This window comes from Paracoccus sp. (in: a-proteobacteria) (genome assembly GCF_030604785.1).
Taxonomy (GTDB): Bacteria; Pseudomonadota; Alphaproteobacteria; order Rhodobacterales; family Rhodobacteraceae; genus Paracoccus.
On record NZ_JAUVVF010000001.1, the window covers coordinates 112,990 to 165,226 of the forward strand.

The 52,237-nt window shown below is 68.4% G+C and carries 51 protein-coding genes and 1 tRNA gene (1 of these 52 cut by a window edge); 43 read left to right on the plus strand and 9 right to left on the minus strand.

Annotation, left to right across the window (positions count from 1 at the left end; translation table 11 throughout):
- On the minus strand, positions 1-685 hold the 5' portion of the coding sequence (locus QAR72_RS00550; protein ID WP_304615394.1) for a FadR/GntR family transcriptional regulator. Its footprint begins 89 nt before the window's first position; the window shows 685 of its 774 coding nt (coding positions 1-685); the start codon lies at positions 683-685; the stop codon falls past the left edge of the window.
- A 115-nt stretch (positions 686-800) separates the two neighbouring features.
- Entirely contained in the window at positions 801-1,460 is a 660-nt protein-coding gene (locus tag QAR72_RS00555) for an OmpA family protein (protein ID WP_304615396.1), read from the minus strand.
- A 223-nt stretch (positions 1,461-1,683) separates the two neighbouring features.
- Here QAR72_RS00555 and nth point away from each other — a divergent pair, with 223 nt between their 5' ends.
- From nth to cysE, 24 genes are all read left to right on the plus strand, one after another.
- Entirely contained in the window at positions 1,684-2,346 is a 663-nt protein-coding gene (gene nth / locus QAR72_RS00560) for an endonuclease III (RefSeq protein ID WP_304615397.1), read from the plus strand.
- A complete protein-coding gene (locus QAR72_RS00565; RefSeq protein WP_304615398.1) occupies positions 2,343-3,371 on the plus strand; it encodes an adenosine kinase in 1,029 nt (342 codons plus the stop codon). The genes nth and QAR72_RS00565 overlap by 4 nt, the downstream gene beginning before the upstream one ends.
- 195 nt (positions 3,372-3,566) lie before the next feature.
- Positions 3,567-4,829, plus strand: coding sequence for a beta-ketoacyl-ACP synthase II (gene fabF, locus QAR72_RS00570; protein WP_304615399.1), 1,263 nt, complete (start codon positions 3,567-3,569; stop codon positions 4,827-4,829).
- Complete coding sequence (gene mltG, locus QAR72_RS00575; RefSeq protein WP_304615400.1) at positions 4,826-6,010, plus strand: endolytic transglycosylase MltG; 1,185 nt, start codon at positions 4,826-4,828, stop codon at positions 6,008-6,010. The genes fabF and mltG overlap by 4 nt, the downstream gene beginning before the upstream one ends.
- A gap of 110 nt (positions 6,011-6,120) precedes the next feature.
- Positions 6,121-6,561 (plus strand): hypothetical protein, encoded by a 441-nt coding sequence (locus QAR72_RS00580; protein ID WP_304615401.1) that lies wholly within the window; start codon positions 6,121-6,123, stop codon positions 6,559-6,561.
- Positions 6,562-6,827: 266 nt separating this feature from the next.
- Positions 6,828-7,244: a permease gene (locus QAR72_RS00585; protein WP_304615402.1), complete on the plus strand. Its 417-nt coding sequence runs from the start codon at positions 6,828-6,830 to the stop codon at positions 7,242-7,244.
- Complete coding sequence (locus QAR72_RS00590) at positions 7,174-8,541, plus strand: DNA-packaging protein (RefSeq protein WP_442953530.1); 1,368 nt, start codon at positions 7,174-7,176, stop codon at positions 8,539-8,541. Before QAR72_RS00585 ends, QAR72_RS00590 begins: the two co-directional genes overlap by 71 nt.
- A 114-nt stretch (positions 8,542-8,655) precedes the next feature.
- Positions 8,656-9,840, plus strand: coding sequence for a phage portal protein (locus tag QAR72_RS00595; protein WP_304615403.1), 1,185 nt, complete (start codon positions 8,656-8,658; stop codon positions 9,838-9,840).
- Between the two features lie 3 nt (positions 9,841-9,843).
- Positions 9,844-10,074: a GTA head formation protein, RCAP_rcc01685 family gene (locus QAR72_RS00600; protein ID WP_304615404.1), complete on the plus strand. Its 231-nt coding sequence runs from the start codon at positions 9,844-9,846 to the stop codon at positions 10,072-10,074.
- Positions 10,075-10,077: 3 nt separating this feature from the next.
- Positions 10,078-10,608 carry an HK97 family phage prohead protease gene (locus tag QAR72_RS00605; RefSeq protein WP_304615405.1) on the plus strand — a complete coding sequence of 177 codons (531 nt, stop codon included), beginning with the start codon at positions 10,078-10,080 and terminating at the stop codon, positions 10,606-10,608.
- 122 nt (positions 10,609-10,730) lie between these two features.
- Positions 10,731-11,894, plus strand: a complete 1,164-nt coding sequence (locus QAR72_RS00610) for a phage major capsid protein (protein ID WP_304615406.1) — start codon at positions 10,731-10,733, stop codon at positions 11,892-11,894.
- Positions 11,895-12,081: 187 nt separating this feature from the next.
- A complete protein-coding gene (locus QAR72_RS00615; protein WP_304615407.1) occupies positions 12,082-12,696 on the plus strand; it encodes a head-tail connector protein in 615 nt (204 codons plus the stop codon).
- The gene (locus tag QAR72_RS00620; RefSeq protein WP_304615408.1) at positions 12,696-13,034 is read left to right on the plus strand and encodes a head-tail adaptor protein; all 339 of its coding nucleotides are present in this window, start codon (positions 12,696-12,698) and stop codon (positions 13,032-13,034) included. The genes QAR72_RS00615 and QAR72_RS00620 overlap by 1 nt, the downstream gene beginning before the upstream one ends.
- Positions 13,031-13,450 carry a DUF3168 domain-containing protein gene (locus QAR72_RS00625; RefSeq protein ID WP_304615409.1) on the plus strand — a complete coding sequence of 140 codons (420 nt, stop codon included), beginning with the start codon at positions 13,031-13,033 and terminating at the stop codon, positions 13,448-13,450. Before QAR72_RS00620 ends, QAR72_RS00625 begins: the two co-directional genes overlap by 4 nt.
- A gap of 11 nt (positions 13,451-13,461) precedes the next feature.
- Positions 13,462-13,875: a phage major tail protein, TP901-1 family gene (locus QAR72_RS00630; RefSeq protein WP_304615410.1), complete on the plus strand. Its 414-nt coding sequence runs from the start codon at positions 13,462-13,464 to the stop codon at positions 13,873-13,875.
- Complete coding sequence (locus QAR72_RS00635; protein ID WP_304615411.1) at positions 13,875-14,189, plus strand: gene transfer agent family protein; 315 nt, start codon at positions 13,875-13,877, stop codon at positions 14,187-14,189. Before QAR72_RS00630 ends, QAR72_RS00635 begins: the two co-directional genes overlap by 1 nt.
- Complete coding sequence (locus QAR72_RS00640) at positions 14,186-14,440, plus strand: rcc01693 family protein (RefSeq protein ID WP_304615412.1); 255 nt, start codon at positions 14,186-14,188, stop codon at positions 14,438-14,440. Before QAR72_RS00635 ends, QAR72_RS00640 begins: the two co-directional genes overlap by 4 nt.
- The gene (locus tag QAR72_RS00645) at positions 14,433-15,080 is read left to right on the plus strand and encodes a phage tail tape measure protein (RefSeq protein WP_331497633.1); all 648 of its coding nucleotides are present in this window, start codon (positions 14,433-14,435) and stop codon (positions 15,078-15,080) included. Before QAR72_RS00640 ends, QAR72_RS00645 begins: the two co-directional genes overlap by 8 nt.
- A gap of 10 nt (positions 15,081-15,090) precedes the next feature.
- A complete protein-coding gene (locus QAR72_RS00650; RefSeq protein ID WP_304615414.1) occupies positions 15,091-15,723 on the plus strand; it encodes a DUF2460 domain-containing protein in 633 nt (210 codons plus the stop codon).
- Positions 15,720-16,553, plus strand: a complete 834-nt coding sequence (locus QAR72_RS00655) for a DUF2163 domain-containing protein (protein ID WP_304615415.1) — start codon at positions 15,720-15,722, stop codon at positions 16,551-16,553. The genes QAR72_RS00650 and QAR72_RS00655 overlap by 4 nt, the downstream gene beginning before the upstream one ends.
- A complete protein-coding gene (locus tag QAR72_RS00660; protein ID WP_304615416.1) occupies positions 16,546-16,974 on the plus strand; it encodes an NlpC/P60 family protein in 429 nt (142 codons plus the stop codon). Before QAR72_RS00655 ends, QAR72_RS00660 begins: the two co-directional genes overlap by 8 nt.
- A gap of 27 nt (positions 16,975-17,001) precedes the next feature.
- Positions 17,002-20,886 carry a baseplate multidomain protein megatron gene (locus QAR72_RS00665; RefSeq protein WP_304615417.1) on the plus strand — a complete coding sequence of 1,295 codons (3,885 nt, stop codon included), beginning with the start codon at positions 17,002-17,004 and terminating at the stop codon, positions 20,884-20,886.
- Complete coding sequence (locus QAR72_RS00670) at positions 20,876-21,586, plus strand: DUF2793 domain-containing protein (protein ID WP_304615418.1); 711 nt, start codon at positions 20,876-20,878, stop codon at positions 21,584-21,586. Before QAR72_RS00665 ends, QAR72_RS00670 begins: the two co-directional genes overlap by 11 nt.
- Positions 21,587-21,671: 85 nt before the next feature.
- Positions 21,672-22,493, plus strand: coding sequence for a serine O-acetyltransferase (cysE, locus tag QAR72_RS00675; protein ID WP_442953532.1), 822 nt, complete (start codon positions 21,672-21,674; stop codon positions 22,491-22,493).
- Here cysE and QAR72_RS00680 read toward each other — a convergent pair.
- Positions 22,490-23,548, minus strand: a complete 1,059-nt coding sequence (locus tag QAR72_RS00680) for a quinone-dependent dihydroorotate dehydrogenase (protein ID WP_304615420.1) — start codon at positions 23,546-23,548, stop codon at positions 22,490-22,492. The genes cysE and QAR72_RS00680 overlap by 4 nt on opposite strands.
- Entirely contained in the window at positions 23,548-23,883 is a 336-nt protein-coding gene (locus QAR72_RS00685; protein ID WP_304615421.1) for a DUF952 domain-containing protein, read from the minus strand. Before QAR72_RS00685 ends, QAR72_RS00680 begins: the two co-directional genes overlap by 1 nt.
- 133 nt (positions 23,884-24,016) lie before the next feature.
- Here QAR72_RS00685 and QAR72_RS00690 point away from each other — a divergent pair, with 133 nt between their 5' ends.
- The 3 genes from QAR72_RS00690 (at position 24,017) to dacB (ending at position 27,675) form a co-directional block, all read left to right on the plus strand.
- Positions 24,017-25,615, plus strand: a complete 1,599-nt coding sequence (locus tag QAR72_RS00690; RefSeq protein ID WP_304615422.1) for a bifunctional metallophosphatase/5'-nucleotidase — start codon at positions 24,017-24,019, stop codon at positions 25,613-25,615.
- Positions 25,616-25,685: 70 nt separating this feature from the next.
- Entirely contained in the window at positions 25,686-26,285 is a 600-nt protein-coding gene (locus tag QAR72_RS00695; RefSeq protein WP_304615423.1) for a nicotinate-nucleotide adenylyltransferase, read from the plus strand.
- Entirely contained in the window at positions 26,275-27,675 is a 1,401-nt protein-coding gene (gene dacB, locus QAR72_RS00700; RefSeq protein WP_304615424.1) for a D-alanyl-D-alanine carboxypeptidase/D-alanyl-D-alanine endopeptidase, read from the plus strand. The genes QAR72_RS00695 and dacB overlap by 11 nt, the downstream gene beginning before the upstream one ends.
- Positions 27,676-27,678: 3 nt before the next feature.
- On the opposite strand, the gene QAR72_RS00705 is transcribed toward dacB, so the two are convergent.
- The gene (locus QAR72_RS00705; RefSeq protein WP_304615425.1) at positions 27,679-28,101 is read right to left on the minus strand and encodes a tellurite resistance TerB family protein; all 423 of its coding nucleotides are present in this window, start codon (positions 28,099-28,101) and stop codon (positions 27,679-27,681) included.
- Positions 28,102-28,190: 89 nt separating this feature from the next.
- On the opposite strand from QAR72_RS00705, the gene QAR72_RS00710 reads away from it, so the two are divergent.
- The 10 genes from QAR72_RS00710 to QAR72_RS00755 all read left to right on the plus strand — a co-directional run bounded on the left by QAR72_RS00710 (position 28,191) and on the right by QAR72_RS00755 (position 42,935).
- Positions 28,191-29,768 (plus strand): lysine--tRNA ligase, encoded by a 1,578-nt coding sequence (locus QAR72_RS00710; protein WP_304615426.1) that lies wholly within the window; start codon positions 28,191-28,193, stop codon positions 29,766-29,768.
- A gap of 227 nt (positions 29,769-29,995) precedes the next feature.
- A complete protein-coding gene (locus tag QAR72_RS00715; RefSeq protein ID WP_304615427.1) occupies positions 29,996-32,290 on the plus strand; it encodes a glycosyl hydrolase family 28-related protein in 2,295 nt (764 codons plus the stop codon).
- Between the two features lie 72 nt (positions 32,291-32,362).
- Complete coding sequence (locus QAR72_RS00720; RefSeq protein WP_304615428.1) at positions 32,363-33,913, plus strand: SulP family inorganic anion transporter; 1,551 nt, start codon at positions 32,363-32,365, stop codon at positions 33,911-33,913.
- 177 nt (positions 33,914-34,090) lie between these two features.
- Positions 34,091-36,046 (plus strand): acetate--CoA ligase, encoded by a 1,956-nt coding sequence (gene acs, locus QAR72_RS00725; RefSeq protein WP_304615429.1) that lies wholly within the window; start codon positions 34,091-34,093, stop codon positions 36,044-36,046.
- A gap of 120 nt (positions 36,047-36,166) precedes the next feature.
- On the plus strand, positions 36,167-36,424 hold the full coding sequence (locus QAR72_RS00730; protein ID WP_304615430.1) for a DUF4212 domain-containing protein: 258 nt from the start codon (positions 36,167-36,169) through the stop codon (positions 36,422-36,424).
- Positions 36,425-36,437: 13 nt separating this feature from the next.
- A complete protein-coding gene (locus QAR72_RS00735; protein WP_304615431.1) occupies positions 36,438-38,249 on the plus strand; it encodes a sodium:solute symporter family protein in 1,812 nt (603 codons plus the stop codon).
- Positions 38,250-38,315: 66 nt separating this feature from the next.
- On the plus strand, positions 38,316-40,124 hold the full coding sequence (locus QAR72_RS00740) for a DUF294 nucleotidyltransferase-like domain-containing protein (protein ID WP_304615432.1): 1,809 nt from the start codon (positions 38,316-38,318) through the stop codon (positions 40,122-40,124).
- Positions 40,121-40,621, plus strand: a complete 501-nt coding sequence (locus QAR72_RS00745; RefSeq protein ID WP_304615433.1) for a hypothetical protein — start codon at positions 40,121-40,123, stop codon at positions 40,619-40,621. Before QAR72_RS00740 ends, QAR72_RS00745 begins: the two co-directional genes overlap by 4 nt.
- Positions 40,621-40,992, plus strand: a complete 372-nt coding sequence (locus QAR72_RS00750) for a response regulator transcription factor (RefSeq protein ID WP_304615434.1) — start codon at positions 40,621-40,623, stop codon at positions 40,990-40,992. The genes QAR72_RS00745 and QAR72_RS00750 overlap by 1 nt, the downstream gene beginning before the upstream one ends.
- Positions 40,986-42,935, plus strand: coding sequence for an exonuclease domain-containing protein (locus QAR72_RS00755; protein WP_304615435.1), 1,950 nt, complete (start codon positions 40,986-40,988; stop codon positions 42,933-42,935). The genes QAR72_RS00750 and QAR72_RS00755 overlap by 7 nt, the downstream gene beginning before the upstream one ends.
- 2 nt (positions 42,936-42,937) lie before the next feature.
- Here QAR72_RS00755 and QAR72_RS00760 read toward each other — a convergent pair whose 3' ends face one another.
- From QAR72_RS00760 to trpA, 3 genes are all read right to left on the minus strand, one after another.
- The gene (locus QAR72_RS00760) at positions 42,938-43,678 is read right to left on the minus strand and encodes a molecular chaperone DjiA (protein ID WP_304615436.1); all 741 of its coding nucleotides are present in this window, start codon (positions 43,676-43,678) and stop codon (positions 42,938-42,940) included.
- A 66-nt stretch (positions 43,679-43,744) separates the two neighbouring features.
- A complete protein-coding gene (locus QAR72_RS00765; protein WP_304615438.1) occupies positions 43,745-44,245 on the minus strand; it encodes a GNAT family N-acetyltransferase in 501 nt (166 codons plus the stop codon).
- A complete protein-coding gene (gene trpA, locus QAR72_RS00770; protein ID WP_304615439.1) occupies positions 44,242-45,039 on the minus strand; it encodes a tryptophan synthase subunit alpha in 798 nt (265 codons plus the stop codon). The genes QAR72_RS00765 and trpA overlap by 4 nt, the downstream gene beginning before the upstream one ends.
- Positions 45,040-45,172: 133 nt before the next feature.
- Between trpA and ychF the strand changes: the two genes are divergently transcribed.
- Together ychF and QAR72_RS00780 are read left to right on the plus strand one after the other, a co-directional pair.
- Complete coding sequence (gene ychF, locus QAR72_RS00775; RefSeq protein WP_304615440.1) at positions 45,173-46,270, plus strand: redox-regulated ATPase YchF; 1,098 nt, start codon at positions 45,173-45,175, stop codon at positions 46,268-46,270.
- Between the two features lie 474 nt (positions 46,271-46,744).
- The gene (locus QAR72_RS00780; RefSeq protein ID WP_304615441.1) at positions 46,745-48,274 is read left to right on the plus strand and encodes a helicase HerA-like domain-containing protein; all 1,530 of its coding nucleotides are present in this window, start codon (positions 46,745-46,747) and stop codon (positions 48,272-48,274) included.
- Between the two features lie 3 nt (positions 48,275-48,277).
- On the opposite strand, the gene QAR72_RS00785 is transcribed toward QAR72_RS00780, so the two are convergent.
- Positions 48,278-48,625: a DUF6477 family protein gene (locus QAR72_RS00785; protein WP_304615442.1), complete on the minus strand. Its 348-nt coding sequence runs from the start codon at positions 48,623-48,625 to the stop codon at positions 48,278-48,280.
- 214 nt (positions 48,626-48,839) lie between these two features.
- Between QAR72_RS00785 and QAR72_RS00790 the strand changes: the two genes are divergently transcribed.
- The 4 genes from QAR72_RS00790 (at position 48,840) to QAR72_RS00805 (ending at position 52,198) form a co-directional block, all read left to right on the plus strand.
- Positions 48,840-49,994, plus strand: coding sequence for a DUF6456 domain-containing protein (locus QAR72_RS00790; protein WP_304615443.1), 1,155 nt, complete (start codon positions 48,840-48,842; stop codon positions 49,992-49,994).
- A gap of 63 nt (positions 49,995-50,057) precedes the next feature.
- Complete coding sequence (locus QAR72_RS00795; protein ID WP_304615444.1) at positions 50,058-50,975, plus strand: hydrogen peroxide-inducible genes activator; 918 nt, start codon at positions 50,058-50,060, stop codon at positions 50,973-50,975.
- A gap of 91 nt (positions 50,976-51,066) precedes the next feature.
- Entirely contained in the window at positions 51,067-52,026 is a 960-nt protein-coding gene (lipA, locus tag QAR72_RS00800; protein WP_304615445.1) for a lipoyl synthase, read from the plus strand.
- A gap of 88 nt (positions 52,027-52,114) precedes the next feature.
- Positions 52,115-52,198: transfer RNA gene (locus QAR72_RS00805), tRNA-Leu, on the plus strand.
- Positions 52,199-52,237: the final 39 nt, after the last annotated feature.

Here is a 52,237-nt window from a genome sequence, read left to right on the forward strand (position 1 = left end):
CCACGCAATCCAGATGCGATTCCAGCGTGCGGCGGGCCAGCGGGCCGTCGCGCGCCTGAAGGGCGGCGTTGATCGCCTCGTGCTGGTCCAGGATGCGGTCGCGCAAATCGCCGCGTGCAAAGATGCGGGGGCGGTTGAACAGCATCCCCTGCCGCAGCAGGTCCTGCATGGCACGCATCATGTGCAGGGCGATGATGTTGTGGCTGGCCTCGACGATGGCCATGTGGAAATCGGCATCCAGCGCGGCCTCGGCCTCGGGATTGGCGACGGCATGGGCGTGGCGCATGTCGGTGACGATCCGGTCCAGCAGGTCCAGATCGGCCTGCCCGGCCTCGGTCGCGGCGCGTTCGGCGGCCAGCCCCTCCAGATCCTTGCGAAAGCGCAGGAAGTCGCCCGCGGCGCGGGGATGGCGGGCGATCAGCCGCACCAGAGCGGGCGAGAAGGCGCTGCCCAGAACCTCGGCCACGAAGATGCCCGCATTGGGGCGCGAGACCAGCAGCCCGTCGGCCTGCATCGCCGCCAGGGCCTCGCGCAGCGAGGGGCGGCTGACGCCCATCCGCGCGGCCAGATCGCGTTCGCCCGGCAGGCGCTGGCCCGGACGCAGCACGCCCTGCAGGATCAGCCATTCGATCTGGCGTGTCACCTCTTGCGACAATTTAGCGGCGTCGATCTTTTCAAAGGGCATGGAATGTCGGCTTTTCGGGGAAATGCAGGCGCGGCGGATTCAGATTAGGCGAGGGGGCGCGGGAATGCAAAAGGGGCCGGACAAGCCGGCCCCTTTCGTCAGATGCGTGCCGCGATCACTGCGTCGGGCGGATCAGGATCTCGACGCGGCGGTTCTGGGCGCGCCCGGCCTCGGTCGCGTTCGAGGCGACGGGCTGGGTGTCGGCCACGCCCACCGCGCTGAGACGGTTCTGGGCGACGCCCGCGGCGGCCAGGATGCCCGCCACCGATTGCGCGCGGCGCTGCGACAGATCGCGGTTGATCGCCTGGGTGCCGGTGCTGTCTGTGTGGCCCACGACTTCGACCCGGCTGTTCGGATACTGGTTCAGGTTGCGCGCGACGGCATAGAGGTCCTGCTGGGCGGGGCCGGACACGGCGGCCGAGCCGGTCGCGAAGAGGATGCCGTCGGGCATCACGACCTGCAGATACGATCCGTGATTGACGACGCGGATGTTCGGGTTGGTCAGCGATTGCTGCAGCGCCTGGGCCTGGCGGTCGAGCATGTTGCCCGCGACCGCGCCCACGGCGGCGCCGACGATGGCACCGCGCGCGGCGTCGCGGCTGCGGCCGCTGCTGTCATCGTCGCGGGTGCCGGCGAGGACGGCGCCAACGGCGGCGCCGGCCAGCGCGCCCTGCTGGGTGCGGCTCATGCCGCCGCCGTTCATGGCCGGGTCGGCGCAGGCGGTCAGGACCAGAAGCCCCGAGGCGGCGATAATGGTTGTGGCGCGGAGTTTCATGCGGCTCCCTCTCCTTGTGATGGGCTGTGCCGGATTGGCATGGCCGTCAAATCCTGTGCTGGCGGTCCGATTCCGGTCCACGGCAGCAACGCGCGTCACGCTGTCGCAGTTCCCGGCGGAAGGGAAGCGCAAGTTTCGGTGAAGGCGCTGGAATGACGTCACAAACAGGCGATGAGCGCAGGTGCTTGCATCGCGCCGCCCATGAGGCCAGAAGAGGGCGGTCATGGCCCGCTTGTCCCGCATCCCCCCGGCGCTGCCCTTCGCCGCCCAGGTCGCGATCTTCTCGCGGCTGCAGGCGGCCAACCCCGCGCCCGAGACCGAACTTGAATTCGTGAACCCCTTCACGCTGGTCGTGGCGGTGGCCCTGTCCGCGCAGGCGACCGATGTGGGCGTCAACCGCGCCACGCGGGGCCTCTTCGCCGTGGCCGACACGCCCGAGAAGATGCTGGCCTTGGGCGTCGAGGGCGTCACCGAGCACATCAAGACGATCGGCCTGTTCCGCCAGAAGGCGAAGAACGTCATCGCGCTGTCGCGCATCCTGGTCGAGGATTATGGCGGCGAGGTTCCCGACAGCCGCGCCGCCCTGACCAGTCTGCCGGGCGTCGGGCGCAAGACCGCCAATGTGGTTCTGTCCTGCGCCTTCGGCCATCCTGCCCAGGCGGTGGACACGCATATCTTCCGGGTGGGCAACCGCACCCGCATCGCGCCCGGCCGCGACGTGGACGAGGTCGAGCGCGCCATCGAGGATCACGTTCCCGCCCGGTTCCAGACCCATGCCCATCACTGGCTGATCCTGCATGGCCGCTATGTCTGCCAGGCCCGGCGGCCCCGCTGCGGCATCTGCCCGATCGCCGATCTCTGCCCCTATGAGGAAAAGACCGAATGACCCGCGCCTCTGACAAGACCCCCTATGTGATCGGGATCGGCAATGCCGTGATGGACATCATCGCCCCCACCGAAGAGGCGCGGCTGGCCGATCTGGGCATCACCAAGGGCATCATGCAGCTGGTCGAGCGCGAGCGGTCCGAATTCCTGATGGCGGCGCAGGCCGACGATCATTCCGACCGGAGGCTCGAATCGCGCATGGTCGCGGGCGGCAGCGTCGCCAACACGCTGGCGGGGATCGGCGGGCTGGGCCTGAAGACCGCCTTTATCGGTCTGGTCGCGGATGACGAGATCGGGCGGCTTTATGCCCGCCAGACGGAGGCGGCGGGGACGCGCTTCGTGAACGCGCCGGTCGCGGGGTCGGACCTGCCGAGCTCGCGCACGATCATCTTCGTCACGCCCGATGGCGAGCGGTCGATGAACACCTATCTGGGCATCTCGGCCGAGCTGGGGCCCGAGGATGTGGACCCCGCCGTCTTTGTCGGCGCGGGCTGGCTGTTCCTGGAGGGGTATCTCTTTGACAAGGGCAAGGGGAAGGCCGCGTTCCTGAAGGCGGCCGAATGCTGTCACGCGGCGGGCGGCCAGGCCGGGATCGCGCTGTCGGACCCGTTCTGCGTGGACCGCCACCGCGACGATTTCCGCAAGCTGGTCGCGGGGCCGATGGATTACGTGATCGGCAATGTCCACGAATGGCAATCGCTCTATCAGGTCGAGGATCTGGAGGAGGCGCTGCGACTGGCCGTGGCCGATTGCCGGACGGTGATCTGCACGCGGTCGGGCGAGGATGCGATCCTGATCCGCGAGGGCGAGCGGGTCAGCGTGCCGGTCCAGCGCGTGGTGCCGGTTGATGCCACGGGCGCAGGCGACCAGTTCGCGGCGGGCCTGATCTATGGGCTGGCCAGCGGGCGCTCCCTGTCGGCGGCCGGGCGGATGGGCTGCATCGCGGCATCCGAGGTGATCGGCCATGTCGGCGCGCGCCCCGAGGCCGACATCATGGCGCGGTTCCGGGCCGAAGGGCTGGTCTGAGGTCGTCGGTCCCGGGATTGCGTCCCGCGACGGCGGGGGGCCAGCCCCCCGCACCCCCCCTGCACCACCCGGGGGCATCGCTGCGACCGGGACGGGGCGGCGGGAAGGCGCTGGCCCGCGCGGGCCTGTGGCGTTGCGCGGCGCGGGGGCGGCGTGTATCAGGGCGGAAATTGCGAGCAGTTGAAGGACATGCGGATGCGCCGGGTTGTTGTCACGGGATTGGGGATGGTCACGCCTCTGGCCTCTGGGGTCGAAGCGAGCTGGGAGCGCCTGCTGGCCTGCAAGTCGGGCGCCGGGCCGATCACGCGGTTCGATCCCAAGGACGTGGCGACGAAATATGCCTGCGAGATCCCCCTGGGCGACGGGACGGACGGCACCTTCAATCCCGATGACTGGATGGAGCCGAAGGACCGGCGCAAGGTCGATGATTTCATCCTCTACGGCATGGCCGCGGCGCAGCAGGCCGTCGAGGATGCCGGATGGATGCCCGAGGACGAGGAGGGCCGGCTGCGCACGGGCGTGATGATCGGCTCGGGGATCGGCGGGCTGTCTTCCATCGCCGAGACCGCCGTGCTGATCAAGGAGCGCGGGCCGAAGCGGGTCAGCCCCTTCTTCATTCCCGGCGCGCTGATCAACCTGATCTCGGGTCAGGTCTCGATCCGCTACGGGTTCAAGGGGCCGAACCATGCCGTCGTCACGGCCTGCTCGACCGGCGCCCATGCCATCGGCGATGCGGCGCGGCTGATCCGCTACGGCGATGCCGATGTGATGATCGCGGGCGGCGCCGAAAGCCCGATCAGCGAGATCGGGATCGCGGGCTTCAATGCCTGCAAGGCGCTGTCCACCAAGCGCGCCGATGATCCGCAGGCCGCGAGCCGCCCCTATGACGCGGACCGCGACGGGTTCGTGATGGGCGAGGGCGCGGGCGTCGTCGTGCTGGAGGAATACGAGCACGCCAAGGCACGCGGCGCGAAGATCTATGCCGAGGTTCTGGGCTATGGCCTGTCGGGCGACGCCTATCACATCACCGCCCCGTCCGAGGATGGCGATGGCGGCTATCGCGCGATGGAGGCGGCGCTGCGTTCGGCCGGGCTGACGCCGGACCGGATCGACTACATCAACGCGCATGGCACCAGCACCATGGCCGACACGATCGAGCTGGGCGCGGTCGAGCGGCTGATGGGGGATGCCGCTTCGGGGGCGGTGATGTCGTCCACGAAATCGAGTATCGGCCACCTGCTGGGCGCGGCCGGCGCGGTCGAGGCGATCTTCTGCGTGCTGGCGATCCGCGACCAGATCTGCCCGCCGACGATCAACCTGGACAACCCTGCGGTCACGCCCAGGCTGGACCTGGCGGCCAACGCCGCCGTGCGCCGCAAGGTCGATGTGGCGCTGTCCAACAGCTTTGGCTTTGGCGGGACCAATGCCAGCCTGATCCTGGGGCGCGTGGCGGAATGATCTGGCGCAACCTTGCCTCGAACATGCTGACGCTGCTGCTGGTGCTGCTGGTGGCGGCGGCGGCGGCGGTGGCCTGGGCCAAGCGCGAGTTCAGCGGGCCGGGCATCAGCGAGGTCGCGCAATGCGTCGAGATCGCGCCGGGCGCCAGCCTGGGCGCGGTCAGCGAGCGGCTGGCGGCGCAGGGGGCGATCTCGAACGCCTATGTGTTCCGGGCGGGGGCGGATTATCTGGGACGTGCGGGCGATCTGAAATTCGGGAGCTTCCTTGTCCCGCCCCGCGCCAGCATGGAACAGATCGTCGATGTGATCACGGCGGGCGGGCCGTCGACCTGCGGGACCGAGATCGTGCTGCGCGTGGGCGTCCGCGAGACCGTGATGCTGCTGCGCGACACCAATCCCGAGACCGGCGCCTATGAGGAGGTCGCGCGCTTCAACCCGGCCGCAGGCGAGCGCCCGGAGGTGATCGCCGAGGCCGAGCAGCGCGGCGATATCCGCATGTCGCTGGTCGTGGTCGAGGGCGTGACCAGCTGGCAGGTGGTCGAGGGGCTGAGGGCCGCGACCTTCCTGACCGGCGAGGTGGCCGACATCCCCGCCGAGGGGACATTGGCGCCCGATACCTATCTGCTGTCGCAGGGCGGCGACCGGGGCGCGATCTTGGCCGAGATGGCCCGGCGTCAGGAGGCGATCCTGGCTGCCGAATGGGAAAACCGCGCCGAGGGCTTGCCCTATGCCAATCCGCAGGAGGCGCTGATCATGGCCTCGATCGTGGAGAAGGAGACCTCGGTTCCTGCCGAGCGGCCGCAGGTGGCCAGCGTCTTCGTCAACCGGCTGCGGCAGGGGATGCGGCTGCAGACCGATCCGACGGTGATCTACGGCGTGACCGAGGGCCGGGGCATTCTGGATCGCGGCATCCGCCGGTCGGAGCTGGATGCGCGCACGCCCTGGAACACCTATCAGATCGACGGGCTGCCGCCGACGCCGATCGCCAATCCGGGCCGCGCTTCGATCCGGGCGACGCTGAACCCCGATACGACGGAATACCTGTTCTTCGTGGCCGACGGGACAGGGGGGCACGCCTTCAGCCGGACCCTGGCCGAGCATAACGCCGCCGTCGCCCGCTGGCGCGAGATCGAGCGGCAGCGCGGCCTGCCCGCCGACAGCCCCGTCCAGACCGACCAGTAGGCCGCGCGGGATTTGACATTGAGAGGCCTCCGGACCAGTCTTCTGGTGCGGGGGCCTTTTCATTGCGGCGCGGCACGGGGCCGCGACGGGCCTTGCCGGAGGATGCTGCCATGAAGATGTCGGATATGTTTGCGATGCTGGCCGAGAATGCCCGGACCTTCGAGGAGCGGATGAACGCCTTGCAGGCCGAGATGTCGAAGAACAGCGAGAACGCGATGGAGCATGCCCGTCAGTGGCAGGCCAGCGCGATGGAGCGGCAGGAGGAAGTGAACCGCCAGATCCGCGAGCACATGGCGAATGCCAACGAACAGGTTCGCGAGCAGTGGCAGAAGATGCAATCCGGCTGGGAGGCGCAATACGAGAAGATGCGCGCCCAGGGCGAGGAGATGCGCGCCGCCGCGATGAAGATGGCGGGCGGCAAGGACGGGCAGGGCATGGCCGACTGGGCCGAGGCCTATGCCGCGCAGATGGTGGCCTTCGCCCAGAAGGTGCAGGCCGAGGCCGCCGAGGCCATCGCCAAGGCCACCGAGGCGCGCAGCAAGAAGGGCTGAGAGGGCTTGGAAACGGGCGATTCCGTGCTGGTGTTGCGCGGTTTCGCCTTGCGTGCGCTGGGGGTGTTGCGTGGATTAAGGCCTTGTTGTGGATCGCTAAATCGGTGCGAAAGGCTCGCCCCAGGGTTTAGCGATTGACTCACAGAACGGCCTGAAGTAGAACTTACCCATGCTGGGAGAAATGGGCAGGCGGCCGGGGGGTGACCCCTCAGGCCGCTTTTTCATTTCGAGGCTCGTGCGGACAGGACACGAGGCGGGACAGTTGCATGAACGATATGGAATGGGGCGGCGCGGGGGAACCCGTGGGACCTTTCATGGCCGCAGGGCAGTCCGAGGCCGGGCCGGCCGACGAGCTGCGCGCGGCCGGAGCGCCAGTGGACGAGGACGAGATCGCCGTCGCCCAGTGGTTGTTCTGGGATTACGTCAAGGATCTGCGCCAGCATCAGGCCGAGCTTGTCTCGGCCCGAGGGGGCGAGACCGATCCGGCCCGGCTGAAAAAGGCGGTGGATGCGGCGCGCACGGTTCGTGACGCGATCCAGCTTCTGATGGTGGAAAGGAACAAGGTTGACAAACTTCGCAAGGAGATCGCGGGCGGGGTCGCAGGAGGCTGCCTTGACCTTGACGCCGCACGAGACGAGATCGGGCGCCGCCTGGCTTGCCTCCGCCGAGCCGGAGCAGGTTGAGGAATTCCTGGGCGGGCTGTCGGACAATGCGCTGATGGCGCTGCCCTGGCTGTTCGAGTTCTGGGCCTTGCCGCACCAGCTGCCCCCCGAGGGTGACTGGAAGTCATGGGTCATCATGGGCGGGCGCGGCGCGGGCAAGACCCGCGCGGGTTCGGAATGGGTGCGGCGGATGGTCGAGGGGCCGTCCGCCGCGGCGCCGGGGCAATGCCACCGCGTCGCGCTGGTGGGCGAGACATTTGATCAGGTGCGCGAGGTGATGATCTTCGGCGAGTCGGGCATTCTGGCCTGTTCGCCGCCCGACCGCCGCCCCGTCTGGGAGGCCGGGCGCAAGCGTCTGGTCTGGGCCAATGGCGCGACCGCGACCTGCTATTCGGCGCATGAGCCGGAGGCGCTGAGGGGGCCTCAGTTCGATGCGGCCTGGGTGGACGAGCTGGCCAAGTGGAAGAAGGCCGAGGATGTCTGGGACATGCTGCAGTTCGCGCTGCGTCTGGGCGAGCATCCCCAGCAGGTCATCACCACCACGCCGCGCAATGTGGGCGTGCTGAAGCGGATACTGGGCAATGCCTCGACCGTGGTGACGCATGCGCCGACGGACGCCAACCGCGCCTATCTGGCCGAGAGCTTCCTGGCCGAGGTCGAGGCGCGCTATGGCGGCACGCGGCTGGGTCGGCAGGAGCTGGAGGGCGTGCTGCTGGATGATGTCGAGGGTGCGCTGTGGACCACCCCCATGCTGGAGGCGGCCCGGCAGGACGAGGCACCCCGGCTGGACCGGATCGTCGTGGCCGTCGATCCGGCCGTGACCGGGGGCGCGGGCAGCGACGAATGCGGGATCGTGGTGGCGGGCGTCGAGATGCGCGGCGAGCCGCGCGACTGGCGGGCCTGGGTGCTGGAGGATGCCAGCGTCCGTGGCGGCCCGACCGACTGGGCGCGTGCCGCCATCGCGGCGATGGAGCGCCACGGCGCCGAGCGTCTGGTGGCCGAGGTCAATCAGGGCGGCGATCTGGTCGAAAGCGTGATCCGGCAGATCGACCCTCTGGTGCCGTTCCGGGCGCTGCGGGCCTCGCGCGGGAAGGGTCTGCGGGCCGAGCCGGTGGCGGCGCTCTACGAGCAGGGCCGCATCCGGCATCTGCGCGCGGGCAATCTGGGCGCGCTGGAGGACCAGATGTGCCAGATGACGGTGCGCGGCTACGAGGGGCGGGGCAGTCCTGATCGGCTGGATGCGCTGGTCTGGGCGATGCACGAGCTGATGATCGAGCCCGCCGCAAGCTGGCGGCGACCGCAAATGCGGCGGCTTTAGCGCCGGGCGGGTCGTCGGGGGTTCGCCCCCGGACCGACAGGACAATGGATCAGGACGAAGGGCCGGGCCGCAATGGCGCCGGCCCTTTCCTTTGGCCGCATGAAGGAGGCGAGGATGGCGTTTCGATTGTTTTCACGGGAGGCCAAGGGCGCGCCCGTTCCCGAAAGGAAGGCCAGCGCGACGGGCCGGGTCGTGGCCCTGGCCAGCGGGTCTGGCCGGGCGGTCTGGTCGGCGCGCGATACGGGCAGTCTGACGCGGGGCGGGTTCGTCGGCAATCCGATCGGCTTTCGCAGCGTCAAGCTGATCGCGGAAGCCGCGGCGGCGGTGCCTCTGGTCTGCGAGGATCACGAGCGGCGCTATGACGTGCATCCGGTGCTGGATCTGCTGCGGCGTCCCAATCCGGGGCAGGGCCGGGCCGAGCTGTTCGAGGCGCTGTTCGGGCAGATGCTGCTGTCGGGCAACGGCTATCTGGAGGCGGTGGGCTTGGGCGCCTCGGGGTTGCCCGAGGAACTGCATGTCCTGCGCTCGGACCGGATGAGCGTGGTTCCGGGCGAGGATGGCTGGCCGGTGGCCTATGAATATGCCGTGGGTGGGCGCAAGCACCGGTTCGACATGACCGGCAGTCCCGATCCGATCTGTCACATCAAGAGCTTTCACCCGCAGGACGACCATTACGGTCTGTCGCCCCTGCAGGCGGCGGCGGTGGCGCTGGATGTCCATAACAGCGCCAGCGCCTGGTCGAAGGCTTTGCTGGACAATGCCGCCCGGCCCAGTGGCGCGATCGTCTACAAGGGGCTGGACGGGCAGGGCACGCTGAGCCCCGAGCAATATGACCGGCTGGTTGGCGAGATCGAGATGAACCATCAGGGCGCGCGCAATGCGGGCCGTCCGATGCTGCTGGAGGGGGGGCTGGACTGGAAGCCGATGGGGTTCAGCCCGTCGGACATGGAGTTCCACGAGACCAAGCTTTCGGCCGCGCGCGAGATCGCGCTGGCCTTCGGCGTGCCGCCCATGCTGTTGGGCATTCCGGGCGACGCGACCTATGCCAACTACGCCGAGGCGAACCGGGCGTTTTACCGGCTGACGGTGCTGCCCCTGGCGACGCGGGTCGCGGCCTCGGTCGCGTGGTGGCTGTCCGAGCATCTGGGCGCCGAGATCGAGCTGCGTCCGGACCCCGATCAGGTGCCTGCACTGGCTGAGGATCGCAACCAGCAATGGGCGCGCGTGGCCGCCGCGACCTTCCTGACCGATGCCGAGAAGCGCACGTTGCTGGGTCTGCCACCGCTGGAGGGGGCGTGAGGGATGGAAGGGTCTCGGTTCGTCAGGGACGGGGCTTGGCATGACCAGCGCTTCGAGGCGCAGGAGCGGATCATGGCGCTGCAGTTCGGCGCTGTCGAGAAGCGCCTGGAGCGGATCGAGGCGCTGATCGAGGGTTTGGAGCGGCGGCTGTGGATGACGGTTTACGGCGTCGTCGCCGTGATCCTGACACAGGCCGTCCAAGGGATACTGGATTATGTGCCGAAAGGAGGCTGAGGAATGGTTCCGGGGCTTGAGGTGAAATTCGCGGGCGGGGCGCCGGTCCTGTCCCAAGGCCACGTGATCGAGGGCTATGGCAGCCTGTTCGGGCTGACCGATCAGGGCGGCGACGCGGTGATGCCGGGCGCCTTTGGTGCCTCGTTGAAGCGGCTGGCGGGGCGGGGCGACAAGGTGCGGATGCTGTGGCAGCACGATCCGTCCAAGCCCATCGGGGTCTGGGACGAGATCCGCGAGGATGCCAAAGGTCTGTGGGTCCGGGGGCGTCTGCTGCCCGAGGTCGCGCAGGCCCGCGAGGCGGTCGCGCTGATCGAGGCGGGCGCCATCGAGGGTCTGTCCATCGGCTATCGCACGCTGCGCGCCACCCGCGATGAGAAGGGCCGCCGCATGCTGGCCGAGGTCGAGCTGTGGGAGGTGTCGCTGGTGACTTTTCCGATGCTGCCCGAGGCGAAGCTGGGCCGCAAGGAGGCTGACGAGGTCTCTGAATTCGCCGCCATGCTGACAGAGGCCGCCCGCGCGCTGCGCGGCGCCTGAGGATTTCGGGGTCGCGCGTGATGCGCGGCCCTTGCAGGTTCGGGCCGTCCCCAGAGGCGGCCCGTCAACAGGGGCGCCCCTTACCGGGGCCGGTCCCGATCATCCGCGATGAGGAGAAGACCATGACCGAGGCAAAGGCCGCGGGCGGCAGCGACATGCCGGCCGACCTGAAGGGGGCCATGACCGGGTTCGTCAGCGAACTCAGGGCTTTCCGTGACGACATCCAATCCCAGCTCAAAGCACAGGACGAGCGCATGACCATGATCGACCGCAAGACCGCCCTTCGCAGCCGCGCCCCGCTTTCGACCTCGGCCGTGACCGAGGCGCCGCACCAGAAGGCGTTCAACGCCTATCTGCGCAGCGGCGATGATGACGGGCTGCGCGGCCTAGTCATCGAAGAGAAGAACCTGACCGTCGCCAGCGATGGCGGGTTCCTGGCCGCGCCTCGGGTGGCCGAGACGGTGCAGGCGGTGCTGCGTTCCAGCAGCTCGCTGCGACAGATGGCCAATGTCGTGACCATCGAGAGCGCCGTCTACGAGGCGCTGGTCGAGAAGGGCGAGATGGGCGCGGGCTGGGCCACCGAGACGGCGGCGCCCGGCACGGCCTCGGCCAGCATCGAGCGCATCTCGATCCCGCTGCACGAGCTGTCGGCGGTGCCGCGCGCCAGCCAGCGCCTGCTGGATGACGCGGCCTTCGATGTCGAGGGGTGGCTGGCCGAGCGCATCGCCGACCGCTTTGCCCGCGCCGAGGCCGCGGCCTTCGTGAACGGTGACGGCGTGGACAAGCCGCGCGGTATCCTGCGCTACACCACCGCGCCCGTCGCCACGGCGACCGACATGCAGGTGGGCTTTGTCAATTCGGGCGCGCTGGGCGGCTTTGCGGCGACGAACCCTGCGGATTGCCTGATTGACCTGGTCTATGCGCTGGGTGCGGCCTATCGCGCCAATGCGGCCTTCATGATGAATTCGAAGACCGCCGCCGCCGTGCGCAAGATGAAGGATGCCGATGGCCGCTTCCTGTGGACGGATGCGCTGTCGGTCGGGCAGGTGCCGCAGCTTCTGGGCTATCCGGTGCTGATCAGCGAGGACATGCCCGACATCGCGCCCAATGCCTTTGCCATCGCCTTCGGCGATTTCCGCGCGGCCTATACCATCGTCGAGCGCCCCGATCTGCGCGTGCTGCGCGATCCGTTCAGCGCCAAGCCGCATGTGCTGTTCTATGCCACCAAGCGTGTCGGCGGCGGCGTGACCGATTTCCGCGCCCTGCGTCTGCTGCGGTTCGCCTGATCCTTCCGGGGATCGGGTGACGGGCGGGGGGCGCGCTTGGGGCTGGCCGTTCCGGCTTTGCAACTGTCCGCGCGCGCTGATGGCTGGCGTGCGGGCGCGCCCTCTGCCCGAGAGAACCGAGGCGGGGCCCCTGGGTGGGGCCTCGTCCTGAGCAACGATGCGGACGGCAGGACGGGAGGTTCGCGAGATGATGCTGATAGAGGAAACCGGGGTGCCGGCCGGGGCCTTGCCCGTCGCAGCACTTCGGTCCCATTTGCGGCTGGGCACGGGTTTCGACATGCCCGAGGACGCCGCCGAGACCGCCGCGCTGCAGGGTTTTCTGCGCGCGGCCATCGCCACGATCGAGGCGCGGACGGGCAAGGTGCTGCTGCGCCGGCGCTTTGTGATGCGGCTGGATGATTGGCGCGACAGGCTGGGGCAGTCACTGCCCCTGGCGCCGGTTCTGGCGGTCGAGCGGATCGCGATCGAGGACGGCGCAGGGACCGAAACGGAACTGCCCCCTGAAAGCTGGCGGCTGGTGCCCGACAGCCAGCGCCCGATGATCCTGCCTGCGGGCGTGGTTCTGCCGCATGTGCCACGCCGGGGCAGCCTGTCGGTCACTTTCGAGGCCGGTTTCGGTGAAAGCTGGGATGAGGTGCCTTCGGACCTGGCGCATGCGGTGATCATGCTGGCCGCGCGCTATTACGAGGTGCGCCATGACGAGGCCGCCCGGCAGGCGCTGCCCTTCGGGGTCAGCGCGCTGATCGAGAAATGGCGCGCGGTCCGCACGCTGGCCGGGCGCGGCAGCCGGGAGTGGCGCTGATGGATGTGCCACGGCTGAATGTGGAACTGGCGCTGGAGGACGGCACGCGCGTCCCCGACGGGATGGGCGGCCACAGGCTGGAGTGGCGAGAGATCGGGCGGCTCTGGGCGGCGCTCGAGGCGCGGTCGGGGCGTGAAAAGGGCACCGGCGCGGGTCTGGTCAGCGTGGTGCAGTGGCGCATCACGGTGCGGGGCGCGCCTGCGGGCGATCCGCGCAGGCCGCGGCCTGGCCAGCGATTCAGGCTGGGCGCGCGGCTCTTTCGCGTCGAGGCGGTGGCCGAGGCCGATGGCATGGGCCGCCATCTGGACTGCTTTGCCCGAGAGGAGGACAGCCAATGAGCTATGGCGCAAGCGCGGCCCTTCAGGCTGCGGTCTATCAGCATCTGCGCGCCGACGAGGCGCTGGCCGATCTGGTGGGCGATGCGATCTTTGACGCGATGCCGGTCGCGTCGCCCGCCGGGGTCTATGTGACGCTTGGCCCGGAAGAGGTCGCCGAGGCGGGTGACGCCACCGCGCCGGGTGCGCGGCACGATTTCGTCGTCTCGGTCCTGTCGGGCCAGGATGGCGGCGCGGGCTTTGCGGCGCTGAAGGCGGCGGCGGCGCGGGTCTCGGACCTCCTGGATCAGGCGCAGCTCGCGCTGGACCGGGGCCAGCTGGCGGGAATGTGGTTCCTGCGCGCCGTCGCGCGCCGGGTGGATAATGGCGCGGCGCGGCAGGTCGATCTGACCTTTCGCGCGCGCGTCGATTTGGGCTGAGGAGCAAGACCATGTCAGTGAAGAACGGGCGCGACCTGCTGATCAAGATGGACATGACGGGCGACGGCGCCTTCGAGACGGTGGCGGGTCTGCGCGCCACGCGGCTGTCCTTCAACGCCGAGACGGTGGATGTCACCAGCCTGGAAAGCGAGGGCGGCTGGCGCGAGCTGCTGGCGGGGGCGGGCGTGCGGAGCGCCTCGATCTCGGGGTCGGGGGTGTTTCGCGATGCGGCCACCGATGGCCGCGCGCGGCAGGCCTTTTTCGACGGCGAGGCGCCGCGCTGCCAGGTGGTGATCCCCGATTTCGGGCGCATCGAGGGGCGGTTCCAGATCACCTCGCTGGAATATGCGGGCCGCCATAACGGCGAGGCGACCTATGAGGTCGCGCTGGCCTCGGCGGGTGCGCTGACCTTCGTGGCGATCTGATGGCGAACCCTCTGCGCGGTGAGGTCGATCTGGTGATCGACGGCCAGCCCCGGCTGGCGCGCCTGACCCTGGGCGCGCTGGCCGAGCTGGAGGGCGCCCTGGCCGCGGGCAGCCTGATGGAACTGGCCGAGCGGTTCGAGACCGGGCGCGTCTCGGGGCGCGACGTGATGGCGGTTCTGGTCGCGGGCCTGCGCGGCGCGGGCTGGACGGGCCGGGCCGAGGATCTGATGGCCGCCGATATTCAGGGCGGCCCCCTGGCTGCGGCGCGGGCTGCGGCGCAATTGCTGGCGCTGGCCTTTCGGGGGCCGGAATGAATGATGGCGCGGGGCGGGTGGATTGGGCGGGGATGATGCGGGCGGGTCTGCGCGACCTCAGGCTGCATCCCGATGCCTTCTGGGCACTGACCCCGGCGGAGCTTGCGCTGATGCTGGGGCTGGAGGCCGCCGCCCCGCCGATGACGCGCGACCGGCTGGCCGAGCTTGCGCGGCTTTATCCCGACGATCCGGCCCCGGCGCCGGGCGTCCCTGACACGAATTCCCAGGAGGACAGCGATGCCGATGGATGAGGCACAAGGCGCCGGGATTGGCGGCCTGAACGACGATCTGGCCCAGAGCGCCCGGATGGCCGCGGCCTTCGAGGGGGAATTGTCGCGTCTGCGGCAGTCGATGCTGTTCACCTCGCGCGAGATGGGCAGCCTGACCTCGGGGCTTGAGGGCGGGCTCAGGCGCGCCTTTGACGGGCTGGTCTTTGACGGCGCGCGGCTGTCGGACGCGCTGAAGGGCGTGGGCCGCGCCTTGGCCGACAGCGTCTATGCGATCGCCATGAAGCCCGTGCAGCAGGCTTTGGCCGGGGGCATGGCCAATATGCTGGGCGCGGCCCTGCCGGGGGCGATCACGCCTTTTGCCAATGGCGGCGTGTTCCAGCAGGGCCGCGTCTCGGGCGGGGGCGAGGTGATCGGCGGGCCGGTCACATTCCCGATGCGCGGCGGGCTGGGCCTGATGGGCGAGGCCGGCCCCGAGGCGATCATGCCCCTGCGGCGGGGCGCTGACGGTCGGCTTGGGGTCGCGGCCGAGGGCGGAGGCGCGCGGCCCGTCCATGTGACCTTCAACATCCAGACGCCCGATGTCGCGGGCTTTCAGCGCAGCCAGTCGCAGATCGCGGCGCAGATGTCGCGGCTGATGGCCCAGGGCCAACGCAACAGCTGAGGAGGGGACGATGGCGTTCCACGAGGTGAGATTTCCTGCCAACCTGTCCTTTGGCGCGGTCGGCGGCCCCGAGCGGCGGACCGAGATCGTGTCTCTGGCCAGCGGCTTCGAGGAGCGCAACACGCCCTGGGCCCATGCGCGGCGGCGCTATGATGCGGGAATGGGCCTGCGGTCTCTGGACGATCTGGCCGAGATTGTCGCCTTCTTCGAGGCGCGGTCCGGGCAGTTGCACGGCTTTCGCTGGAAGGACTGGTCGGACTACAAGAGCTGCCTGCCCTCGGCCGCGCCCGCCTTCGGCGATCAGGTGATCGCCAAAGGTGACGGACAGACGCGCAGCTTTGCGCTGGTCAAGACTTATGTCTCGGGCGCCGAGCGTTATCTGCGCCCGATCACCAAGCCCGTCGTGGGCAGCGTCCGCGCGGGCATCGCGGGCGACGAGAAGTTTCCGGGCACGAATTACACGGTCGATCACCTGCGCGGCATCATCACCTTCAACGAGCCGCCCGAAGTTGGCGCCGATGTCACGGCGGGCTATGAGTTCGACGTCCCGGTTCGTTTCGACACTGACCGGATCGCGGTTTCGGTCTCGTCCTTTCAGGCGGGGCAGGTTCCCGACATTCCGGTGATCGAGGTGCGGATATGAGCGCGCAGACCCTTGCCCGCGCCTGGTCGATCCGTCGCGCCGACGGGTTGGTTCTGGGCTTTACCGATCACGACCGCCGCCTGCGTTTCGCGGGCGTGACTTTCCGGCCCGATCAGGGCCTGACCGCGCGGGCGATCAGTCAGGCGACCGGGCTTGCCGTGGACAACAGCGAGGCCGTCGGCGCGCTGAGCGACGATGCCATCACCGAGATCGATCTGCTGTCGGGGCGGTGGGACGGGGCCAGCCTGCGGATGTGGGAGGTAGATTGGCGCGACGTGAGCCAGCGGCGGCTGGTCTTCCGGGGCTCGCTTGGCGAGGTCTCGCGCGCGAACGGCGCCTTTCGAGCCGAACTGCGCGGGCTGGCCGAGCCTCTGAACCAGCCGCAGGGCCGGATCTATCATCCCCGCTGCACCGCCGAACTGGGTGATGCGGCCTGCAAGATGGGTCTGGATGCACCCGCCTGGACCGTCGAACTGGCCGTCCAGGGGCAGGACGAGGCGCGGACCTTCCGGCTGACGGGTTTTCCGGCCTATGATGCGAACTGGTTTGAGGGCGGCACACTGGAGGTGCTGGATGGCGCGGCGAAGAGCCTGCGCGGGCGGATCAAGAACGATACCGCCCGCCCGGGCCAGAGCCGCGAGATCGAGCTTTGGGCAGGGCTTGCCATTCCGCCCGCACCGGGGGATCGCATCCGGCTGGTCGCCGGTTGCGACAAGGCCGCCCGGACCTGCCGTCTGAAATTCGCCAATCTGCTGAACTTCCGCGGCTTTCCCCATATGCCGCCCGAGGATTGGCTGCTGGCGCCTCAGGTCGGTGGCCGCAATGGATGAGCCCCGCGAGGTCACCATAGCGCGCGCCTGGCTGGGGACACCCTATGTCCATCAGGCCAGCACGCGCGGTGCGGGCGCCGATTGCCTGGGCCTGATCCGGGGCGTCTGGCGCGAGATCTACGGCACCGAGCCGGAAACCCCCCCGCCCTATAGCGGTGACTGGGCGGAATGCGGCGGTGCGGAAGTCCTGTGGCAGGCTGCCCTGCGGCACCTGCGGGCGGTTCCTGCGGATGCCGCTGTCGCTGCGGGGCAGGTTCTGCTGTTCCGCATGCGCGAGGGCGCGATCGCCAAGCATCTGGGGCTTGTCTCGGACCCGGGCGGGTCGCGTTTCATTCATGCCTATACGTCTCATGGTGTCATCGAAAGCCCGCTGACGCGGCCCTGGGCGTGCCGGATCGTGGCGCGCTTCCGCTTTCCCTGACACATCCTGTTTGCGAAGGAAGAAAACATGGCCACGATTGTCCTGTCTGCCGTGGGCGCATCGCTAGGCGCGGGTTTCGGCGGCACGGTGCTGGGCCTGTCGGGCGCGGTTCTGGGGCGCGCTGCGGGCGCTTTGGCGGGCCGGGTGATCGACCAGCAATTGCTGGGCGGCGGCGCCCGTGCGGTCGAGACTGGGCGCATTGACCGGCTGCGCATCCAGACGGCCGGCGAGGGGGTGCCCATCCCGCGCGTCTGGGGGCAGATGCGGTTGCCGGGCCATGTCATCTGGGCCTCGCCCCTGACCGAGGTGACGCGCAGCCAGTCGGTGCGCGGCGGCAAGGGCGCCCCCCGGACGCAGGTGACCGAGATCAGCTATCGCCTGTCGGTCGCGCTGGCCTTGTGCGAGGGGCGCACCCTCAGCGTCGGGCGCGTCTGGGCGGATGGCGAGGAGATCGCGCAATCCGACCTGAACATGCGCGTCTACCGTGGTGGAGAAGGCCAGATGCCCGATCCCGCCATCGCCGCGATCGAAGGCGACGCTGCCCCCGCCTATCGCGGCACCGCCTACGTCGTGCTGGAGGATCTGAGCCTTGAGCGATGGGGCAACCGGATGCCGCAGCTGAGCTTCGAGGTCACCTGTCCGGCCCGTGACGGCACGGGCTTGTCGCGCGATGTGCAGGCCGTTGCGCTGATCCCCGGCACGGGTGAATATTCGCTGGCCACCACCCCCGTCACGACCGAGACCGAACCGGGCGAGGCGCGCAGCTTCAACGTCAACACCCCGATGGGCGGCACGGATTTCCGGGCCTCGCTGGATGTGCTGGGTCGGGAATTGCCGAATGTCGGGTCGGTTTCGCTGATCGTGTCCTGGTTCGGCAGCGATCTTCGCATCGGCGAATGCCGGGTCGAGCCCAAGGTCGAATTCGCCAGCGATGACGGGACCGAGATGCCCTGGCGTGCGGGCGGCATCGACCGGACGCAGGCGCGCGAGGTTGCCCGCATCATGGATCGGCCGATCTATGGCGGAACGCCCTCGGACCAGTCGGTGATCGAGGCGATGAGGGCGCTGACCGCCTCGGGGCGCAAGGCGATCTTCTATCCCTTCATCCTGATGGAGCAGATCGCGGGCAACGGCCTGCCCGATCCCTATGGCGCCAACGAGCAGCCCGTCATGCCTTGGCGCGGGCGCATCACGACGCGCATCGCGCCGGGCCGGCCCGGCACGACCGACCTGACGGCCGCCGCCACCGCCGAGGTCTCGGCCTTTTTCGGCTCCGCCCAGCCCGGCGACTTCACGCGCGATGGCGACGTGATCCGCTATGGCGGCCGGGACGAGTGGTCCTATCGCCGCTTCATCCTGCACTACGCGCATCTCTGCGCGGCGGCGGGTGGCGTCGACGCGTTCCTGATCGGCAGCGAGATGGTCGCGATGACGCAGATCCGTGGGCCGGGCAACGGCTACCCGGCGGTCGCGGCGCTGCGCCAGCTTGCGGCGGATGTCCGCGCAATCCTAGGGCCGGGGGTCAAGATCGGCTATGCCAGCGACTGGTCGGAATACTTTGGCCACCATCCCGGCAATGGAGAGCTGTTCTTCCATCTGGATCCGCTGTGGTCGGACCCCAATATCGACTTCATCGGCATCGACAATTACATGCCACTGTCGGATTGGCGCGATGGCGACGATCATCTGGACGCGCATTGGGGGCGGATCGACAATATCGATTATCTCAAGGCCAATGTGGTCGGAGGCGAAGGCCATGACTGGTTCTATGCCAGCGAGGCTGACCGCGAAGCCCAGATCCGCACGCCGATCACCGACGACCTCTACGACGAGGCCTGGGTCTGGCGCTACAAGGACCTGAAGAGCTGGTGGCAGAACCTGCACTATGACCGACCCGGCGGAGTGCGCAAGAGGCAACCCACCGGCTGGGTGCCCGGGTCGAAGCCGTTCTGGTTCACCGAATTCGGCTGTGCGGCTTTGGACAAGGCCACGAACCAGCCCAACAAGTTTCTCGACGCGATGAGTTCGGAAAGCCAGCTGCCCTGGTATTCGAACGGCACCCGCAACGACGCCATCCAGGCCGCCTATGTCGAGGCAGTCATGGGCTACTGGAACGATCCCGCGAACAACCCGCGCATGGTCGACGGGCGCTTCATGGTCGAGCCCGGTCGCGCCCATGTCTGGGCGTGGGATGCGCGGCCTTATCCGGCCTTTCCGGGTCGCCGGGACCTGTGGTCGGACGGTCCGGCCTGGGATCGCGGCCATTGGCTGAACGGACGCGCCGGCGCGGTCACGCTGCGCGCGGTGGTGGGCGATCTGTGTCGGGCGGCGGGTGTGGCCGCTTGGGATACATCGGGCCTGTCGGGCGTGGTGCGGGGCTATGCGCTGGCAGGGCAGGAAAGCGGCCGGGCGGCGTTGCAGCCCCTGATGCTGGCGCACGGCTTCGACGCGGTCGAGCGCGAGGGCGTGCTGACCTTCCTGATGCGGGACGGGCTGGCGAAGGCCCGGCTGGGCGCTGACCATCTGGCGCTGGCGGGCGATCTCGCGGGGTTCGAACCGACCCGTGCGCCCGAGGCCGGCATTGCCGGGCGTGTCCGGCTGATCCATGTCGAGGCTGGTGCCGATTACGCGGTGGCCGCCGCCGAGGCGGTGGGTGTCGCCTCGGCCCGGCGTTCGGTCGCAGAGACCGAGTTCCAGATGGTGCTGACCCGCCCCGAGGGCCGCGCCATCGCCGATCGCTGGCTGGCCGAGGCCGAGATCGCGCGCGACACGGCGCGCTTCGCCCTGCCGCCCTCGCGCACGGATCTGGCGCCGGGCGACGTGGTGATCATGGAACGGCCCGGTCTGCCCGACAGCCGCTGGCGGATCGACCGGGCCGAACGTGCCGGGGCGATCACGCTGGAGGCCGTCCGCGTCGATCCGGGCCTCTACCGTCCCGCGATCAGCCATCAGGAACAGGGCAGCATCCGGCGCTATCAGCCGCCCATGCCGGTCCGGCCTGTCTTTCTGGACCTGCCGCTTCTGCGCGGCAACGAGGTGCCCCATGCGCCCTGGCTGGCAGTCTCGGCCCATCCTTGGCCGGGGACGGTCGCGGCTTATGTCTCGGATGATCCGGATGGCGGTTTCGAGAGCAACCTGCTGCTGGACCGGCGCTCGCTGATCGGGCGCACGCTGACGCCGCTTGCCCGCGCGCGGCCCGGTGTGCTGGATCGCGGCCCGGGGCTGCGGCTGCGGCTGGCCAATGACCCCCTCGCGTCGGTCACGATGCGGGCGCTGCTGTCGGGCGCCAATGCGCTGGCGATCGGCGATGGCAGTCTGGAGCATTGGGAGGTGATGCAATTCGCCCGCGCTGAACTGGTCGCCCCGAATGTCTGGGAGATCAGCCTGCGTCTGCGGGGTCAGGCGGGCACGGATGCAATGATGCCGGATGTCTGGCCTGCGGGCAGCATTGTGGTCCTGCTGGATGGCGGGCCGCGTCAGGTGGATCTGCCCCCATCCGCGCGCGGGCAGGAGCGGTTCTGGCGGATCGGCCCCGCGCCTCGGGCGCCGGACGATCCCAGCTATCGCAGCCGCAGCACGGTCGCACGGGGGATCGGTCTCAGGCCCTATGCGCCCTGCCATCTGAGGCTGCAGGGGCGCAGCCTGTCCTGGACGCGCCGGAGCCGGATTGAGGGAGATGGCTGGGACGGCCCCGACATCCCCTTGGGCGAGGAGCAGGAGCGTTATCTTTGCCAGGTCCTTCAGAACGGACAGATCCGCCACGACGTGACGGTCGCCGTCTCGCAGCACGACCTGCCGCAGGCGCTGCTGACCGAGTTGACGCAAGCCGGGGCCTTTACGGTGCGTGTCGCGCAATTGTCGCAGACCTTCGGGCGCGGCCTCTTTGTCAGGAGAGACTTCAATGTCCAGTGAAACCGCCCGCCTTCAGATGCCGCTGCTGCAGCCGGCACAGGCGCAGAAGCATGTCACCGTGAACGAGGCGTTGATGCGTCTGGATGCCAGCGTCAATCTGGTGATCCAGAGCGTCTCGCAGGCAAGCCCGCCCGACGCCGTGCTGGACGGACAGTGCTGGGGCGTTCCGGCGCTGGCCCAGGGTGCCTGGACGGGGCAGGGCGGTCGGCTGGCCATCGGGTCGAACGGCGGCTGGATCTTCGTGCCGCCGCGGGCGGGCATGCGCGCCTTCGTCGCCGATCGCGGATTGCCCGCGATCCACGATGGCACCGAATGGGCCGTGGGCGCGCTGAGCCTTGGCGTCAGCGGCGCAGGAATGATGGCCGGCATGGCCGAGGAGGACGTCGTGATCACCGCCGGCAACCAGATCACCACGCCGCTTTTCATCCCCTCGGGCGCGATGGTGATCGGCGCGGTGGCGCGGGTCACATCGGCGCTGACCGGCACGCTGACGACTTGGCGCATGGGCACGGCGGGCGCAACGAACCGCTTCGGTCAGGGGCTGGGCAAGGCCGAGGGGTCGTTTGCGCGCGGAATTCTTGGCGCGCCGATGACCTATTACCAGCCCGAGCCGCTGCTGCTGACCGCTGAGGGGGGCAATTTCGCAGCCGGGCGCGTGCGTCTGTCGGTCCATTGGTGGGAACTGCGCCTGCCGCGTTAGGTCGCGGCGTCGGCCCGCCCGCTTTTCCTGCCCTGCAAGATGCGCTAGTCAGGAGTGGAAACGATCGGGTGGGCCAAAAATGACCATGCACGCTGCCACGAAAGAGCCCCTGTCGGCGGACCGCGACGCGATCTGGTCGCAATTACGCCAAGAGGCGCGGATGGCCGTCTCGGACGAGCCGCTTCTGGGCTCGCTGATCCATGCGGGGCTTCTGCACCATCAGAGCTTCGAGGCCGCGCTGGCATACCGCTTTTCGCTGAAGCTGGCCTCGGGCGAGATGTCCGAGCAGATCCTGCGCGAGATCGCAGATGCGGCCTATGCAAGCGCGCCGGAACTGGGCGATGCGGCACGGGCCGACCTGATGGCGGTCTATGACCGCGATCCGGCAACGCATCGGCTGTTGCAGCCCGTCCTGTTCTTCAAGGGATTTCAGGCGCTGCAGGCCTACCGGATGGCGCATTGGCTGTGGCAGCAGGGTCGGCGCGACATGGCCTATTTCGTGCAGATGCGCTGCTCGGAATGCTTCGGCGTGGATATCCACCCTGCCGCGCGGATCGGGACCGGGGTGATGATCGACCACGCCCATTCCATCGTCATCGGCGAGACGGCCTGCGTCGGCAACGACGTGTCGATGCTGCATTCGGTCACGCTTGGCGGCACCGGCAAGGAGGATGGCGACCGCCATCCCAAGATCGGCGACGGCGTGCTGATCGGGGCGGGCGCCAAGGTTCTGGGCAATATCCGCGTGGGCAGCCATTCGCGGATCGCCGCCGGTTCGGTGGTGCTGCACGAGGTTCCGCCCTGCAAGACCGTGGCGGGCGTTCCCGCGCGCGTGATCGGGGATGCGGGTTGTCCCGAGCCCTCGCACAGCATGAACCACCTTCTGGGCGCCGAAGAGTATCGCTAGAGCCAGTCGGCCACGCCGCTGCCGGTCACTTCCGCGATCGTCATGCCCTCTGCCTGCAGGCGCCGGTCGAGGTCATTGGCGATGCGCGGGATCAGCGACAATCCCTGGTAGATCATCGCGGAATAGACCTGCACAGCGCTGGCGCCGGCGCGCAGCTTCTGCCACGCATCCTCGGCGCTGGAGATGCCGCCCACGCCGATGATCGGCAGGCGGCCCTGCGTGTCGCGATAAAGCTGCGCCACGACACAGGTCGAACGCTGGAACAGGGGCCGCCCCGACAGGCCGCCCGCCTGGGCCGCGTGAGGCCCCGAAATGCCGTCGCGCGACAGGGTCGTGTTCGTGGCGATGATACCATCGAGACCCAGATCAGAGGCGACGGCCGCGATTTCGGTGATCTCGGCCGGGGACAGGTCCGGAGCGATCTTGACCAGAACCGGCGGGCGGCGAGACAGGCTGTCGCGGGCCTCGATCACGCCTTGCAGCAGCGCGGCAAGGGCCTGCGCGCCCTGAAGATCGCGCAGCTTTTCGGTATTGGGCGATGAGACGTTCACCGTCAGGAAATCAGCATGCTCGCCCGCCATGCGGACCACCTGCGCGAAATCGGCCGCGCGATCGGCGCTGTCCTTGTTGGCACCGATATTGAGGCCCACCGGGATACCGGCGGTGCGCGCGGCGAGGCGGCGACCGATGGCCTCGGCCCCCTCATTGTTGAAGCCGAAGCGGTTGATGATCGCCTGATCCTCCGACAGCCGGAAGAGGCGCGGCTTGGGATTGCCGGGCTGCGGCCGGGGCGTCGCCGCGCCGACCTCGACAAAGCCGAAGCCCGCCCGCATCAGCGGACCGACCACGCGGGCGTTCTTGTCGTATCCCGCCGCCAGCCCCACCGGGTTCGGCAGATCGAGCCCCGCCAGCCGCAGCCGCAGGCGTTCGGACGTGACAGGGCCGCCGTTCAGAGGCGCCAGACCCGCCGCAAGCGCCCGGATCGAGAGGTCATGCGCGCGTTCCGGGTCCATGCGATGCAGAAGGGCAAGGCCCGCGCGCTCGATCAACGACATCATGATACTCCGGTCTGGTGCTGCCCGTCCGGGCCGCGCGCAAGAGGGCGCCAGGACACGACATCGCCCATCTCCAGCGCCCGGTAGAGATGCGGGAACAGATCGCCCCCGCGCGAAGGTTCCCATTTCAGCGCATCGCCCAAGGATGCGGCATCGCAGCTGACCAGAACCAGATCGTGCTCGTCGGCGAAATGCCGCGAAAGCGTGCCGGGCAATTGGGCGGCCGTCGAGAAATGGATGTAGCCGTCGGACAGATCGACGGGCGCGCCCTCGGTCCGGCCCTCGGCCTGAAACTGGCGCCATTCCTGGGCGCGGAGGATCTTGTGGATCAGCATGGCGGCATTTGCCTTGCGCGGCGACCCCGGGTCAAGCCCCCGCTGCGGGAGGGTATTTGTCTATGGAATTGACCGCGCCCCGCGGCTGGGCCAACCTTCACCGCATCCTCAATGTGCCTGAAGGGAACAGCCCATGATCCGATTGCTTGCCGCCGCCTCTGCTCTTGCCCTGATCGCGGGGACGGCACAGGCCGAGACGGTCCTTCACATCCTGCACACCAATGACCTGCACAGCCGGATCGAGCCGATCGGCGCGACCGACAGCACCTGCGGCGCCGAGGCGCGCGAGGCGGGCGAGTGCTTCGGCGGCGTGGCCCGGATCGCCGCCAAGGTCGCAGCCCTGCGCGCCGAGATCGAGGAAGCGGGCGAGAAGGTCATCCTTCTGGATGCGGGCGACCAGTATCAGGGGTCGCTGTTCTACACGACCTACAAGGGCGCCGATGTGGTCGAGTTCATGAACGCCATCGGCTATGATGCGATGGCTGTCGGCAATCACGAATTCGACGACGGTCCCGAAGGTCTGGATGTGCTGCTGTCGGGCGTCGATTTTCCGGTGATCTCGGGCAATATCGACGTCTCGCAATCGAACCTGCTGGCCGGGCGCGTGCCGCCTCATGTGGTGCTGGATCTGGACGGCGCGCGGATCGGTCTGGTCTCGGCCCTGGCGATGGACACACCCGAAACCTCGTCCCCCGGTCTGAAGGTGATCTTCCGCGATGATATCGACGGCCTCAAGGCCGGGGTCGAGGCCCTGTCCGGTGAAGGCGTGACGAAGATCATCGCGCTGACCCATTCCGGCTATCTGCGCGATCTGGACTATGCCGCTGAAGTGCCCGGCCTCGATGCGGTCGTGGGCGGCCATTCCCACACGCTGCTGGGCGATATGGAGGGGGCGACGGCGCCCTATCCCACGATGGTCACCGGACCTGACGGCGCGGATGTGCCGGTCGTGCAGGCCTATGCCTATGGCAAGTATCTGGGCCATCTGCGCCTGACCTTCGACGACGAGGGCAATGTCACCTCGGCCGAGGGGCAGCCGATCCTCTTGGACAATTCGATCCCCGAAGACGAGGCCATCGCCGCCCGCGTGGCGGAGATGAGCGCGCCCATCGACGAATTGCGCGCGACCGTGGTGGCGCGCAGTCTGGCCGCGATCGACGGCAGCCGCGAAACCTGCCGCGCGCAGGAATGCGAGATGGGCAATCTGGTCGCCGATGCGATGCTGGACCGCGCCAGCGGGCAGGGCGTGACCATCGCCATCCAGAACGGCGGCGGCCTGCGCGCCTCGATTGACGAGGGCGAGGTGACGATGGGCGAGATCTACACCGTCCTTCCCTTCCAGAATACGCTGGCGACTTTTGAACTGGACGGCGCCGACATCATCGCGGCGCTCGAGAACGGCGCCAGCCGGATCGAGGAGGGCGCCGGCCGCTTCGCGCAGGTCGCCGGGCTGAAATACACGATCGACGCCGCAGCCGAACCGGGCCAGCGCGTCAGCGAGGTGATGGTGCGCGACGGCGATGACTGGGCGCCCATCGACCCGGCCGCCAGCTATGGGGTGGCGACCAACAACTACATGCGCAGCGGTGGCGACGGCTTCGACGTCTTTGCCGAGAATGGCCGCAACGCCTATGATTTCGGCCCCGACCTGGCCGAGGTCGTGGCCGAATACCTGGCCGCCGCGGAAGACGGCTACCAGCCGCTTCTGGACGGGCGCATCACGATGCGCTGAACGATCCGGCATCACGGGGGCGGGGCATATGCCGATTGGCTTGGCTCGCGCGATGCGCTAACCGGGCGAAATGAAGACGGGTTATCCCATCGCGCTGCCCGGCCAGCGCATCGGTCTGTTGGGCGGGTCCTTCGATCCCGCCCATCAGGGCCATCTGGGCATCAGCCGCGCGGCCCTGTCCCGCCTGTCGCTGGATCGGGTCTGGTGGCTGGTCTCGCCGGGCAATCCGCTGAAGCAGAACGGCCCCGCGCCTCTGGCCGAGCGTCTGAGGGACGCCCGGCGACTGGTCCGCGACCCTCGCATCCTCGTCACCGATATCGAGGCGAAGCTGCGCCTGCGCAAGACGGCCGACACGATCGGGGCGCTGCGCCGCCTTTATCCGGGTGTGCATTTCGTCTGGCTGATGGGGTCCGACAATCTGGCGCAATTCCATCTGTGGGACCGCTGGGGCAGCATCGCCGAGGCGGTGCCCTTCGCGGTGCTGGCGCGCCCCGGCTCGCGCCTTTCGGCCCGCAATGCACCGGCGGCGCGCGCCCTTCTGGCCTCGCGCCTGCCCGAGGCGCGGGCGGCGGAACTGCCCACGCGCCGCCCCCCCGCCTGGACCCTGCTGGACCTGCCGCTGTCGCCCCTGTCCTCGACCGCCCTGAGGAGCGCGCGCCATGAGGATTGACCGCCGCACCCTGCTGGCGGGGCTGATGGGCGCCGCATTCGCGCCTTCGGGCGCGCTGGCCGATCCGCTGGCCGCGCGGCCGCCGCGCCGGCCCCCTGCCGATCCGCGCCTGCTGCTGGCCCGCGCGGGCCTGCCCGGCAAGGCGGGCTTTGCACTGATCCGGCCGGGCCAGCCCACCCCGCCGCAGCATCTGGCGCAGGCCACCACACCCATCGCGCCGGCCAGCACCGTCAAGGCGCTGACCGCGATGTATGCGCTGGACCGGCTGGGCGCGGCGCATCGCTTCCGCACCCGGCTGATCCTGGCGGGCGACATGCTGATCCTGGCGGGCGGCGGCGATCCGACGCTGTCCACCGACGATCTGGGGCGGCTGGCGGCCGATCTGGCCGCGCTTGGCCGCCCGATGCCTGCGCGTTTCGCGGTCTGGGACGGCGCGCTGCCCATGCTGGCGCAGATCGCGCCGGAGCAGGCCGTGCATCTGCCCTACAACCCCTCGATCTCGGGGATGATGCTGAACTTCAACCGCGTCCATCTGGGCTGGAGCCGCGTCGGCGTCGATTACCAGATCGGGCTCGAGGCGCGGGGCGCCGCGCTGTCGCCGCAGGCCCATACGATCAGTGCCCGCCCCGCGGATCAGAATGCGCTCTTCACCTATCGCGAGGATGGCGCGCGGGAATTCTGGACCGTGTCGCGTGCCGCGCTCGGCCGTCAGGGCAGCCGCTGGCTGCCCGTGCGGCTGCCGGCGCTCTATGCGGGCGACGTGTTCCAGACGCTGGCTCGCGCGCGCGGTCTGGCGCTGCCCGCACCCGAGGTGATCACCCATCTGCCGCAGGGCGAGGTGCTCGCTTATCATGACAGCGTGCCGCTGGACACGATGATCCGGGACATGCTGCGCTATTCCACCAACATCACCGCCGAGTCGCTTGGGCTTCACGCCAGCGGCGCCGCGGATCTGGCGCAATCGGGCGCCCGGATGCTGGACTGGCTGACCGCGGATGATCCGGGGCTGCGGCAGGGGATGCGACTTGCCGATCATTCGGGCCTGTCGGACGCGAGCCGCGTCAGCGCCCTGTCGCTGGCGCGCATCCTGGCGGGGCCTGGAGCAGAGACCGGCCTGCCCGACCTGCTGCGACGGAACCCGCTGCAACAGGAGGCCCCCGCCCCCGAGGTCGCTGCCAAGACCGGCACGCTGAACTTCGTGTCGAACCTGGCGGGCTATGTGCAGGGCCCGTCGGGGGCGCGCGGCGCCTTTGCCATCCTCTGCGTCGATCCGGCCCGTCGTGCGGCTGCGGTGGGACAGGAACAGCCCGCAGGCGTGCAGGGCTGGACGCGCCAGGCGCGCGCCCTGCAGGCGGGGCTGCTGTCGGCCTTTTCGGCGGGCCTGGGCTAGCGCCTACATCGTCAGGTGGCGCACCCGCGACGACAATTCGATCGCGGCGGCATGCAGGCGCGAGATGTCCAGCTGATCGCGGATCTCGGCCAGCATGACGATCTCGTTCTCGTAGAGCCGCCCGTCCGCCGCGGCCACATCGCAGGCCAGCGCATAGGCGGTTTCGTAGAGCTTGGGCGGCAGCGCCTCGCGGATCAGGCCGAACAGCGCGTCCAGCCCGTCCTCTTCCTCGAACAGGGTCATCACCGTCTGGCTGACCGCGCGGATGCGGTCGTCGTCATATTGCGCGAAGACCGGCGCGTGATCGACCATCCGCTGGATGGCGACCAGCTCGGATGTCCGCATCCGGCTGTCCGAGGCCGAAACCGCAACCATGACCGCCACCAGAGCGTCACAGGGCGACAGAGAGGGCAGGTCGGTCGTCATCACGTTCTCCTAACGGCTCAGGTGCAAATTATTGACGATCCTGCGGGCTTTCAATAAGGCGTCGAGGGCTTGAGACAGGAGAAAAGCCCATGACCACCCTGCGCGACGCCGCGATGCAATCGAAGGCCTGGCCGTTCGAAGAGGCGCGCCGGGTGCTCAAACGCTACGAAAAGGCCCCGCCCGCAAAGGGCCATGTCCTGTTCGAGACGGGCTACGGCCCCTCGGGCCTGCCCCATATCGGCACGTTCGGCGAGGTCGCGCGCACCTCGATGATCCGCCGCGCCTTCGAGATCATCAGCGACATTCCCACGCGCCTCGTCTGCTTCTCGGACGATATGGACGGGATGCGCAAGGTGCCCGACAACGTGCCCCAGCAGGACATGCTGCGCGAGCATCTGCAAAAGCCGCTGACTTCTGTGCCCGACCCGTTCGGCCAGTATGACAGCTTCGGGCATCACAACAACGCGATGCTGCGCCGTTTCCTCGACACGTTCGGCTTCGACTACGAATTCGTCAGCGCGACCGATTTCTACAAGTCCGGCCAGTTCGACGAGACGCTCCTGCGCGCCGCCGAACGCTATGACGCGATCATGGAGGTGATGCTGGCCTCCCTGCGCGAGGAACGCCAGCAGACCTATTCCTGCTTCCTGCCGATCAGCCCGACCACAGGCCGCGTCCTCTACGTGCCGATCAAGCATGTGGACGCCAAGGCCGGCACGATCACCTTCGACGAGGACGGGCGCGAGCTGACGCTTCCCGTCACCGGCGGCAACGTCAAGCTGCAATGGAAGCCCGATTTCGGGGCCCGTTGGGCCGCGCTGGATGTCGATTTCGAGATGTATGGCAAGGACCACTCGACCAACACCCCGATCTATGACCGCATCTGCGAGATCCTCGGCGGCCGCAAGCCCGAGCATTTCACCTATGAGCTGTTCCTCGACCAGCACGGCCAGAAGATCAGCAAGTCCAAGGGCAACGGGCTCTCGATCGACGAATGGCTGACCTATGCGGCGACCGAAAGCCTCAGCTACTTCATGTATCAGAAGCCCAAGACCGCCAAGCGGATGCATTTCGACGTGATCCCCAAGGCGGTGGACGAATACCATCAGCAGCTGCGCGCCTATCCCGACCAGACGCCCGACCAGCAGGCCGCGAACCCGGTCTGGCACATCCATGGCGGCGACGTTCCGGCATCCGACATGGTCGTGTCGTTCCAGATGCTTCTGAACCTCGCCTCGGTCGCGGGCGATACGGGCAAGGACGGGCTCTGGGGCTTCATCCGCCGCTACGCGCCCGAGGCCAGCCCCGAAACCCATCCCGGCCTCGACCAGGCGGCGGGCTTCGCGTTGCGTTACTTCCAGGACTTCGTCGCCCCGACCCGCCAATACCGCCTGCCCACCGAGACCGAGCGCAAGGCGATCGAGGATCTCGATGCCCGGCTGGCCGCCTGGGACCAACCCGCCGATCCCGAGGCGCTGCAATCCATGGTCTTCGCGGTGGGCAAGGACCACGGCTTCGAGCCGCTGCGCGACTGGTTCGCTGCCCTCTACCAGGTGCTGCTGGGCGCCGATCAGGGGCCGCGCTTCGGCGGCTTCGTCGCGCTCTACGGGATCGAGGAAACCCGCGGCCTCATCGCGCGCGCGCTGGCGGGCGAACTGGCGGCCTGACCGCCCCTTTGCCTTGGTGAAAATATCCTCGGGGGGAATCGCGCGTCAGCGCGATGGGGGGCGGAAGGCCCCCCTTTCCCCGGCCGCGCCCCAAGCCGCCGTTGCGGGCGGGCGCGATGCAACGCACGCCCCCTTCAGCCCCCGTTAACCTTTCATCAACTATTCCCTTACCGGAACGCAGGCCCGCCACGGGCAGGCCCGCCGCCACCGGACAAGGGAGACAGCCGATGAACATTGCCATCACGAACGGGCTCTTGCTGATGCCGCCCGCCTTCCGCGCGGGCCTCGCCGCCTGGTCGCGCGGCAATGGCACGCCGGGCAGCCCGACCTGGGCCAGCGCGGACAATGCCGCGATCGTGCCGGCCGATCAGGATTTCGGTGCCTGCCTCGAGATCCTCAAGCAGCAGACCACGACCAGCATCCGCTTCATGGGCGAGACGCCGATGATCCCTGGCGTTTATCTGCGCATCTCGGCGCGGGTCAAGGCGGTGGCAGGGGCGCTGGCCAGCGCGCGGATCGGCGCCTTCGCGGGCGACGGTCAGCGCAATGCCGTGACCGGCCTCACCCTGACGGGCCCCACCGTGGCGCTGCAATCCTATGGCGAGGTGGTCGAGGTCTCGGCCATCGTCGGCGTCGGCTCGCGCAGCGGCGTGGACATGAGCTGGGGCACGCGGCCCGTCTATGGCCATTTCGGTCTCGACCTTGTCGGCGCCAATGGCGGCGCCTTCCGGATCGAGAGCGTCCGGATCGAGGACATCACCTCGGCCTTCGTGCCGTCGCTGCTGGATTGGGTCGATGTGCGCGATTTCGGCGCGGTGGGCGACGGGGTCACGAATGACCGCGCGGCCTTCGTGGCGGCGGACAATGCGGCGGGCGGCGGCTCGATCCTCGTGCCCGACGGCACTTTCCTCATCTCGGGCGATCTGTCGATCAACAGCCCGATCCGCTTCAAGGGGCGCCTCGTGACACCGGCCACGACGCGCATCGCCCTGTTGCAGAGCTTCGATTTCCCGACCTATGCCGATGCCTTCAAGGACGAGACGCTCGGCATGAAAAAGGCGCTGCAGGCGCTTCTGGGCTTCACCGACCACATCTCGCTGGACCTGCGCGGCCGCCGGGTGGATCTGGACGAGCCGCTGGTCATGGCAGATATCGCGCCCGCGCTCGAGGGCTTCTCCAACCGGCGGGTGATCCAGAACGGCTCGATCCAGGCCAAGCCGGGACCGGCCTGGACGACCGGGCGCTGGACCAGCGTGGCGACCTATGCGCCCTCGAACCCGCTGACCCTGACCAACGTCGCCAATGTCGCGGCCATCGAGGTGGGCAGCCGCGTCATCGGCAACGGCGTCGGGCGCGAGGTCTATGTGCGCGCCAAGAACGTCTCGGCCGGCACGATCACGCTGTCGCAGCCGCTGTTCGGCGGGGCCGGCACCCGCACCTACAGTTTCGAACGCTACCGCTATCTGTTCGACTTCTCGGGCATGCGAGAGATCAGCCGCCTGAACTTCGTAAATGTCGATTTCGGCTGCGACCGGATCTCCAGCGGTGTGCTTCTGGCTCCGGGCGGCGAGATGATCCAGTTCACCGGCTGCTACTTCACCCGCCCGCTGGACCGGGGCATCACCTCGATCGGGCGGGGCTGCCAGGATCTGCTGGTCGACAATTGCCAGTTCCTGTCCAACGACATGGACCTGCCCGCGCAGCAGCGCACCACCGTGGCGATCAACGTGAACGCCAACGACATCAAGATCCGCAACAACCGCTTCGTGCGCTTCGCCCATTTCCTGGTGGCCAATGGCGGCGGCCACATCATCAGCGGCAATCACTGGTTCCAGGGCGACGGCTCGGGCGAGGGATTGCGCTTTGCCGGTCTGGTCCTGACCCAGCCCAACGTGCAGACCACGGTCAGCGGCAATTACATCGACAACGCCTCGATCGAATGGACGAACGAGCACAGCGCGGTGCCGAACTTCACCGGGCAGGAATTCAGCTTCGGCGGGCTGACGCTGACCGGCAACACCTTCCTCTGTTCGAACACGGTGCCGTGGTTCACCTGGCTGGTCGTCAAGCCCTACGGGACAGGCCATTTCATCCAGGGGCTGAACGTGGTGGGCAATGTCTTCAAGGCGCTTTTCGGCAATGTCGAGCGGATCGACCGCGTGGACACCTCGATCGCCGACCTGAATTACGGCGCCATGCGGAACCTGCAATTCGAGGCCAACACCTTCAACGGCGTGAACACCTATGTGGCCAATCCGTTGATGATCCAGTTCAACCAGAGCAGTGTCAGCAACAACTGGACGCTGCCGGTGATCACCGGGCTGCCCTTTCAGGGCTGGGCGCGTTCGGTCCAGTCGGTCATCAACGAGACCGCGCTTCTGAACAGCGCGGGCCAGAGGGTCGATGCCGCGCCCCATGTGCAGGTCGAGATCGGCACGACCCGGCGCCAGATCCGCCTGACCTGGGCGCAGCAGGTGCGCGGACGGGTTTGCATCTACGCCAGGATGGACCGCCCGCAATAGCGCGATCCGCATCATGCGTTGACAAGCCCCGCGCGCCTTTCGATGCTGCAGGCGTCGCGCATGGGGGGACGGATGCGCTATCGGCCTGCATTTCTTGATCTTTCGCCCGGCCTGAAGGACCTTCAGGCCGGGCTGACCGTTGCCATCGTGGCGCTGCCCCTGTCGCTGGCCATCGCCATCGCCAGCGGCGTGCCGCCCGACCGGGGGCTTGTCACCGCCATTGTCGGCGGCTTTCTGGTCAGCGCGCTCGGCGGCACGCGCCACCAGATCGGCGGCCCGGCAGGCGCCTTCATCGTGCTGGTCTCGGCCTGCGCCGCCGCCATCGGGATCGAGGGGCTGATCCTTGCCACCTGCCTGTCGGGGATCATGCTGGCGGCCCTGGGCGCGCTGAGGCTGGGCGGCGCGATCCGCTTCGTGCCCTATCCGGTCATCCTGGGCTTCACGGCCGGGATCGCGGTCATCATCGCGGCCAGCCAGCTGGGCGACCTGCTGGGCATCCGGGGCGCGGGGCATGGCGGGCTGCCGCAGATGCTCGCCGGTCTCTGGGCCGAGCGGGCGCAGTTTCAGCCGGGCGCGCTGGCGCTGGCTTTGCTGACCATCGCCACGATCGCGCTGTCGCAGCGGCTGGCGCCCAGGCTGCCATCGCTGCTGATGGGGGTGGGCGCGGCCACGCTGGCCGCCCAGATCATCCCGGCCGAGACCATCCTCGACCGGTTCGGCGCATTGCCCGCGGGCTTGCCCCTGCCGGAGCTGCCGCAGATCACGCCCGAGGCCGTGATGGCCGCCTTGCCCTTTGCCATCGGCTTCGCACTTTTGGGCGCCATCGAATCGCTGCTGTCGGCGATGGTGGCCGACCAGATGTCGGGCAGCCGAATGCGGCCCGATGACGAATTGCTGGGGCAGGGGCTGGCGAATGTCGGGGCGGGGCTGTTCGGCGGCTTCTGCACCACCGGCACCATCGCGCGCACCGCGACCAATGTGAAGGCGGGCAGTCGCGGGCCGCTCTCGGGCATGATCCATGCGGGCCTGCTGCTGGTCTTTCTGACATTCGCGGGGCCGCTGATGGGGGCGATCCCGCTGGCAGGGCTTGCGGGTCTGCTGATGGTCGTCAGCTGGAAGATGATCGAATGGCACGCCATCCGCTCGCTCGTCCGCATCGACCGCGCCGAGGCCGGCGTGGCGGGGCTGACCTTCCTGACCGTCATCCTGGGCGATCTTGTCACGGGGATCATCACGGGCACGGCCTTGTCGGGCCTGTTGTTCATCGCGCGGATGGCGCAGGACGGCGATGCCAGCCCCGTGCCCCAGCCGCCCGATCAGGCCCGCGAGGGCGAGATGATCCTGCGCCTGACCGGGCCGCTCTTCTTCGCATCGGTCGCGCGGATCGAGCGGGTGCTGGACCGCATCCCCGAACAGCCGCGCCTGCTGGTGCTGGACCTGTCGGGGGTCAGCCTGTTCGACCAGAGCGGCGCGCAGATGCTGGCCGAGTTGTCGCGCCGGGTCGGCCGGCGCGGCGGCCGGGTCGCCGCAATCGGCGTGCTGCCTTCGCTGCACGGGCTTCTGCCGCCCGACCTGCCGGCCGCAGCCGACCTGTCGGAGGCGAGGCGCCTCGCAGGTTTGTGAACAATTTACCAGTAAACCGCAAACTCGGTCAATTTATTTACAGAAAAATCGTTAAAAGAAAGGGGCTTAACTTTTTGCGGCCTTTGTGATTAACATCCCCTTGATAGCGGCTGGCGCGTCATCATGATCCGGATCGGACCGCGCCCGCCCGTGACAGCGCTATGAGGAGGGGATGTCATGAGCTCTGAAATCGTGTCGAAACACGCAATTCCGCAGGGGTTCGGCGATGCCCATGTTGGCCCGGCGGATTATGCCCGGCTCTATGACGAATCGATCACCGATCCCGAGGCGTTCTGGGGCCGCGAAGGCCAGCGGCTGGACTGGATCAAGCCCTACACCAAGGTGAAGAACACCGATTTCACCCTGGGCCAGGTCAGCATCAAGTGGTTCGAGGATGGCGTGCTGAATGCCAGCGTGAACTGCATCGACCGTCACCTCGATACGCGCGCAGAGCAGACCGCGATCATCTTCGAGCCGGATGATCCCAAGACGCCCGCCCAGCACATCACCTATGCGCAGCTGTCCGAGAACGTGAACCGCTTCGCCAACGTTCTGCTGAGCCAGGGCGTGATGCGCGGGGACCGGGTGGTGATCTATCTGCCGATGATCCCCGAGGCCGCCTATGCGATGCTGGCCTGCGCGCGGATCGGCGCGATCCATTCCATCGTCTTCGCCGGCTTCTCGCCCGACGCGCTGGCCAACCGGATCAACGATTGCGGGGCCAAGGTGGTCGTGACCGCGGACACCGCCCCGCGCGGCGGCCGCCGCACCGCGCTGAAGTCGAACACGGATGCGGCGCTGCTGCACTGCTCGGACAAGGTGCGCTGCCTCGTCGTCAAGCATACGGGCGACCAGACCACCTGGGTCGAGGGCCGCGACATCGACGTCAAGGAACAGATGAAGCATGTCAGCCCCGATTGTCCGCCGCGGCCGATGGGGGCCGAGGACCCGCTGTTCATCCTCTACACCTCGGGTTCGACCGGCAAGCCGAAGGGCGTCGTGCACACGACGGGTGGTTATCTGTGCTATGCCGCGATGACCCATCAGATGGTCTTCGACTACAAGGATGGCGACGTCTTCTGGTGCACCGCCGATGTGGGCTGGGTCACGGGCCACAGCTACATCATCTATGGTCCGCTGGCCAATGGCGCGACCACGCTGATGTTCGAGGGCGTGCCGACCTGGCCCGATGCCGGCCGCTTCTGGGAGGTCTGCGCCAAGCACAAGGTCACGCAATTCTACACCGCGCCCACGGCGATCCGCTCGCTGATGGGCAAGGGGACCGAATTCGTCGAGGGTCACGACCTGTCCAGCCTGCGTGTCCTTGGGACGGTGGGCGAGCCGATCAACCCCGAGGCCTGGAACTGGTACAACGACAATGTCGGCAAGGGCCGCTGCCCGATCGTCGACACCTGGTGGCAGACCGAGACCGGCGGCCATCTGATCACCCCGCTGCCCGGCGCGGTGGAAACCAAGCCCGGCTCGGCCACCCTGCCGTTCTTCGGCGTCAAGCCGGTCGTGCTGGACCCGTCCAGCGCCGCCGTGCAGGAGGGCAACGGGGTCGAGGGCGTCCTGTGCATCGGCGACAGCTGGCCCGGCCAGATGCGCACGCTGTGGGGCGACCACGCCCGCTTTGAAGAGGCGTATTTCCAGCAATATCCGGGTTATTACTTTACCGGGGACGGCTGCCGCCGCGACGAGGACGGCTATTACTGGATCACCGGCCGGGTCGATGACGTGATCAACGTCTCGGGCCACCGCATGGGCACGGCCGAGGTCGAGTCGGCTCTGGTCGCCCATGAAAAGGTCGCCGAGGCCGCCGTGGTCGGCTATCCGCATCCGCTCAAGGGGCAGGGCATCTACGCCTATGTCACCCTGATGAACGGGGTCGAGCCGACCGAGGAACTGCGCGCCGAGCTTGAGAAATGGGTCCGCACCGAGATCGGTCCCATCGCCAAGCCCGACCTGATCCAGTGGGCGCCCGGCATGCCCAAGACCCGCTCGGGCAAGATCATGCGCCGCATCCTGCGCAAGATCGCCGAGAACGATTACGGCTCGCTTGGCGACATCTCGACGCTGGCCGAGCCCGAGGTCGTCGACGACCTCATCGCCAACCGCATGAATCGCGGCTGATCCACGAGGCCGGGCGCAACCAGCGCCCGGCCCGCCGCGCAACGGGTGTCCGCCGGCCCGCTGCGCCAGATTGCCAGAGCGGAGAAGCAACATGTCTGAACAGGGGAGGGACCGAAGGACATGAGTGACAGAACATCTTCAAATGCCTATTGGCAGGCGAACCTCAGGATCATCTACATCTGCATCGCCATCTGGGCCGTCGTGTCCTACGGCTTTGCGATCCTGCTTCGCCCGCTGCTGGCCGCGATCCCGATCGGCGGCACCGATCTGGGCTTCTGGTTCGCGCAGCAGGGATCGATCCTCATCTATATCGTGCTGATCTTCTGGTACACGGCACGGATGAACAAGCTCGACGCCGAGCATGGCGTGGACGAGTGAGGGATAAAGGCACATGACTCAGTTCACACTCAACCTCATCGTGATCGGCATGAGCTTCGCGCTCTATATCGGGATCGCGATCTGGGCTCGTGCGGGTTCCACCGCCGAGTTCTACGCCGCCAACCGCGGCGTCGGCCCGGTCACCAACGGCATGGCTACTGCGGCTGACTGGATGTCGGCGGCCTCGTTCATCTCGATGGCCGGTCTGATCGCCTTCACGGGCTATGACAACTCGACCTTCCTGATGGGCTGGACGGGCGGCTACGTGCTGCTGGCCCTGCTGCTGGCGCCCTATCTGCGCAAGTTCGGCAAGTTCACCGTGCCGGAATTCATCGGCGACCGCTTCTACTCGCGCAGCGCCCGCATCATCGGCGTGATCTGCCTTCTGATCATCTCGATCACCTACGTGATCGGCCAGATGACCGGCGTGGCCGTGACCTTCGCGCGCTATCTGGAAGTTTCCAACGCGACCGGCCTGTGGATCGGCGCGGCGCTGGTCTTCATGTATGCGGTTCTTGGCGGCATGAAGGGCATCACCTACACGCAGGTGGCCCAGTACATCGTGCTGATCACCGCCTACACGATCCCGGCGATCTTCATCTCGCTGTCGCTGACCGGCAACTTCCTGCCGCCGCTCGGCCTGTTCAGCACGCATGACGCCTCGGGCATGGCCTTCCTGGCCAAGCTGGACCAGCTCGTCACCGATCTGGGCTTCCGCAGCTATACCGGGCATCACCGCTCGACCCTCGACATGGTGCTGTTCACCCTGGCGCTGATGATCGGCACCGCGGGCCTGCCGCACGTGATCATCCGCTTCTTCACCGTGCCGAAAGTGTCCGACGCCCGCAAATCGGCCGGCTGGGCGCTGGTCTTCATCGCGCTGCTCTACACCGTCGCTCCGGCGGTCGGCTCGATGGCCCGCTTCAACCTGACCGCCACGATGTGGCCGGGCGCCACCACGGGCGACACGTTCAGCCAGCCCGCCGTGTCGCTGGAGGCGATCGAGACCGCACCGGAACTGCAATGGATGCGGAACTGGCAGGTCACGGGTCTGCTGGCCTGGGAAGACAAGAACGGTGACGGCCTGATCCAGTACTACAACGAAGCCGGTGCCGCCAACGAGCCCATCGCCTCGGTCATCGCCGAGCAGGGCCTCGTCGGCAACGAACTGACCACCGTGAATAATGACATCATGGTTCTGGCCAACCCGGAAATCGCCAACCTGCCGGGCTGGGTCATCGCCATCGTGGCGGCGGGCGGTCTGGCTGCGGCGCTCTCCACGGCGGCGGGTCTGCTGCTGGCGATCTCGGGCGCGGTGTCGCATGACCTGATCAAGGGCACGCTTGCTCCGAACATCAGCGAAAAGACCGAACTGCTGGTGGCGCGGATCTCGATGGCCTTCTCGATCCTGGTCGCGACGCTCCTGGGCCTGAACCCGCCGGGCTTTGCGGCGCAGACGGTGGCGCTGGCCTTCGGTCTGGCGGCCAGCTCGATCTTCCCGGTCCTGATGATGGGCATCTTCGTGAAGCGCATCAACAAGCACGGCGCGATCTGGGGCATGATTGCGGGCATGGCGACGACGATTGTCTACATCTTCGTCTACAAGGGCTGGTTCTTCATCGCCGGCACCAACATGCTGCCCGACACGCCCGATGCCTGGCTGTTCGGCATCTCGCCGGCATCCTTCGGTGTGATCGGCGCGCTGATCAACTTCATCGTCGCCTTCCTCGTCTCGAACATGACCGAGGAAACCCCGGCCGAAGTGCAGGAACTGGTCGAATCGATCCGTATCCCGCGCGGCGCCGGTGCGGCGGTCTCGCACTGATCCAGACAAGGCCGCGTCCCTTCGGGGGCGCGGCACCCCGCATTCCGTCAACAGGTGGCCCGGCCGATGTCCGATATCGCAGATTTCATCGCCACGGTTCACCCCTATGACGCCCTGAAGCGGGACGAGCTGGCGCGTGTGGCCGGTTCCTTCAGCCGCAGGGACTTCACCGCAGGATCGGTGATCTATCAGCACGGAGAGCCGCTTTCCGGCCTCTACTTGATTCGGCACGGCAAGGTCGCGGTCACGGATCGCAACGGCGACAGCGTCTCGCAGCTGGGGCCTCGCAATTCCTTCGGCGAACGCGGCCTCTTGCGCGACGGTGTGGCCATGACCAGCGCCACGGCGGAAACCGACTGCACCGTGCTGCTACTGCCCCGCGACGAACTGCGCCGCCTGATCGCCGAGAACCGCGCCGTCGCCCGTTTTTTCGATCGCGGGCGCGGTCCGGGCGATCGCGGGGCCGAGGTGGCGATGCTGAAGGTCGGCGAATTGATGTCATCCCGCGCCTTGTCCTGCGGCCCCGACACGCCGATCATCGAGGCTGCGCGGCTGATGCGCGACGCCCATGCCTCAAGCCTGGGGATCTGCGAGGGGGGGCGTCTGGTCGGGCTGGTCACGATCCGCGACATGTCGAACCGCGTCGTGGCGGAAGGGCGCGACATGCGCCGTCCGGTGCGCGAGGTGATGACCGAGGGGCCGGTGACCCTGGCCCCGACCGCGCTTGGCTATGATGTGCTGAACATCATGCTCGAACGCCGCATCAGCCATCTGCCGGTGGTCGAGGATGGCCGCTTCCTGGGCATGATCAGCCAGACCGACCTGACCCGGGTCCAGGCAATCTCGGCCTCGGGCTTGATCCGCGAGGTCGCGGGCGCCGAGGGCGTGAGCCAGATGGCCCGCGTGACGGCCCGCATCCCCGAATTGCTGCTGCAGCTGGTGAATGCCCGCCATCGGCACGAGATCATCACGCGGATGATCACCGACATTGCCGACGCGGTCACGCGCCGCCTGATCGCGCTGGCCGAGGCGCGACTGGGGCCTGCCCCCGCCGCCTGGTGCTGGGCCGCCTGCGGCAGCCAGGGGCGGCAGGAACAGACCGGCGTCAGCGATCAGGACAATTGCCTGATCCTTGCCCCCGGTACCGACCCGGCCGATCCCTGGTTCCGCGACATGGCCCGCCTGGTCAGCGAGGGGCTTGATGCCTGCGGCTACATGTTCTGCCCCGGCGACATGATGGCGACCAATCCCCGCTGGTGTCAGCCACTGGATGTCTGGCAGGGCTACTTCCGCGACTGGATCGCCCATCCCTCGCCCGAGGCCCAGATGCTGTCCTCGGTCATGTTCGACCTGCGCGCCATTGCCGGGGACGAGACGCTGCTGTCGGAATTGCAGGCCGGCACGCTGGACATGGCGGCGCGCAATTCGATCTTTGTCGCGCATATGGTGTCGAACTCGCTCAAGCACCGGCCGCCGCTCGGGCTGATCGGGGGCTTCGCGACGATCCGCTCGGGCGAGCATCGCCACCACATCGACATGAAGCATAACGGCGTCGTGCCGGTCGCCGATCTGGCGCGGGTCTATGCGCTGCAGGGGCGGATCCCCGCCGTGAACACCCGCGCCCGGCTGGAGGATGCCGAAACGCGCGGCATCGTGTCCGCCTCGGGGGGGCGGGATCTTGTCGCCGCCTATGACATGATCCAGACCGTCAGGCTGGAGAACCAGGCGCAATTGATCAAGGCCGGGCGCAAGCCCGACAATTACCTGTCGCCCGCGGATCTTCCGGACTTCCAGCGCAGCCATCTGCGCGACGCCTTCGTGGTGGTCCGGTCGATGCAGTCGGCGGTGGGACACGGAAAGGGAATGCTGGGATGACCGGGATCGGGGCTGATATTCTGGGCGTGATCGCCGTGGGCATCGGGATGGCGGCGGTGCTTTATGCGGGGCTGCACGCGGCCCGCAAGGCCGGGCTGAAGCCTGCGCCCTGGCTGATGCCCGCCGGGATCGGCGCGGCGATGGTGCTGTATTCGGTCTGGAACGATTACGCTTGGCTGCCGCGCGCGCTGGACCGCCTGCCGCCGGGCACGCAGGTGCTGATGGTGGGCGAGGCCACGCAGATCTGGGCGCCCTGGACCTATCTGGTGCCCGTCGGCGTGCGCTTCGCGGCGCTGGACCCCTCGGCCGTGACCGAGGGCGAGGACGGGCAGCGCCGCGCCCAGATCATGCTGTTCGAGCGGCGTGGCCAGACCGTGGTCGTGCCGCAGGAATTCGATTGCGCGGCCGGTCTGATCCGGCCCGCGCGCGGCGACTGGGCGCCCGCGCCCGGCGACGATCCGGCTTTCGCCGCGGTCTGCGGCGGTCAGGGGGGGTGATGGCCGAGATTCTGGTGATCGAGGACGAGGACAACATCGCCGTGGCGCTGGACTTCCTGCTGACGCGGGACGGTCACAGCCATGCGCGGATGGCGACCGGGGCGGGGGCGGTGGCGCGAATCCGCGAGATGCATCCCGATCTGGTCCTTCTGGACGTGATGCTGCCCGATGTGTCGGGCTATCAGATCGTGCAGGATGTCCGCGCCGATCCGGCGCTGGCCGATGTGCGGGTGCTGATGATGACCGCGCGCGGCTCGGTCGTCGAACGGCGCAAGGGCATGGCGCTCGGCGCGGACGGGTTCATCGCCAAACCATTCGAGCTGGCCGAGCTGCGCTCGGAAATGGCGCGGCTGCTCGACAAGCCATGCTAGGCGGGCTGTCGCTGCGGCTTCGGGTCCTGCTGATGTTCGCGGGGCTTGCGGCGGGGGCCATGGCGCTGCTGGTCTCTGCCCTGTGGCTGGCCCATGCGCGACTTGCGGCGCAGGGCGTGGCGCAGGCGCAGATGCTGGACGGGCTGATCCAGGCAGGGCTGGTCGCGGGCTTCGGGATGCTGGGGGGCATCACCGGGCTCTGGTATCTGTTCGACCGCAACATGGCCCGCCCGATCGAGACGCTGGCCGGGGGCCTTCGGACCGGGCAGGCCCCCGATCTGGAGGAGGCGCGCTATCTGGCCGATCTGGGCCCTGCCGCGCGCGAGGCGGCGCAGGCGCGGGCGGCCTCGGCCGAGGCTCTGGCCGAGGCGATCCAGGACCACGCCGCCGATCTGGCGCGCGAAAAGGCGGCTCTGGAATCGATCCTCGCGGATTTCGGGGCGGGCGCGGTCATCACCGACCGTCAGGGGCGGGTGCTGTTCTACAACGCCTCGGCCGCGCGGTTGCTGCCGGGGCTGGCGCTGGACCGGCCGCTGGACCGCCATCTGCGCCGCGGCGCGCTGGATGCGGCCGAGGCGCGGCTGGGATCGGGGGCGGCTGCGACCGATCTGATCTGCCTGACGGCCGAGGGCGCGCGCCTGTCGGGCCGGATGCGCCGGGTCGATGACGGCACGCTGCTGATCCTGCGCGACCGGCCCGCCGAACGCCCCGCCCCGCGCGGCACGCTGGAAACGCTGCGCCGTCATGCCGCAACGCTGGTCCCGATGCTGGACGCGCTGGACGGGCCGATCCCGCCCGACCTGGCGCGCGCGATCCGGGACGAGGGGCAGGGGCTGGCGCTGGCGACCCGCCAGCTGTCCGAGATCCTTGCGGGCGATGCGCCGGGCGGCGTTGCGGGGCTGGACGAGCTGGGCTCCGGCATCGCCCTCATGCCAGATCTGCCGCGGCTGCGTTTTCAGGCCGAGGCGGGGCCGGTCAACGCGCTTCTGCGCGACCTCGACGCGCGGCTGCGGGGGATGGGCCTGACGCCCAGTCTGGGGGTGCAACCCGCCGAGGCGGGAGAGGCGGGGCTGATCCTCGAATGGCGGGGCGCGCCCCTTGGCATGGACATGCTGGAAGGCTGGCTGGCCGAGGCGCCCGATCCGGGTCAGCCCGACCTGTCGGGGGCCGAGATCCTGGCCAGCCACGGCACCGGCATCTGGCCCGAAGGCGGGCAGGGGATGGCGCGTCTGGTCCTGCCGCTGCGGCTGGCGGCCTGGCGTGACGAAGGTTCGGGCGTGACCTACGATTTCGCGCTGGCGACGCGGGGCGTGGCCTCGAGCCGGTTGTCCGACCTGACCTGCGTGGTGTTCGACACCGAGACAACCGGGCTGACCGACAATGACCGCATCGTGCAGATCGCGGGCCTCAGGATCGCGCGCGGGCGCCTGACCGGGGAACGCTTCGAGACGCTGGTTCATCCGGGCCGCCCGATTCCCCCGGCCTCGACCGCGATCCACGGCATCACCGATGCGATGGTGGCCGATGCGCCCGACATGAGCACCGCGCTGACCGCATTCCACCACTTCGCCGAAGGGGCGGTGCTGATCGCGCATAACGCGCCGTTCGACATGGGCTTCCTGCGCCGCGCCGCGCCCGAGACGGGGGCGCATTTCGACAATCGCGTGCTGGATACGGTGCTGCTGTCGGCGATGGTCTGGGGGCAATCGGCAACGCATTCGCTGGATGCGCTGACCGAACGGCTGGGGATCACCATCCCGCCCGAGGATCGCCACACTGCGATGGGCGACACGATCGCCACGGCCGAAGCCTTCCTGCGCCTAATCCCGGCGCTGGAGGCCAAGGGGATCGAACGCTTCGAGGAGGCGGTGGCCGAGGGCCGCCGGTATCGCCGCCTGATCGGGGATGCCAACAGCCCCGCCGCGCTGGACGTGGCCGGCTGAGGTCAGGCCGTCTGCTGCGGTAGTGCCTGACGCATGGCGCGGAACTTGTCCCAGGCCTCGTTCAGGCGGCGGGTGCGGGCTTCGGCCAGCCGGATCGCCTCGGGCGGCAGGCCGCGCGCGATGGCGCGGTCGGGATGAGCCTCGATGATCAGCTGGCGCCAGCGCTTGCGTGCCTCGGGCAGGGGCGTGTCGATGGCGATGCCCAGGATCTCGCAGGGGGGGCAACCGGCCTGAGGGTCGTGACGGGCGCGGATCTCGGCCAGGCGCTGTGCGGGGATGGCGAAGATGCGCGCAACCTCGTCGAGGAACGCGATTTCGGCCTGATGCAGCGCGCCATCGGCGACGGCGATGATGAAGAGGCCTTCGATCACGTCCTCCAGCACCGGATCGCCGGGCGAGAACATGGCCGCGATCTTGCGGGCCCAGGCGTCGAAGCCCGCCACGTCCTGCCGCGCCAGATCGAAGACGCGGGCGGCGTTCTTTTCCTCGGCGCGCGGGATGATGAAGACGCGACGGAAGGCCGCCACTTCGGAGCGGGCAACGGTGCCGTCGGCCTTGGCCAGCTTGGCGCCAAGCGCGATCACCGCGATGGTGAACGCGACCGAGCGTTCGCGCGGCGTCGCGGGGCGGCTTGTCCACAGAAACGCGACCACGCGATCCGCAATCCGCTGCCAGAAGCTGCGGGGTGCGGGAAGGGCGGGGCAGGGACCGTCACAGGTCAGGGGGTTGTCGCAACATTCCATGGCCCGATGTTAGCGCCCATTGCCGCGCTGCGATAGAGGCGCAATGTCGCCGCGCTGACCCCTGCGTCAGGCCGCCGCGACCAGATCCTTGCCCATCAGCACAAGGTCATGGAACTGCCCGAATTTCCAGCCCGCCGCCGGGATGCGGCCCCATTCGCGGTAGCCCGCAGCCGCGTGAAAGGCCAGCGAGCCGGTATTCGAGCCGGTGATGCCGCCGATCATCAGGCGGTGCCCTGCGGCGCGGGCGTGATCCTCGATGGCGGCCAGCAGAATGCGGCCAAGCCCCTTGCCGCGCGCCTCGGGTGCCAGATGGATCGTGTGCTCCATGCTGCGCGCATAGCCCGCGCCGCCCCGGAACTGGCCATAGGTGGCGAAACCGATGACCCGCCCCGCATCCTCGGCCACAAGATAGGCGTGGCCGGCCTGATGGCGCTCGGCGATGATCGCGGCGATTTCGGCCTCGCTGCGTTCGGTCGGCCAGAAGGTGATCGCGGTGTCGCGGATGATCGGGTTCCAGATCGCGCCGACCGCGCCGGCATCATCGGGACGGGCGGCGCGCAGCATCATCCGCGATGTGCGCCTTCGGCCAGCGCCGCGACGAAGTCCAGGATCTCGGGCACGGGCCGCCCTTCGCCGATCAGCTTGACGATGGCGCTGCCCACGACGCAGCCATCCGCGACCGAGGCGATGGCCTGCGCTGCATCGGGCGTCGAGATGCCGAAGCCCACGACCACGGGCAGCCCGGCCGCGGCGCGGATCCGGGCGACTTCGGGCGCGACCTCGGCGGCATTGGCGGCGGGGCCGCCGGTGATGCCCGTGACGCTGACGTAATAGACGAAGCCCGAGGTGTTGCGGACGACGGCCGGCAGGCGGCGGTCATCGGTGGTGGGCGTCGCCAGCCGGATGAAGTTCAGCCCCGCGCGGGCCGCGGGCAGGCACAGCTCGTCATCCTCTTCGGGGGGCAGGTCCACGACGATGAGGCCGTCGATCCCGGCCTCGACCGCCTCGGCCAGAAAGCCCTCGACCCCGCCGGGGCGGGCATAGATCGGGTTGTAATAGCCCATCAGCACGATGGGCGTCGTGTCGTCGTCCTTGCGGAAGGCGCGCACCATGTCCAGCGTGCGCGAGACGCTGCCGCCCGCCGCCAGCGCCCGCTGACCCGCCGCCTGGATCGTCGGGCCGTCGGCCATGGGATCGGTGAAGGGCATGCCCAGTTCGATGATGTCGACACCCGCGCCAGGCAGGCCACGCATGATCCGAAGCGCCGTGTCCTGATCGGGGTCGGTCGCCATCATGTAGGCGACGAACGCTTTTTTCCCCTGCGCTTTCAGCGTCTCGAAACGCGTGTCGATTCTGGTCATCACCGCCCCCGTCTGGCCTTTGCGCCAGCACTAGCCGCCTTGGCCGCGCAGCGCAATGCGCGCAGGCTGGACTTGCCTGCCCGGGTTGCGTAACAGACGCGCGGATTTCAGGCTTTGGAAAAGGGGCGCGCAGATGGGCTTTCGCATGGGGATCGTCGGGCTGCCGAATGTGGGCAAGTCCACGCTGTTCAACGCGCTGACGCGCACCGCCGCCGCGCAGGCCGCGAATTTCCCCTTTTGCACGATCGAGCCGAATGTGGGCGAGGTCGCCGTGCCCGATCCGCGTCTGGACAAGCTGGCCGCCATCGCGGGCAGCAAGCAGATCATCCCGACGCGCATCACCTTTGTGGACATTGCTGGCCTGGTGAAGGGCGCCAGCAAGGGCGAGGGTCTGGGCAACCAGTTCCTGGCCAATATCCGCGAGGTCGATGCCATCGCCCATGTGCTGCGCTGCTTCGAGGATGGCGACATCACCCACGTCGAGGGCCGCGTCGATGCGCTGGCCGATGCCGAGGTGATCGAGACCGAGCTGATGATCGCCGACATGGAGTCGATCGAGCGGCGTTTGGCCAATCTCGCGCGCAAGCTGAAGGGCGGCGACAAGGATGCCGCCCAGCAGGAGGCACTGCTGAAACGCGCGCTGGCCGCGCTGGAGGATGGCCGCCCCGCCCGCACCGTCGAGGTGGCCGAGGATGACCGCAAGGCCTGGAACATGCTGCAATTGCTGACCTCGAAGCCGGTCCTCTACGTGTGCAACGTCGCGGAATCCGATGCTGCGCAGGGCAATGCCATGTCCGAGAAGGTCCGCGAGATGGCCGAGGCGCAGGGCGCGGGCCATGTCGTCATCTCGGCCCGGATCGAGGAAGAGATCAGCCAGCTCGACGCCGACGAGGCACAGATGTTCCTGTCCGAGATGGGGCTGGACGAGGCGGGTCTGGATCGCCTGATCCGGGCGGGCTACGGGCTTCTGGGCCTTCAGACCTATTTCACCGTCGGCCCCAAGGAGGCGCGCGCCTGGACCATCACGCGCGGCACGCTCGCTCCGCAGGCCGCCGGCGTGATCCACGGCGATTTCGAACGCGGCTTCATCCGGGCCGAGACCATCGCCTATGACGATTACATCGCCGGCAATGGCGAAGTCGGCGCCCGCGAGGCCGGCAAGCTGCGCGTCGAGGGCAAGAGCTACGAGGTCAAGGACGGCGACGTCCTGCATTTCCTCTTCAACGCCTGATTCTCCGATTCGCCGGATCCCGGGGCGGCGCAACCTGCGCCGCCCTTTGCATCTGCAGATAGCGGCTTTCGGGGGCCTTCACCGGACTGTCATCCGGCCGTCATCCATAGGTCACGCTGCGAAAATAGAAAAAGGCCGCAGCCTTTGCTCGCTGCGGCCCCTTGCGCAGTTTTCCTGCACAGGCTCCCTGCCGGACTGGCCGGTCATCATTGGTCGCAACGCTAATCGCGCCTCGCCCTCGCGTCAACATCCGATAGCGTGGATTTGCGTTCCCGACGGGGGGTCCGAGCCTGTTTGAACCTGCCGATGGAAAAAGGCCGCGCCCGAAGGCGCGGCAGTCCAACAGGGAGGAAGGTCCGAGGCACGGCACGCAGCCCCGAACGACTCAACCATGACATGAAAAAGTTAATCCTGTCTTGCCTTGTCGCGCGTTGCATGCAGGCTTGCGGAAACTTGCCGGTGAATGGTGTCGCGATGCGGTCAGTGCTGGATCTTGAGGCAGGAACGGTTTTCGTGGGCGGCTGCGGCCCGGATCGTGGAACCGCCGAGACTTTGCTGCTGCGGCAGGCCAACCGCCACGGGCTGATCGCCGGGGCGACGGGCACCGGCAAGACGGTGACGCTGCAGACGCTGGCCGAAAGCCTGTCCCTTGCGGGCGTGCCGGTCTTTCTGGCGGATGTGAAGGGCGATCTGGCGGGGCTGTCGCAGCCGGGCGATCCGACAGGCAAGCTGCACGGCGCCTTTGCCGCGCGGGCCGAGCAGATCGGCATGGCGCTGCATTACCAATCCGTGCCGGTCGTCTTCTGGGATGTGTGGGGCGAAAGCGGCCATCTGGTCCGCACCACCCCGGCCGAGATGGGGCCGCTGCTTCTGTCGCGCCTGCTGGGTCTGACGGCGGTGCAGGAGGGGGTGCTGAACATCGCCTTTCGCGTGGCCGACGAGGAGGGGCTGCCGCTGCTGGATCTGAAGGATCTGCAGGCGATGCTGCTCTGGGTGGGGCAGAACGCCCCGGCCCTGTCGCTGCGATACGGCAATGTCAGCGCGGCCAGCGTGGGCGCGATCCAGCGCGCGCTTCTGGTGCTGGAGGGCGAAGGCGGGGACCGGCTGTTCGGCGAGCCGGCGCTGGCTCTATCCGATCTGATGCGCTGCGACTCATCGGGGCGGGGGGTCGTGAACATCCTGTCGGCCGAGAGACTGATGAACGCGCCGCGCCTTTACGCGACCTTCCTGCTGTGGCTTCTGTCGGAACTGTTCGAGCAGCTGCCCGAGATCGGCGATCCCGACAAGCCGCGCATGGCCTTCTTCTTCGACGAGGCGCATCTGCTGTTCAACGATGCGCCCAAGGCGCTGATCGACAAGGTCGAGCGCGTCGCCCGGCTGATCCGGTCCAAGGGTGTCAGCGTCTGGTTCATCAGCCAGAGCCCGACCGACATCCCCGATCCCGTCCTGTCGCAACTGGGCAACCGCGTCCAGCACGCGCTGCGCGCCTTCACCGCGCGCGACCAGAAGGCGCTGCGCGATGCGGCGCAGAATTACCGTCCGAACCCCGAATTCGACATCGCCGAGGCGATCCAGCAGGTCGTCACCGGCGAGGCCGTGACTTCGTTTCTCGAGGCCAAGGGCGCGCCGGGGATCGCGCAGCGCACGCTGATCCGGCCTCCGCTGAGCCGCCTTGGGCCCATTGCGCCCGAGGAACGGGCGGCGCTGATGGAGCAATCCGGGATGGGTGCGCGCTATGATCGGGCCATCGACCGCGATTCCGCGCATGAGATGCTGGCGCGGCGAACGGGCATAGACGCCGACCCCGATGCAGGCGCGGGCGAGTTCCGTCAGGCGCGCCGCTATCAGCCGGGCGGCGCGAAACCGGCTTCACCGCGCACAGGGGGGTCGCGCAGCGACAGCATCGCCGAGACCTTCGGCAAGAGCCTTGCCCGCCAGCTTGGCACCAAGGGCGGGCAGGCGCTGGTGCGCGGCATCCTGGGGTCGCTGACCCGGCGCCGCTGATCGTCAGGGACGCGCGGCCAGCAAAGGCGCGGGCGCGGCCTCGATCGCGGCCTTCATTTCGGCCAGAATCGCGATCATCAGCAGGACGTGGCGCTGCAGCGGATAATCGGCCGCGGCGTTCAGGCGCATGTCGTTCAGCATCGCCTCTTCCGCGCGCAGGCGGGGCAGGCAGGCGCCCGGCCGAGGGCAATTGTCCAGTCGCAGCAGCCGCGCCAGATCGCGGTCGCGCCGCCAGTGACGCTGGCCCTCACGGGCCGCGCGGATCAGCAGGCGCGGCCGGCGCAGCGAGGTCTCGGGGCTGCGGGCCGGAAAGGGGACGATGTTGTCCTTGCGGCTGAGGGATGCGGTCATGGCGTGATCCTCGTTGATACGACGGGGCCAGCTTCACACAACCTTAGCGAGTGTTGCCAAATCCTTGGTCGCAGCGCGCGCCGCCGCAAGGTTTCTTTAGGATTTGTTAGGGAATGTTGCTTCTACGTGCAGAAATGCTCCGTTAACCACGACGGAAAAAATGCAACCCAGGGTGGTTACTGCCGGACCGCTCGAGGATGACGAGGGAAGTGACATGACGATATTGACCGGTGATTTCGCACTTGGCGCCAGCGCGGCGGAGCACCGTGGGGATGGCGCTGCCGCATTGTCCTGCCCGTCCGCGCCGGGCGACGAGCTGGCGCTGGACGCGCAGCTTTACCTGCGCCATGTCGAGAACGGCGAGGCGATCCGCGCCCTTGCCCGCGAGGCGGGCTGCCACGCCTCGACGATCCTGCGCCGCATCCGCCGGTTCGAGGCCCGGCGCGACGATCCGCTGGTCGATGGCGCGCTGACCAAGACAACCGACGCCGCGGCCTTCGACGAGAGGCAGGCCCTGCGGATCCTGCGCCGCCTGTCCGAGTCCGGCGCGGTGATGGTCTCGGCGGCGGGGATGGACAAGGCCATCGTCACCCGCGACGACATCCGCACCGCCGTCCTGGACCGCGCGCTGGCCGAAGAGATGGCCCTGCGCGGTTGGGTGGTGCAGTCGGGGCAGGGCGGGCGGCTGGCGCGCTATGTGCTGGCCCCGGCGGGGCGCGACGCGCTGCGCCGGATGCTGCGCTCGCCGCGCCAGCGCGATGCGGTGCCTGGGCCCGGCGCTTTCTGCGATGCCCGCCCGGTCGAAAGCGCGCGCCCCGAAAGCGCCATGGCCGAGGCGCCCGCCGCCTTTGATCATGCCGAACGCCACCGCGTCTGGGAGGATCGCGTCATCCGCGACCCCGAGGATGACAGCCGCCAGCGCGTGCGGGTCAACATCGCCGAATCTCCCCTGCTGCTGCTGGCGCGGCGGCGCGACGGCAATGGCCAGCTGTTCCTGACGCCCGGCATGGTGGCGGCGGGCGAACGTCTGCGAGAGGATTTCGAGATGGCGCAGATGGGGCCACGCGTCACGCAGAACTGGGACGGGTTCATGACCGCGGGCATCGACGTCTCGCGGCAGGGCGGCGGCGGGCATCGCGGTGGCTCTGACAGCGCACGTGACCGGGTGGCGCTGGCGCTGCGTGATCTGGGGCCGGGCATGGGAGATATCGTGCTGCGCGTGTGCTGCTTTCTCGAGGGGATCGAGACGACGGAACGGCGGCTGGGCTGGTCTGCGCGGTCGGGCAAGATCGTGCTGCGCCTGGCGCTGATGCGGCTGGAGCGGCACTATGCCGAGACCTATGGCAAGGGGGCGCCGCTGATCGGTTGAGCCCCGCCTTCCCGCGCGATAAGCTGGCATGGCGCGCGCCCCTTTGGTCGATCAGGTCCGTTTATGAACATCACCTTGCGCCAACTGCGCTACTTCCTCGCCCTGGCCGAACATGCCAGCTTCACCCGCGCTGCCGAGGCGATCAACGTCACCCAGCCTGCCTTGTCGATGCAGATCCGCCAGCTTGAGGATTGCATCGGCATGGCGCTGGTCGAACGAATGCCCGGCGGCGTGGTCCTGACGCCGCAGGGCCGCGCGCTCGAAGCGCATGCGCGGCGGGTCATGGCCGACATGGCAGGGCTGGAACAGGCGATGCGCCAGCCGGGGCAGGGCGGGCGGCTGATGCTGGGCATGATCCCCACCGTCGCGCCCTATCTGCTGCCCGTGGTCCTGCCCCTGCTGCGCGCCCAGAATGTCGGGCGCGACCTGCATCTGCGCGAGGCGCAGACCGAACGCCTGCTGGACGAACTGGCGGCGGGGCGGCTGGATGCCATTGTCGTGGCGACCCCGCCTCAGGGCGCGGGGGTCGAGGCGGTGGACCTGTTCACGGATCGCTTCCTGCTGGCGGGCAGCCCCGCCCGCATCGCCGATCTGGACGCGCGCAGCATCGAGCCGCGCGATCTGGATCCGGGCCAGCTGCTGCTGCTGGACGAGGGGCATTGCCTGGGCGATCAGGCGCTGGAGGTCTGCGGTCTGGGGCGGCGGTCCAGCCGTCTGGACCTTGGCGCGGCCTCGCTGGCGACGCTGTGCCGGCTTGCGGCGCAGGGGATGGGCCTGACCTTCCTGCCCGAGATCGCCCGCCAGCAGGAAATGGCCGCTGCCCCCGGCCTGACCGCGATCCGTTTTCCCGATCCGCAGCCCGCCCGCCAGGTCGTGCTGATGCGCCGCGCCTCGACGCCTTCGGGGGGGTGGTTCGACGAATTGGCCGGGCTTCTGTCGGCCGCCGCCTTGGGGCTGCTGGCAGACGAGCCTTCGCCATAGGGTCAGCCATGCGCCCGGCGCATGGGCCGGGGTTCCGCAATTGCCAAATGGGCCGGAACGGCCTAGATGTGGGGGAACCGCGACGGAAAGGATGACGGCCTTGCGCGACCTCAGGATCCCGGATCAGCGCCACCCGGAAAAGGCGCATCGCCCCGATCAGGCGCAGCCGAAGAAGCCCGCCTGGATCCGCGTCAAGGCGCCCACCTCGGAAGGCTACAAGCAGACCCGCGATCTTCTGCGCGAGAACCGCCTGTCCACCGTCTGCGAGGAAGCCGGCTGTCCGAATGTCGGCGAATGCTGGAGCCAAGGTCACGCCACCATGATGATCATGGGCGAGATCTGCACGCGCGGCTGCACCTTCTGCAACGTCGCCACGGGCAAACCCAATGCGCTGGACGTGTTCGAACCGGGCCGCGTCGCCCATGCCGTCCAGAAGCTGGGCCTGAACCATGTCGTCATCACCAGCGTGGACCGCGACGATCTGGCCGATGGCGGGGCCGAGCATTTCGCCCAGACCATCCGCGCGATCCGTCACCGCTCGCCCGATGCCACGATCGAGGTGCTGACCCCCGACTTCCTGAAATCCGCCCCCGGCGCGCTTGAAACGGTGGTCGAGGCGCGGCCCGACGTCTTCAACCACAATCTGGAAACCGTGCCCGGTCTCTATCCGACCGTGCGGCCCGGCGCGCGCTATTTCCATTCGCTGCGGCTTCTGCAGCGGGTCAAGGAACTGGACCCCACGATGTTCACCAAATCCGGGATCATGGTGGGTCTGGGCGAGGATCGGCAGGGCGTGCTGCAGGTCATGGACGACATGCGCGCCGCCGATATCGATTTCATCACCATCGGCCAGTATCTGCAACCGACGCCCAAGCATCACCGCGTGGACCGCTTCGTCACCCCCGAGGAATTCGAGGGCTACGAAAAGGCCGCCTATGGCAAGGGCTTCCTGATGGTTTCGGCCACGCCGCTGACGCGCTCGTCCTATCATGCGGGCGACGATTTCGCGCGGCTGCGGGCCGCCCGGCTGGAAAAGCTGGGCCGCGCCTGACAGGCAGGCCGCGGGCCCGCATCGCACGGGCTTGCAAATCCCCGCGCGCCGATTTACGCCACGATCAGGCCAGGGCGCCGGCAGGTCCGGGGGTATGGCGGAATGGTAGACGCAGGGCATTCAAAATGCTCCGCCGCAAGGCATGGGGGTTCGAGTCCCTCTACCCCTACCACCGCCCTGGCACTTTCTGCATCGCAGCATCTTGCATCCC

What these genes read in the sequence shown, in the direction of transcription:
- QAR72_RS00555 (WP_304615396.1), bottom strand. Translation starts at nt 1,460, where the DNA reads ATGAAACTCCGCGCCACAACCATTATCGCCGCCTCGGGGCTTCTGGTC.
- nth (WP_304615397.1), top strand. Translation starts at nt 1,684, where the DNA reads ATGGCCCGCTTGTCCCGCATCCCCCCGGCGCTGCCCTTCGCCGCCCAG.
- QAR72_RS00565 (WP_304615398.1), top strand. Translation starts at nt 2,343, where the DNA reads ATGACCCGCGCCTCTGACAAGACCCCCTATGTGATCGGGATCGGCAAT.
- fabF (WP_304615399.1), top strand. Translation starts at nt 3,567, where the DNA reads ATGCGCCGGGTTGTTGTCACGGGATTGGGGATGGTCACGCCTCTGGCC.
- mltG (WP_304615400.1), top strand. Translation starts at nt 4,826, where the DNA reads ATGATCTGGCGCAACCTTGCCTCGAACATGCTGACGCTGCTGCTGGTG.
- QAR72_RS00580 (WP_304615401.1), top strand. Translation starts at nt 6,121, where the DNA reads ATGAAGATGTCGGATATGTTTGCGATGCTGGCCGAGAATGCCCGGACC.
- QAR72_RS00585 (WP_304615402.1), top strand. Translation starts at nt 6,828, where the DNA reads ATGAACGATATGGAATGGGGCGGCGCGGGGGAACCCGTGGGACCTTTC.
- QAR72_RS00595 (WP_304615403.1), top strand. Translation starts at nt 8,656, where the DNA reads ATGGCGTTTCGATTGTTTTCACGGGAGGCCAAGGGCGCGCCCGTTCCC.
- QAR72_RS00600 (WP_304615404.1), top strand. Translation starts at nt 9,844, where the DNA reads ATGGAAGGGTCTCGGTTCGTCAGGGACGGGGCTTGGCATGACCAGCGC.
- QAR72_RS00605 (WP_304615405.1), top strand. Translation starts at nt 10,078, where the DNA reads ATGGTTCCGGGGCTTGAGGTGAAATTCGCGGGCGGGGCGCCGGTCCTG.
- QAR72_RS00610 (WP_304615406.1), top strand. Translation starts at nt 10,731, where the DNA reads ATGACCGAGGCAAAGGCCGCGGGCGGCAGCGACATGCCGGCCGACCTG.
- QAR72_RS00615 (WP_304615407.1), top strand. Translation starts at nt 12,082, where the DNA reads ATGATGCTGATAGAGGAAACCGGGGTGCCGGCCGGGGCCTTGCCCGTC.
- QAR72_RS00620 (WP_304615408.1), top strand. Translation starts at nt 12,696, where the DNA reads ATGGATGTGCCACGGCTGAATGTGGAACTGGCGCTGGAGGACGGCACG.
- QAR72_RS00625 (WP_304615409.1), top strand. Translation starts at nt 13,031, where the DNA reads ATGAGCTATGGCGCAAGCGCGGCCCTTCAGGCTGCGGTCTATCAGCAT.
- QAR72_RS00630 (WP_304615410.1), top strand. Translation starts at nt 13,462, where the DNA reads ATGTCAGTGAAGAACGGGCGCGACCTGCTGATCAAGATGGACATGACG.
- QAR72_RS00635 (WP_304615411.1), top strand. Translation starts at nt 13,875, where the DNA reads ATGGCGAACCCTCTGCGCGGTGAGGTCGATCTGGTGATCGACGGCCAG.
- QAR72_RS00640 (WP_304615412.1), top strand. Translation starts at nt 14,186, where the DNA reads ATGAATGATGGCGCGGGGCGGGTGGATTGGGCGGGGATGATGCGGGCG.
- QAR72_RS00645 (WP_331497633.1), top strand. Translation starts at nt 14,433, where the DNA reads ATGGATGAGGCACAAGGCGCCGGGATTGGCGGCCTGAACGACGATCTG.
- QAR72_RS00650 (WP_304615414.1), top strand. Translation starts at nt 15,091, where the DNA reads ATGGCGTTCCACGAGGTGAGATTTCCTGCCAACCTGTCCTTTGGCGCG.
- QAR72_RS00655 (WP_304615415.1), top strand. Translation starts at nt 15,720, where the DNA reads ATGAGCGCGCAGACCCTTGCCCGCGCCTGGTCGATCCGTCGCGCCGAC.
- QAR72_RS00660 (WP_304615416.1), top strand. Translation starts at nt 16,546, where the DNA reads ATGGATGAGCCCCGCGAGGTCACCATAGCGCGCGCCTGGCTGGGGACA.
- QAR72_RS00665 (WP_304615417.1), top strand. Translation starts at nt 17,002, where the DNA reads ATGGCCACGATTGTCCTGTCTGCCGTGGGCGCATCGCTAGGCGCGGGT.
- QAR72_RS00670 (WP_304615418.1), top strand. Translation starts at nt 20,876, where the DNA reads ATGTCCAGTGAAACCGCCCGCCTTCAGATGCCGCTGCTGCAGCCGGCA.
- cysE (WP_442953532.1), top strand. Translation starts at nt 21,672, where the DNA reads ATGCACGCTGCCACGAAAGAGCCCCTGTCGGCGGACCGCGACGCGATC.
- QAR72_RS00680 (WP_304615420.1), bottom strand. Translation starts at nt 23,548, where the DNA reads ATGTCGTTGATCGAGCGCGCGGGCCTTGCCCTTCTGCATCGCATGGAC.
- QAR72_RS00685 (WP_304615421.1), bottom strand. Translation starts at nt 23,883, where the DNA reads ATGCTGATCCACAAGATCCTCCGCGCCCAGGAATGGCGCCAGTTTCAG.
- QAR72_RS00690 (WP_304615422.1), top strand. Translation starts at nt 24,017, where the DNA reads ATGATCCGATTGCTTGCCGCCGCCTCTGCTCTTGCCCTGATCGCGGGG.
- QAR72_RS00695 (WP_304615423.1), top strand. Translation starts at nt 25,686, where the DNA reads ATGAAGACGGGTTATCCCATCGCGCTGCCCGGCCAGCGCATCGGTCTG.
- dacB (WP_304615424.1), top strand. Translation starts at nt 26,275, where the DNA reads ATGAGGATTGACCGCCGCACCCTGCTGGCGGGGCTGATGGGCGCCGCA.
- QAR72_RS00705 (WP_304615425.1), bottom strand. Translation starts at nt 28,101, where the DNA reads ATGACGACCGACCTGCCCTCTCTGTCGCCCTGTGACGCTCTGGTGGCG.
- QAR72_RS00710 (WP_304615426.1), top strand. Translation starts at nt 28,191, where the DNA reads ATGACCACCCTGCGCGACGCCGCGATGCAATCGAAGGCCTGGCCGTTC.
- QAR72_RS00715 (WP_304615427.1), top strand. Translation starts at nt 29,996, where the DNA reads ATGAACATTGCCATCACGAACGGGCTCTTGCTGATGCCGCCCGCCTTC.
- QAR72_RS00720 (WP_304615428.1), top strand. Translation starts at nt 32,363, where the DNA reads ATGCGCTATCGGCCTGCATTTCTTGATCTTTCGCCCGGCCTGAAGGAC.
- acs (WP_304615429.1), top strand. Translation starts at nt 34,091, where the DNA reads ATGAGCTCTGAAATCGTGTCGAAACACGCAATTCCGCAGGGGTTCGGC.
- QAR72_RS00730 (WP_304615430.1), top strand. Translation starts at nt 36,167, where the DNA reads ATGAGTGACAGAACATCTTCAAATGCCTATTGGCAGGCGAACCTCAGG.
- QAR72_RS00735 (WP_304615431.1), top strand. Translation starts at nt 36,438, where the DNA reads ATGACTCAGTTCACACTCAACCTCATCGTGATCGGCATGAGCTTCGCG.
- QAR72_RS00740 (WP_304615432.1), top strand. Translation starts at nt 38,316, where the DNA reads ATGTCCGATATCGCAGATTTCATCGCCACGGTTCACCCCTATGACGCC.
- QAR72_RS00745 (WP_304615433.1), top strand. Translation starts at nt 40,121, where the DNA reads ATGACCGGGATCGGGGCTGATATTCTGGGCGTGATCGCCGTGGGCATC.
- QAR72_RS00750 (WP_304615434.1), top strand. Translation starts at nt 40,621, where the DNA reads ATGGCCGAGATTCTGGTGATCGAGGACGAGGACAACATCGCCGTGGCG.
- QAR72_RS00755 (WP_304615435.1), top strand. Translation starts at nt 40,986, where the DNA reads ATGCTAGGCGGGCTGTCGCTGCGGCTTCGGGTCCTGCTGATGTTCGCG.
- QAR72_RS00760 (WP_304615436.1), bottom strand. Translation starts at nt 43,678, where the DNA reads ATGGAATGTTGCGACAACCCCCTGACCTGTGACGGTCCCTGCCCCGCC.
- QAR72_RS00765 (WP_304615438.1), bottom strand. Translation starts at nt 44,245, where the DNA reads ATGATGCTGCGCGCCGCCCGTCCCGATGATGCCGGCGCGGTCGGCGCG.
- trpA (WP_304615439.1), bottom strand. Translation starts at nt 45,039, where the DNA reads ATGACCAGAATCGACACGCGTTTCGAGACGCTGAAAGCGCAGGGGAAA.
- ychF (WP_304615440.1), top strand. Translation starts at nt 45,173, where the DNA reads ATGGGCTTTCGCATGGGGATCGTCGGGCTGCCGAATGTGGGCAAGTCC.
- QAR72_RS00780 (WP_304615441.1), top strand. Translation starts at nt 46,745, where the DNA reads ATGCGGTCAGTGCTGGATCTTGAGGCAGGAACGGTTTTCGTGGGCGGC.
- QAR72_RS00785 (WP_304615442.1), bottom strand. Translation starts at nt 48,625, where the DNA reads ATGACCGCATCCCTCAGCCGCAAGGACAACATCGTCCCCTTTCCGGCC.
- QAR72_RS00790 (WP_304615443.1), top strand. Translation starts at nt 48,840, where the DNA reads ATGACGATATTGACCGGTGATTTCGCACTTGGCGCCAGCGCGGCGGAG.
- QAR72_RS00795 (WP_304615444.1), top strand. Translation starts at nt 50,058, where the DNA reads ATGAACATCACCTTGCGCCAACTGCGCTACTTCCTCGCCCTGGCCGAA.
- lipA (WP_304615445.1), top strand. Translation starts at nt 51,067, where the DNA reads ATGACGGCCTTGCGCGACCTCAGGATCCCGGATCAGCGCCACCCGGAA.